The sequence below is a fragment of the Pandoraea morbifera genome (assembly GCF_902459575.1).
GTDB lineage: Bacteria > Pseudomonadota > Gammaproteobacteria > Burkholderiales > Burkholderiaceae > Pandoraea > Pandoraea morbifera.
Genome location: NZ_CABPSD010000021.1, coordinates 1 through 57,054, shown reverse-complemented (window position 1 = coordinate 57,054; position 57,054 = coordinate 1). Strand labels below are relative to the sequence as shown.

Annotated in this window: 53 protein-coding genes and 1 tRNA gene (1 of these 54 only partly in view); 22 read left to right on the top strand and 32 right to left on the bottom strand. The window is 65.0% G+C overall.

Features of this window, described 5'->3' with window-relative positions; translation table 11 throughout:
• The 5 genes from pssA to PMO31116_RS22300 all read right to left on the bottom strand — a co-directional run.
• On the bottom strand, positions 1-262 hold the beginning of the coding sequence (gene pssA / locus PMO31116_RS22320; RefSeq protein ID WP_150568615.1) for a CDP-diacylglycerol--serine O-phosphatidyltransferase. The gene continues 614 nt to the left of window position 1, outside the view; the window shows 262 of its 876 coding nt (coding positions 1-262); the start codon lies at positions 260-262; its stop codon lies beyond the left edge, outside the window.
• Between the two features lie 19 nt (positions 263-281).
• Positions 282-917, bottom strand: coding sequence for a phosphatidylserine decarboxylase (locus PMO31116_RS22315; protein ID WP_150568614.1), 636 nt, complete (start codon positions 915-917; stop codon positions 282-284).
• Positions 918-1,348: 431 nt separating this feature from the next.
• Positions 1,349-2,365: a ketol-acid reductoisomerase gene (gene ilvC / locus PMO31116_RS22310; RefSeq protein WP_023595472.1), complete on the bottom strand. Its 1,017-nt coding sequence runs from the start codon at positions 2,363-2,365 to the stop codon at positions 1,349-1,351.
• Between the two features lie 81 nt (positions 2,366-2,446).
• The gene (ilvN, locus tag PMO31116_RS22305) at positions 2,447-2,938 is read right to left on the bottom strand and encodes an acetolactate synthase small subunit (protein WP_023595471.1); all 492 of its coding nucleotides are present in this window, start codon (positions 2,936-2,938) and stop codon (positions 2,447-2,449) included.
• 90 nt (positions 2,939-3,028) lie between these two features.
• On the bottom strand, positions 3,029-4,798 hold the full coding sequence (locus tag PMO31116_RS22300; protein WP_150568613.1) for an acetolactate synthase 3 catalytic subunit: 1,770 nt from the start codon (positions 4,796-4,798) through the stop codon (positions 3,029-3,031).
• Positions 4,799-5,234: 436 nt separating this feature from the next.
• Here PMO31116_RS22300 and PMO31116_RS22295 point away from each other — a divergent pair, with 436 nt between their 5' ends.
• From PMO31116_RS22295 to PMO31116_RS22245, 11 genes are all read left to right on the top strand, one after another.
• Positions 5,235-5,807: an RNA polymerase sigma factor gene (locus PMO31116_RS22295; RefSeq protein ID WP_023871635.1), complete on the top strand. Its 573-nt coding sequence runs from the start codon at positions 5,235-5,237 to the stop codon at positions 5,805-5,807.
• A complete protein-coding gene (locus tag PMO31116_RS22290) occupies positions 5,804-6,232 on the top strand; it encodes a DUF3619 family protein (protein WP_150568612.1) in 429 nt (142 codons plus the stop codon). The genes PMO31116_RS22295 and PMO31116_RS22290 overlap by 4 nt, the downstream gene beginning before the upstream one ends.
• Before the next feature lie 22 nt (positions 6,233-6,254).
• Complete coding sequence (locus PMO31116_RS22285; RefSeq protein ID WP_150568611.1) at positions 6,255-7,106, top strand: DUF3106 domain-containing protein; 852 nt, start codon at positions 6,255-6,257, stop codon at positions 7,104-7,106.
• 241 nt (positions 7,107-7,347) lie between these two features.
• Positions 7,348-7,947, top strand: coding sequence for an RDD family protein (locus PMO31116_RS22280; protein ID WP_150568610.1), 600 nt, complete (start codon positions 7,348-7,350; stop codon positions 7,945-7,947).
• Positions 7,944-8,903 carry an esterase/lipase family protein gene (locus tag PMO31116_RS22275; protein WP_150568609.1) on the top strand — a complete coding sequence of 320 codons (960 nt, stop codon included), beginning with the start codon at positions 7,944-7,946 and terminating at the stop codon, positions 8,901-8,903. Before PMO31116_RS22280 ends, PMO31116_RS22275 begins: the two co-directional genes overlap by 4 nt.
• Before the next feature lie 194 nt (positions 8,904-9,097).
• Positions 9,098-10,024 carry a UDP-2,3-diacylglucosamine diphosphatase gene (locus PMO31116_RS22270; RefSeq protein WP_425494821.1) on the top strand — a complete coding sequence of 309 codons (927 nt, stop codon included), beginning with the start codon at positions 9,098-9,100 and terminating at the stop codon, positions 10,022-10,024.
• 189 nt (positions 10,025-10,213) lie between these two features.
• Complete coding sequence (locus PMO31116_RS22265; protein ID WP_150568607.1) at positions 10,214-11,248, top strand: glycosyltransferase family 4 protein; 1,035 nt, start codon at positions 10,214-10,216, stop codon at positions 11,246-11,248.
• A 39-nt stretch (positions 11,249-11,287) separates the two neighbouring features.
• Positions 11,288-11,722 (top strand): diacylglycerol kinase, encoded by a 435-nt coding sequence (locus PMO31116_RS22260; RefSeq protein ID WP_023871638.1) that lies wholly within the window; start codon positions 11,288-11,290, stop codon positions 11,720-11,722.
• A gap of 143 nt (positions 11,723-11,865) precedes the next feature.
• Positions 11,866-12,534 carry a TetR/AcrR family transcriptional regulator gene (locus tag PMO31116_RS22255; protein ID WP_023595460.1) on the top strand — a complete coding sequence of 223 codons (669 nt, stop codon included), beginning with the start codon at positions 11,866-11,868 and terminating at the stop codon, positions 12,532-12,534.
• A gap of 3 nt (positions 12,535-12,537) precedes the next feature.
• Entirely contained in the window at positions 12,538-13,134 is a 597-nt protein-coding gene (locus tag PMO31116_RS22250; protein ID WP_150568606.1) for an LOG family protein, read from the top strand.
• Positions 13,135-13,581: 447 nt separating this feature from the next.
• A complete protein-coding gene (locus PMO31116_RS22245; RefSeq protein ID WP_174971707.1) occupies positions 13,582-14,103 on the top strand; it encodes a DUF2062 domain-containing protein in 522 nt (173 codons plus the stop codon).
• A 24-nt stretch (positions 14,104-14,127) separates the two neighbouring features.
• Here the strand turns inward: PMO31116_RS22245 and PMO31116_RS22240 are convergent, their stop codons facing one another.
• Complete coding sequence (locus PMO31116_RS22240; RefSeq protein ID WP_150568604.1) at positions 14,128-14,718, bottom strand: DUF924 family protein; 591 nt, start codon at positions 14,716-14,718, stop codon at positions 14,128-14,130.
• 65 nt (positions 14,719-14,783) lie between these two features.
• Positions 14,784-15,515, bottom strand: a complete 732-nt coding sequence (locus tag PMO31116_RS22235) for an alanyl-tRNA editing protein (RefSeq protein ID WP_150568603.1) — start codon at positions 15,513-15,515, stop codon at positions 14,784-14,786.
• Between the two features lie 295 nt (positions 15,516-15,810).
• Here PMO31116_RS22235 and PMO31116_RS22230 point away from each other — a divergent pair, with 295 nt between their 5' ends.
• From PMO31116_RS22230 to PMO31116_RS22220, 3 genes are all read left to right on the top strand, one after another.
• On the top strand, positions 15,811-16,299 hold the full coding sequence (locus tag PMO31116_RS22230; RefSeq protein ID WP_150568602.1) for a hypothetical protein: 489 nt from the start codon (positions 15,811-15,813) through the stop codon (positions 16,297-16,299).
• A gap of 19 nt (positions 16,300-16,318) precedes the next feature.
• Positions 16,319-17,236, top strand: coding sequence for a hypothetical protein (locus tag PMO31116_RS22225; protein ID WP_150568601.1), 918 nt, complete (start codon positions 16,319-16,321; stop codon positions 17,234-17,236).
• A gap of 478 nt (positions 17,237-17,714) precedes the next feature.
• A complete protein-coding gene (locus PMO31116_RS22220; protein WP_246185437.1) occupies positions 17,715-19,271 on the top strand; it encodes a methyl-accepting chemotaxis protein in 1,557 nt (518 codons plus the stop codon).
• A 133-nt stretch (positions 19,272-19,404) separates the two neighbouring features.
• On the opposite strand, the gene PMO31116_RS22215 is transcribed toward PMO31116_RS22220, so the two are convergent.
• Complete coding sequence (locus PMO31116_RS22215; protein ID WP_150568599.1) at positions 19,405-19,746, bottom strand: zinc ribbon domain-containing protein YjdM; 342 nt, start codon at positions 19,744-19,746, stop codon at positions 19,405-19,407.
• A gap of 121 nt (positions 19,747-19,867) precedes the next feature.
• Between PMO31116_RS22215 and PMO31116_RS22210 the strand changes: the two genes are divergently transcribed.
• The gene (locus PMO31116_RS22210) at positions 19,868-21,616 is read left to right on the top strand and encodes a SulP family inorganic anion transporter (RefSeq protein ID WP_150568598.1); all 1,749 of its coding nucleotides are present in this window, start codon (positions 19,868-19,870) and stop codon (positions 21,614-21,616) included.
• A gap of 170 nt (positions 21,617-21,786) precedes the next feature.
• A complete protein-coding gene (locus tag PMO31116_RS22205) occupies positions 21,787-21,984 on the top strand; it encodes a ribbon-helix-helix protein, CopG family (protein WP_023595450.1) in 198 nt (65 codons plus the stop codon).
• A gap of 59 nt (positions 21,985-22,043) precedes the next feature.
• Here PMO31116_RS22205 and PMO31116_RS22200 read toward each other — a convergent pair whose 3' ends face one another.
• The 17 genes from PMO31116_RS22200 to trxA all read right to left on the bottom strand — a co-directional run bounded on the left by PMO31116_RS22200 (position 22,044) and on the right by trxA (position 41,294).
• Positions 22,044-23,330: an MFS transporter gene (locus PMO31116_RS22200; protein WP_246185436.1), complete on the bottom strand. Its 1,287-nt coding sequence runs from the start codon at positions 23,328-23,330 to the stop codon at positions 22,044-22,046.
• A 156-nt stretch (positions 23,331-23,486) separates the two neighbouring features.
• Positions 23,487-23,930, bottom strand: coding sequence for a group II truncated hemoglobin (locus PMO31116_RS22195; protein WP_150568597.1), 444 nt, complete (start codon positions 23,928-23,930; stop codon positions 23,487-23,489).
• Between the two features lie 155 nt (positions 23,931-24,085).
• Positions 24,086-26,644 (bottom strand): ABC transporter permease, encoded by a 2,559-nt coding sequence (locus PMO31116_RS22190; RefSeq protein WP_246185435.1) that lies wholly within the window; start codon positions 26,642-26,644, stop codon positions 24,086-24,088.
• Positions 26,631-27,227, bottom strand: a complete 597-nt coding sequence (locus tag PMO31116_RS22185) for a DUF4126 domain-containing protein (RefSeq protein ID WP_150568596.1) — start codon at positions 27,225-27,227, stop codon at positions 26,631-26,633. The genes PMO31116_RS22190 and PMO31116_RS22185 overlap by 14 nt, the downstream gene beginning before the upstream one ends.
• 200 nt (positions 27,228-27,427) lie before the next feature.
• Positions 27,428-27,745 (bottom strand): quaternary ammonium compound efflux SMR transporter SugE, encoded by a 318-nt coding sequence (gene sugE / locus PMO31116_RS22180; RefSeq protein WP_150568595.1) that lies wholly within the window; start codon positions 27,743-27,745, stop codon positions 27,428-27,430.
• Between the two features lie 417 nt (positions 27,746-28,162).
• A complete protein-coding gene (gene kdpE / locus PMO31116_RS22175) occupies positions 28,163-28,873 on the bottom strand; it encodes a two-component system response regulator KdpE (protein ID WP_150568594.1) in 711 nt (236 codons plus the stop codon).
• Positions 28,866-31,760: a sensor histidine kinase gene (locus PMO31116_RS22170; RefSeq protein ID WP_150568621.1), complete on the bottom strand. Its 2,895-nt coding sequence runs from the start codon at positions 31,758-31,760 to the stop codon at positions 28,866-28,868. The genes kdpE and PMO31116_RS22170 overlap by 8 nt, the downstream gene beginning before the upstream one ends.
• A gap of 248 nt (positions 31,761-32,008) precedes the next feature.
• A complete protein-coding gene (gene kdpC, locus PMO31116_RS22165) occupies positions 32,009-32,599 on the bottom strand; it encodes a potassium-transporting ATPase subunit KdpC (RefSeq protein ID WP_150568593.1) in 591 nt (196 codons plus the stop codon).
• A 62-nt stretch (positions 32,600-32,661) separates the two neighbouring features.
• Entirely contained in the window at positions 32,662-34,788 is a 2,127-nt protein-coding gene (gene kdpB / locus PMO31116_RS22160; protein WP_150568592.1) for a potassium-transporting ATPase subunit KdpB, read from the bottom strand.
• 28 nt (positions 34,789-34,816) lie between these two features.
• Positions 34,817-36,622 carry a potassium-transporting ATPase subunit KdpA gene (kdpA, locus tag PMO31116_RS22155; RefSeq protein ID WP_150568591.1) on the bottom strand — a complete coding sequence of 602 codons (1,806 nt, stop codon included), beginning with the start codon at positions 36,620-36,622 and terminating at the stop codon, positions 34,817-34,819.
• Positions 36,619-36,711 carry a K(+)-transporting ATPase subunit F gene (kdpF, locus tag PMO31116_RS22150; protein ID WP_063504882.1) on the bottom strand — a complete coding sequence of 31 codons (93 nt, stop codon included), beginning with the start codon at positions 36,709-36,711 and terminating at the stop codon, positions 36,619-36,621. Before kdpF ends, kdpA begins: the two co-directional genes overlap by 4 nt.
• A 355-nt stretch (positions 36,712-37,066) precedes the next feature.
• Positions 37,067-37,690 carry a transporter substrate-binding domain-containing protein gene (locus PMO31116_RS24180; RefSeq protein WP_343038639.1) on the bottom strand — a complete coding sequence of 208 codons (624 nt, stop codon included), beginning with the start codon at positions 37,688-37,690 and terminating at the stop codon, positions 37,067-37,069.
• Positions 37,691-38,068, bottom strand: a complete 378-nt coding sequence (locus PMO31116_RS24175; protein WP_246185434.1) for a type 2 periplasmic-binding domain-containing protein — start codon at positions 38,066-38,068, stop codon at positions 37,691-37,693. It lies immediately after the preceding gene.
• Positions 38,069-38,170: 102 nt separating this feature from the next.
• Positions 38,171-39,274: an amino acid ABC transporter substrate-binding protein gene (locus tag PMO31116_RS22140; protein ID WP_150568590.1), complete on the bottom strand. Its 1,104-nt coding sequence runs from the start codon at positions 39,272-39,274 to the stop codon at positions 38,171-38,173.
• Between the two features lie 136 nt (positions 39,275-39,410).
• Entirely contained in the window at positions 39,411-39,998 is a 588-nt protein-coding gene (locus PMO31116_RS22135; RefSeq protein ID WP_150568589.1) for a P-loop nucleotide/nucleoside kinase family protein, read from the bottom strand.
• Positions 39,995-40,372: a cupin domain-containing protein gene (locus tag PMO31116_RS22130; protein WP_150568588.1), complete on the bottom strand. Its 378-nt coding sequence runs from the start codon at positions 40,370-40,372 to the stop codon at positions 39,995-39,997. Before PMO31116_RS22130 ends, PMO31116_RS22135 begins: the two co-directional genes overlap by 4 nt.
• 70 nt (positions 40,373-40,442) lie before the next feature.
• On the bottom strand, positions 40,443-41,294 hold the full coding sequence (gene trxA / locus PMO31116_RS22125; RefSeq protein WP_150568620.1) for a thioredoxin: 852 nt from the start codon (positions 41,292-41,294) through the stop codon (positions 40,443-40,445).
• Between the two features lie 193 nt (positions 41,295-41,487).
• Between trxA and PMO31116_RS22120 the strand changes: the two genes are divergently transcribed.
• Entirely contained in the window at positions 41,488-44,028 is a 2,541-nt protein-coding gene (locus tag PMO31116_RS22120) for a cation:proton antiporter domain-containing protein (protein WP_150568587.1), read from the top strand.
• A gap of 102 nt (positions 44,029-44,130) precedes the next feature.
• On the opposite strand, the gene PMO31116_RS22115 is transcribed toward PMO31116_RS22120, so the two are convergent.
• A complete protein-coding gene (locus PMO31116_RS22115; RefSeq protein WP_150568586.1) occupies positions 44,131-45,030 on the bottom strand; it encodes a pirin family protein in 900 nt (299 codons plus the stop codon).
• A 188-nt stretch (positions 45,031-45,218) separates the two neighbouring features.
• Between PMO31116_RS22115 and greB the strand changes: the two genes are divergently transcribed.
• Complete coding sequence (gene greB / locus PMO31116_RS22110; protein ID WP_023595431.1) at positions 45,219-45,782, top strand: transcription elongation factor GreB; 564 nt, start codon at positions 45,219-45,221, stop codon at positions 45,780-45,782.
• A gap of 13 nt (positions 45,783-45,795) precedes the next feature.
• On the opposite strand, the gene PMO31116_RS22105 is transcribed toward greB, so the two are convergent.
• From PMO31116_RS22105 to PMO31116_RS22090, 4 genes are all read right to left on the bottom strand, one after another.
• A complete protein-coding gene (locus PMO31116_RS22105; protein WP_150568585.1) occupies positions 45,796-48,219 on the bottom strand; it encodes a RelA/SpoT family protein in 2,424 nt (807 codons plus the stop codon).
• Positions 48,220-48,279: 60 nt separating this feature from the next.
• Positions 48,280-48,486 (bottom strand): DNA-directed RNA polymerase subunit omega, encoded by a 207-nt coding sequence (gene rpoZ / locus PMO31116_RS22100; RefSeq protein WP_023595429.1) that lies wholly within the window; start codon positions 48,484-48,486, stop codon positions 48,280-48,282.
• A gap of 90 nt (positions 48,487-48,576) precedes the next feature.
• Positions 48,577-49,254, bottom strand: coding sequence for a guanylate kinase (gene gmk / locus PMO31116_RS22095; RefSeq protein ID WP_150568584.1), 678 nt, complete (start codon positions 49,252-49,254; stop codon positions 48,577-48,579).
• Positions 49,255-49,259: 5 nt separating this feature from the next.
• Complete coding sequence (locus PMO31116_RS22090) at positions 49,260-50,189, bottom strand: YicC/YloC family endoribonuclease (protein ID WP_023595427.1); 930 nt, start codon at positions 50,187-50,189, stop codon at positions 49,260-49,262.
• 212 nt (positions 50,190-50,401) lie between these two features.
• Between PMO31116_RS22090 and rph the strand changes: the two genes are divergently transcribed.
• From rph to hemW, 3 genes are read left to right on the top strand one after another with little or no spacing between them, the layout of a single operon-like run.
• Positions 50,402-51,130, top strand: a complete 729-nt coding sequence (rph, locus tag PMO31116_RS22085; RefSeq protein WP_150568583.1) for a ribonuclease PH — start codon at positions 50,402-50,404, stop codon at positions 51,128-51,130.
• 2 nt (positions 51,131-51,132) lie between these two features.
• Positions 51,133-51,750 carry an RdgB/HAM1 family non-canonical purine NTP pyrophosphatase gene (rdgB, locus tag PMO31116_RS22080; protein ID WP_023595425.1) on the top strand — a complete coding sequence of 206 codons (618 nt, stop codon included), beginning with the start codon at positions 51,133-51,135 and terminating at the stop codon, positions 51,748-51,750.
• A gap of 5 nt (positions 51,751-51,755) precedes the next feature.
• Positions 51,756-52,976 (top strand): radical SAM family heme chaperone HemW, encoded by a 1,221-nt coding sequence (gene hemW / locus PMO31116_RS22075; RefSeq protein WP_023595424.1) that lies wholly within the window; start codon positions 51,756-51,758, stop codon positions 52,974-52,976.
• A gap of 18 nt (positions 52,977-52,994) precedes the next feature.
• Here the strand turns inward: hemW and PMO31116_RS22070 are convergent, their stop codons facing one another.
• On the bottom strand, positions 52,995-54,728 hold the full coding sequence (locus PMO31116_RS22070; RefSeq protein ID WP_150568582.1) for an acyl-CoA synthetase: 1,734 nt from the start codon (positions 54,726-54,728) through the stop codon (positions 52,995-52,997).
• A gap of 315 nt (positions 54,729-55,043) precedes the next feature.
• Here PMO31116_RS22070 and PMO31116_RS22065 point away from each other — a divergent pair.
• Positions 55,044-55,133: transfer RNA gene (locus PMO31116_RS22065), tRNA-Ser, on the top strand.
• Positions 55,134-55,297: 164 nt separating this feature from the next.
• Here PMO31116_RS22065 and PMO31116_RS22060 read toward each other — a convergent pair.
• Positions 55,298-57,004, bottom strand: coding sequence for an ATP-dependent nuclease (locus PMO31116_RS22060; protein WP_150568581.1), 1,707 nt, complete (start codon positions 57,002-57,004; stop codon positions 55,298-55,300).
• Between the last annotated feature and the right edge of the window lie 50 nt (positions 57,005-57,054).

The following is a 57,054-nucleotide window of genomic DNA, read 5'->3' as shown; positions in this document are numbered from 1 at the left end:
CGAAAAAGATCGCGATCGCGGCCTGCTCGAAGCGGTCGTTCATCGCCTGAACGATCGCGAAGAAGCCGCAAAACAGGGCTGCCGTGGTAAAGGCGTTCGGCAACAGATAAATGCCGCGACTGCGCGGGCGCACCGGGAGATCGTCCTCCAGATGCGGATCGTGGTCTTCGTTCATCAATGGCTCAGAAGATGGCTTGTTGCGGCCGAACGGCGAGAGGTGCCTTACGTTGTTGCGCAAGCGGCCGCGATGGTTTTCCGGCATCAGTACCTCCGTGACGGGCTTACAGTTCGGCGAGGATCGTCGAGGTGGCCGACACCTTGTCGCCGATGGCCACGCGCGGGCGCGCCCCCAGCGGCAGGTACACGTCGACGCGCGAACCGAAACGGATGAAACCGTATCGCTGACCACGCGCGAGCGTATCGCCTGCCTTCACGTAGCAAAGAATACGGCGGGCGATGAGTCCTGCCACCTGAACGCTCGTGACGATCTGGCCACCAACGTCGATCACCAGGGCGTTGCGCTCATTTTCAAGCGATGCCTTGTCGAGATCGGCATTGAGGAAACGCCCGGGGAAATATTCCACCTTGGTCACCGTGCCGTCAACCGGGGCACGATTCGAGTGAACGTTGAAGACGTTCATGAATACGCTGATCTTCAGTGCTTCTCGACCTGCGTAGGCGTCCTGCGTGGTTTCTATCGCCACGACGCGGCCGTCGGCCGGTGAGAGCACGGCACCTGACTGCTGCGGCGCCTCGCGCGGCGGGTCGCGGAAAAACTGCAGGACGAACAGGGCGATCACCCAGAACGGCGCGGCCCACAACACCCCGGACATGAAATGCACCACGAGCGCGATGGCAACGACGACACCCAGAAAGGGCCAGCCCTCGCGGGCAATGATCGGGTGTGGATAATGCATGCGATTGAATTCGCGTCCTTGGCAAAACAGGTGACTGAGCAGTTCGGCCCACGTTGGGTCGAACCGTTGACGTGGCGGCATTGTAACAATGCGCGCGCTGCGGCGACACTTTTTCCCCAAGCGCCATGCCGACGTCAACGTGACGGTTGCCGGCACAATGCTGCGCGCCCCACCGTAAACGCTGCACGCCCGGACGAGGCGCGAGACAGCGCCACCCGCCAGGACAGCGGATCGATGTGACCTGGCGACGCCCCCTCAGCGCAATGCGCGGACAATGAAAAAGGCCGCCCGCTTTGCCATAGCCTCGGCTACGTCAAAACGGACGGCCCCACCCTACTGGACAACGCTCGCGGCAAGCGCGCTTTTCGCACCCGCCGCCGGCACGCGCGCCCGACAATACCGGAGCGTACGTACCGCAGCGCGAGTCGAAATCAGTTCTTCGACTGATCGACCAGCTTGTTCTTGGCAATCCACGGCATCATCGCGCGCAGCTTGCCGCCCACTTGCTCGATCTGGTGCTCGGCCGTGATACGACGACGCGAGATCAGGGTCGGCGCGCCGGCCTTGTTTTCCAGAATGAACGACTTGGCGTACTCGCCCGTCTGGATGTCGGTCAGGCATTGCTTCATGGCCTTCTTCGTCTCTTCGGTCACCACGCGCGGGCCGGTGACATACTCACCGTACTCGGCGTTGTTAGAGATCGAGTAGTTCATGTTGGCGATGCCGCCTTCGTAGATCAGGTCGACGATCAGCTTGAGTTCGTGCAGGCACTCGAAGTAGGCCATTTCCGGGGCATAGCCGGCTTCGACCAGCGTTTCGAAGCCGGCCTTGATCAGCTCGACGGTACCGCCGCACAGCACGGCTTGTTCGCCGAACAGGTCGGTCTCGGTCTCTTCGCGGAAGTTCGTCTCGATGATGCCGGCACGGCCACCGCCGTTGGCGGCTGCGTACGACAGCGCGATGTCACGGGCGGCGCCCGACTTGTCTTGCGCCACGGCGATCAGGTGGGGCACGCCGCCGCCTTGCGAGTACGTCGAGCGCACCGTGTGGCCCGGGGCCTTCGGGGCGATCATGATGACGTCGAGGTCGGCACGCGGAATCACGCAGCCGTAGTGCACGTTGAAGCCGTGTGCGAAGGCCAGGGCGGCGCCTTCCTTGATGTTGGCGTGCACTTCGTTCTTGTACACGTCGGCGATCTGCTCGTCGGGCAGCAACATCATGACGATGTCGGCCGACTTCACGGCCTCCGCCACTTCCTTGGTGTTCAGGCCGGCGTTGACCGCCTTGTTCCACGAAGCGCCGTTCTTGCGCAGACCGACCGTCACGTTCACGCCGCTGTCCTTGAGGTTCTGCGCGTGGGCGTGGCCTTGCGAGCCATAACCGATGATGGTGACTTGCTTGCCCTTGATGAGGGAGAGGTCGGCGTCTTTGTCGTAGAAAACTTTCATTTGGAATTGTCCCGTAATGCCAAAAAAATAACTGAAATCAGAATTTGGATCGAAATCCGCTTACCGCGTTGCCGCTGCCGCTCAGACCTTCAGGATGCGCTCGCCGCGCCCGATGCCCGAGCCGCCGGTACGAACCGTCTCGAGAATCGCCGTACGATCCAGTCCCTCGATGAAGGCGTCGAGTTTCGACGAATTCCCCGTGAGTTCGATCGTGTAGGTCTTTTCGGTAACGTCAATGATGCGGCCGCGGAAAATATCCGACATCCGCTTCATCTCTTCCCGCTCCTTGCCCACGGCGCGAACCTTGATGAGCATCAGCTCACGTTCGATATGCGCGCCTTCGGTCAGATCCACCACCTTCACCACCTCGATCAGACGGTTCAGGTGCTTCGTGATCTGCTCGATGACATCGTCGGAGCCCGTTGTGACCACCGTCATGCGCGAGAGCGACCGGTCTTCGGTCGGCGCCACGGTGAGGGTCTCGATATTGTAGCCACGCGCCGAGAAGAGGCCGACCACACGCGACAGCGCGCCCGGCTCGTTCTCGAGCAAAACAGAAATAATGTGCCTCATGGTGTATCCCGGATTGTCCTGGTTTGGGACGTCGCGCCCGTGCGCCGGACATGCCGGCAGCCGCTGGCGGCGCGCACGCGCCTCGTCGTCTTACAGATCTTCCGAACCGAGCAGCATCTCGCTGATGCCCTTGCCCGCCTGGACCATCGGCCAGACGTTCTCGGTGGGATCCGTTTGGAAATCCATGAATACCGTACGGTCCTTGAGGGCGAGCGCCTCGCGCAGCGCCGGCTCGACGTCCGACGACTTCTCGATGCGCATGCCCACGTGCCCGTACGCCTCGGCGAGCTTCACGAAGTCCGGCAGCGCGTCCATGTACGAACTGGAGTAGCGCTTGCTGTATTCGATCTGCTGCCACTGACGCACCATGCCCAGGTAGCGGTTGTTGAGCGAGAGGATCTTGATCGGCGTGCGGTATTGCAGACACGTCGAGAGTTCCTGGATGCACATCTGGATCGAGCCTTCGCCCGTGATGCACGCAACTTCGGCATCGGGATGCGCCATCTTGACGCCCATCGCGGCCGGCAGGCCGAAGCCCATCGTTCCCAGACCGCCGGAATTGATCCAGCGGCGCGGCTTGTTGAAGCGATAGTACTGGGCGGCCCACATCTGGTGCTGACCGACGTCCGAGCACACGAAGGCCTCGCCGTCGGTGAGCTTCCAATACGTCTCGACCACGTGCTGGGGCTTGATGATCTCGCTCTCGCGATCGAACGCGAGGCAATCGCGCGAACGCCATTGCTCGATCTGCTTCCACCAGTCGGCAAGGGCTGCGGCGTCCGGGCCGTGCTCGGCTGTCTGGAGGTTCTCGATCATTTCGCGCAGCACCTCCTTCACGTCGCCGACGATCGGAATGTCGACCTTCACACGCTTGGAAATCGACGATGGATCGATATCGACATGAATGATCTTGCGGGCGTTCGAGGAAAAGTGCTCCGGATTGCCGATCACGCGGTCGTCGAAGCGCGCACCGATGGCGATGAGCACGTCGCAGTGCTGCATGGCCATGTTGGCTTCGTAAGTGCCGTGCATGCCCAGCATGCCGAGGAACTTGGGATCGCTCGCGCGATACCCGCCCAGGCCCATGAGCGTATTGGTCACCGGGTAGCCGAGCAGGTCGCAGAACTGGTTCAGTTCCTTCGACGCGTCGGCCAGAATGATGCCGCCGCCGGTGTAGATATACGGACGCTTGGCCGAGAGCAGCAGGCTCATCGCCTTGCGGATCTGCCCCGAGTGCCCCTTCGTGACCGGGTTGTACGAGCGCAGCGACACCGACTTCGGGTACTCGAAGCGGCAGCGCGCCTTCGACACGTCCTTCGGAATATCGACCAGCACCGGTCCCGGACGGCCCGTCTTCGCGATATAGAAGGCCTTCTTGATGGTGGCGGCGAGATCGCGCACGTCCTTCACGAGGAAGTTGTGCTTCACGCACGGACGGGTGATGCCGACCGTGTCGCACTCCTGGAAGGCATCCTGGCCGATCGCGGCCGTAGGCACCTGCCCGGTGATGATGACGAGCGGGATCGAATCCATGTACGCCGTGGCAATGCCGGTGACCGCGTTGGTCACACCGGGGCCTGACGTCACGAGGCACACGCCGACCTTGTCGGTGGAACGCGAATAAGCGTCGGCCGCGTGGACGGCTGCCTGCTCATGGCGCACCAGAATGTGCTGGATCTTGTCCTGCTTGTAGAGTTCGTCGTAGATGTAGAGAACCGAACCGCCGGGATAACCCCACAGATGTTCGACCCCTTCTTCCTGAAGCGAGCGCACGAGAATTTCGGCGCCGATCATGTCTTCGGAAGTATTTTGGTGGCGTGTAGCTTCCGCCTCGGAGAATTCCGCGCTTGGCATGTTCATCGTCGACCTTTCAAAGTTTCGGCAAAAATTTTGATCGGGTGCTCTCCCCGCGAACTTGTGGTCCGGGCTCAAGCTGCGCGTCTAAATGATAGGCACCCCGGATAGGCGTGCCGATATTGAGACAATCACAGATATTGCGAACTGGCAACCTTACCGGTTCGCAGCAAAATGGTCAAGCATGTTTATGCATTTGCAGCATGAGTGCGAAGTCCACCCGGCGGCCTTCGCGCCGAATTCCCCACGACGCGCCATGCTGGTGCACAATCTTTACATCATGGGAATCCGCCGGCCGCGGGCTGGCCTCACATGCTGCGACACGAAGCAAAAGCGGTTACAGCCGGGCGCGTTTTTGGTAGCATCCGCTCCGACTACGCGAACTTTACGCTTACACGGCATTTCACAGGCGCAGCGCCCAACGCTGCGCGCACCTCACCGGATGGCATCTGACAAGGAACTGGCGGATTTTCTCGCAGGCATCGAGCGGCGCGCGTTCAAGCAGGCCGTCTACGCCGTACGCGACGACGAGGCCGCCCTAGACATCGTCCAGGATGCGATGATCCGTCTGGCCGAGAAGTACGGCGACAAGCCGCCGGCCGACCTGCCGCTGCTGTTCACGCGCATCCTCCAGAACACGATCCACGACTATTTCCGCCGGCAAAAGGTGCGCAACACCTGGGTCACGCTGTTCTCGAACCTGGCGGGCCCGGGCGACGACGAACGCGACGATTTCGATCCGCTGGAAACCTTGCTGGGCGAGGACGGGTCCGTGCAGACGGAGAGCAGCGAGGACGCCGTTTCGCGCGCCGAAATCCTCTCCGTCATCGAGACGGAAATACAGAAACTACCGACACGTCAACGAGAAGCCTTCCTCATGCGTTACTGGGAAGACATGGACGTTGCCGAGACCGCTGCCACGATGGGGTGTTCGGAAGGCAGCGTCAAGACGCATTGCTCCCGCGCCACGCACGCGCTGGCGCAGGCGTTGAAGGCAAAAGGGATCAGGTTATGAGTCACGATCTGGAAACGAGGGAAATCCGCTTCGCAAATCGCGTGCGGCGTGCACTGGACGAAGCGTCCGATGCACCGTCGCCGAACATCGCGGCCCGGCTGGCCGCCGCTCGCCAGGAGGCGCTCGCCCGCAAGAAGCCGGAACCGGTCGCCGTGGTGCAGCCGGCGCTGGCGCTCGCGGGCGTGGGCACCGTGCAAACGCCGGAGGCCGGCGGTCCGCGCCGCGCGTTCGACAGGCTGGGCCGCCTTGGCCTGCTCTGGCCGCTTGCCGCCCTGGTGGTCGGTCTGGCGGGCATTGCGTATTGGGAACATCAGCAGCACATTCAGGACCTGGCGGACATCGATGCCGCCGTTTTGAGCGACGAACTGCCTTTGTCGGCCTATGCCGACCACGGCTTCAACGCCTATCTGAAGCGTGCCCAGTAGTTCCCCCACTCAAGACCGCCCAGTGACGCGACGCAACGTACTCTTCCTGGTCGCCGCGCTGATCGTGGCCGCGCTCGCCGGCACGGCAACGCTGCGCCGCTCGCCAGGCCCGGCCCCCGTGACAGATGCGCCGCCTACGATCTCCTCCGCCTCGGCGCCTGGTGTCGCCGGCCCCGCCAGCGCCCCGGTCGGCGCGCTGACGGCCAGTGCCGCGGCGCCCGGCAGCGCACCCGCGGCCGCCGTTCCCAACCCGGGCGGATACTGGGCCAAGCTCAAGCCGGCGCAGCAGGAAGCCCTCGCCCCGCTCGCCCAGGACTGGAATCGCATGAGCGATCGCCAGCGCGAGAAGTGGGTAGAGATCGCCAAGCGCTTTCACGCCCTGTCACCGGAAGGCCGCAAGCGGCTGCATGACCGCATGGCCGACTGGGTGCGCCTCACGCCCGAGCAGCGCCAGCTCGCGCGGGAAAGCTATCAGAACGCGAAGACTCTGCCGCCCGAACGAAAGGCACAGGTGTGGCAGCAGTACCAGGAACTGACCGAAGAGCAGAAGAAGCGTCTGGCCGAAGTCGACCGGAAGCAGGCGAATCGTCCGAACGTGGTGAGCGCCCCACCCTCGGGTCGTACAGGCGTGAAGAACCCCTACGCCGCCGTCCACCGCAAGGAATCGATCACCGCCGGCAAGACCGGGGCGTTGCCCGCACCGGCCCCTACGGGCGCCTCCGCGCCGGCCGCGGCACAACCGGCGTCGTCCTCGGCGGCGCCGTCGGCGCCGGCTTCGGCCGCATCGGGTGCCGGCGCTGCCGGCGCGAGTTCCTCGGGCAGCGACAGGACTGCCGACGCCGTGTTCAATTCCGACCTCTACCACCACAACTGATCGCGACCGGCTCGCTGCATCGGCGCGCAGGAAATGCGGAAAATGGCCAACGGTCGCCCAAGGGCGGCCGTTTTTCATTCGCGCGCCGCGATCCGGGCGGGCCACACCGCGAGGCCGCCGCGCTGGCTCGCGGGCGCAATCTTCCGCATAATGGGCGGCACATGGCTCAATGTGTGCGGCGCGGGAGTTCCACACGCGGCACGCCCGGGCCTCTGACAAAAAGACCTCAAACCACGCCGCGATGACCGACTCCGTCACCCCGCCCGCCTCCGCCCCGGCCTCTGCTTCGTCGTCCGCCCGCCAGCCCTCCCCGGCGCGGATCCCACCGGTCGACGCCGCACCGGCGGCCGATCCGGGCACCTATGCAGTGCCGACGCTGCGCCGCCGCGTGCTCGCCATGGTCTACGAGTCGCTCCTGCTGTTCGGCGTGCTGTTCCTCGCCGGTTACCTCTTCAGCGCCCTGACCCAGCAACGCAGCGGCCTGATGTACCGTCACGCGATGCAGGCCTGGCTATTTCTGGTGCTCGGCGCCTACTTCGTCTGGTTCTGGACCCACGGCGGCCAGACCCTCGCCATGAAGACCTGGAAAATCCGCCTGGTCGATGCGCGCGGCCTGCCCGTGCGCCCCGCACGCGCCGTCGCGCGCTACGTGCTCGCGTGGCTGTGGGTCCTGCCGGCCATGGCCATCGACTGGGCGCTCGGGCTGACCGGTTGGGCCAGCGTCGGCCTGCTCGCGGGCTGGATGGTGCTCTGGGCGCTCGCCATGCGCGTGATGCCTGACCATCAGTTCGTCCACGACCGGCTCGCCGGCACGCGCCTGGTGAGCGTGCTTGGCAAATGAACGCGCCGCCGCCCACGTCCCCACCGTCCGGGCTTCGCCCATCTCGCGCACACCTGATATATGGCGGCGTCGAAGTCGGCCTGTCGCTCGTCGTCGCCGTTGTGACCTGGGCCACGTGGCACAGCGTGTGGACGACGCTGCTGTGGACCGTGCTCTGGCTGCCCGTCGCGCACGCACTCGGGCTCGCCGCGGGTTTCGTCATGGCGGCGAGCGGTGATCCGGCGCCGGCGCGACGTACCACGGCGGGCACCAACCTCGCCGTCTGGGCCTACGAATGTGCCGCCTCGATACTGTTGCTCGACGTCTATCAGCCCTGGCTGAGCGCCGCGCCGCTTCCCGCGCCGAACGGTCCCGCCCGCCCCGTCGCGGTCCTGCTGTTGCACGGCTACGGCTGCAACCGCGCATTCTGGCTGCGCTTCTCCCGCCATCTCGCCGAGGCAGGCTATGCGTGCGACGCCATCAATCTCGGCCCGATGTTCGGCGACATCGACGGCTATGCCGCCAACGTCGCGGCGGCCGCGCAGGCACTGGCCGAACGCACGCGGCTGCCGGTAGTGATCGTCGGACACAGCATGGGCGGTCTGGCCGCGCGCGCCTGCCTGCGGCGCTACCGCACGTTGCCCGTGGCCCACACCATCACCCTCGGCTCGCCGCATTTCGGCACCCTGCATACGCGCAACGGGGTGGGGACGAACGTTCACCAGATGCGCCTGGGCAGCGACTGGCTCGTGGCGCTGGCCAGCAGCGAAACCGACGCCGAACGCGCGCGCATCACATCGATCTACAGCCATCACGACAACGTCGTCTATCCGGTGCGCACGTCGGTCCTGCCGGGCGCGCACAACCTCGCTCTGGACCGGCTGGGCCACGTGTCGCTCGCCACGCACCCCCGCGCGCGGGCCCTGGTGCTCGAAACACTCGAACGCGTGGCGCAGGGGTTGCGCCACAGCGGCTGAGCACGGCGACGGCTTCATCCGACTGCGGCATGCGAGCGGAATTCGCGCGCTGTCGCGCGGCCGCGACGCATCAAGACACTTTCGCGACACGCGCGTGACTGTCATCGTCGCTTCATGAATGCATGGCGCAATGCTCGCATGTTCAACGCGACGTGCGAGCCGCTATGACGACGACCCCGACCTTCGATCTGCCGATCCCAACGCCCGCGGCTCGCGCCGGTCACTTCGCGGACGCCCCGCCGGGCCGTCCCACCGCGCCGCCCGCCAACCCTCCCGCCACGCCGCCCACCACCATCGATCTCCCGCCGGACACGCCCGATCCGCTCGACCCGCCACCCGAGGGCATCACCCGCTACCGCGCCATCTGGCTCTCGGACATCCACCTCGGCACGCAAGGCTGCCAGGCGGAATACCTGCTCGACTTCCTTCGCCATCACGAGTCCGACTACCTGTACCTCGTCGGCGACATCATCGACGGCTGGCATCTGCGCAAGGGCTGGCACTGGCCGCAGGCACACAACGACGTCGTGCAGAAGATGCTGCGCCGCGCGCGCAAAGGCACTCAGGTCGTGTACGTGCCGGGCAACCACGACGAAGCGGCACGTCAGTTCTGCGGACTGGCGTTCGGCGACATTGCCGTTCGCGACGAGGCGTTCCACACCACCCTGTCGGGCAAGCGCCTCTGGATCACGCACGGCGACCTGTTCGACGGCGTCATCCAGCACGCCAGGTGGCTCGCGTATCTCGGCGATTCGCTCTACACGCTCACGCTGCTGCTCAATCGCTGGTTCAACCGCGTGCGCACGCGGTTCGGCTTCCCGTACTGGTCGCTGTCGCAATACCTGAAACATCAGGTCAAGAATGCCGTGAACTTCATTTCGGCTTTCGAACAGGTGATGGCGGACGAGGCACGCCGCCGCGGCTGCGACGGCGTGGTGTGCGGCCATATCCACAAGCCCGAGATCCGCGACATCGACGGCCTGCTCTATTGCAACGACGGCGATTGGGTCGAGAGCCTCTCCGCGCTGGTCGAGACGGCCGAGGGCGAGTTACGCATCGTCCACTGGACGCACAAGCGCACGACCCGCGCGCCCGCGAAAGCCACGCCGGTCAGCGCGTGAGCGCCGACACAGGGCGAGCACCGCCCGTGTCGTCGACCCGCCAGCCCGGCCCGAGCCACGCATCGCCATTGACGTCCCGCAGATGAACCCCCGCAACCGCGCGGCAAGACCCCGCCGCACGTGTGCAGCCCGTCACGCGCCACCCGGCGCGTGTCACCGAAGCGCGCCATGTGCGCGAAGGAGCGCCCGATGAAAATCATGATCATCACCGACGCCTGGGACCCGCAAATCAACGGCGTGGTCCGCACGTTGAAAAACACGCGCGCTCAGCTCGAAGCCGCCGGCCACCGCGTGGAGTTGCTCACGCCCCAGGAATTCCGCACCCTGCCCTGCCCGACCTATCCCGAAATCCGCCTCGCGTTCTTCGCAGGCGGTCGCGTCGCGCGCCGCATCGAGGCGTTCGGGCCGGACGCGCTGCACATCGCCACCGAAGGTCCGCTCGGCATGGCCGCGCGCAAATGGGCGCTGCGCCACGACTTTCCGTTCACGACCGCCTACCACACGCGCTTTCCCGAGTACGTTCAGGCGCGCTTCGGCCTGCCGCTTGCCACGACCTACCGCTTCCTGCGCTGGTTCCACAGGCCCTCGCGCGCCGTGATGGCGCCGACGCCCGTCGTCAAGCACGATCTCGAAGCGAACGGCTTCGACAATGTGGTGTTGTGGACGCGCGGCGTCGACCTGGACATCTTCCGTATCCAGGACGCACATGTGCTAAATTCGGCACATCCGATTTTCCTCTACGTGGGGCGCGTTGCCGTGGAGAAGAACATCGAAGCCTTCCTGAAGCTCGACCTGCCCGGCTCGAAATGGGTCGCGGGCGAAGGGCCGCAACTGGCCGAGCTGCGTTCGCGCTATCCGGACGTGAACTACCTCGGCATGCTCTCGCAACCCGAGCTGGCGAAGGTATATGCATCGGCGGACGTGTTCGTTTTCCCGAGCCGCACCGACACCTTCGGCCTGGTGCTGCTTGAGGCCATGGCGTGCGGCCTGCCCGTGGCCGCGTACCCCGTGACGGGTCCGGTCGATGTGCTGAACGGCTGCCCCGAGGGCGAAGGCGGCGCATTGCGCGAGGATCTTCGCGAGGCCTGTCTCGACGCGCTCAAGGTCCCGCGCGAGAGCGCGCGAGCCTGGGCCGAGCGATTCTCGTGGCAGGCCGCATCCGAAGAGTTCGCCGCGCACCTGCATCCGCGCAAGCCCGAGCCGTCGCTCGCGCCCGCGGTCTGATCCACCCTCCAGAGCCCGTTGCGGCGAGGAACCTGACGCTTGTTCATCGATCATCCGCCGCCGCGAGACGAGCAACCGAATCCATACAAGGGCAACCGGGGCGTGATGCGCGCCTGGCGCGCGCTGAAGTATTCCCTGTCCGGCTTCAAATTTGCCGTGTTCGAGGAGAGCGCCTTCCGACAGGAACTGGCGCTCGCCGTCATCCTGTTGCCGGCGGCCATCTTCCTGCCGGTGACGGCCGTCGAGCGCGTGCTGCTCATAGGCTCGATCCTGCTCGTGCTCATCATCGAGCTGATCAACTCCAGCATCGAAGCGGCCATCGACCGCATTTCGCTGGAGCGCCACGAGCTGTCGAAACGGGCGAAGGATTTCGGCAGCGCGGCGGTGCTCATTGCGCTCGGTCTGTGCCTGCTCACCTGGGTATCGCTCGCCGGTCCCGTCATCGTCGATCTCGTACGTACAGCGTTTTTCTGATATCGCTCGTCGCCCCGCGCCCATGCTTGGCAGTGCCCGGCTGCCGGGTATAATCGGTCGCCGTATACCTGATACTCCTCAACTCATAATGGCAAGCGGAGAATCTCCTTCGCCGAGCTTGCCAGCCACCGGGGCCGACAGTCATGGAAGCAAAGCCGCCACGCCGAACCCGCGAACGAATTCTTGAGGTGTCGCTTCGACTCTTCAACGAAATCGGCGAACCCAACGTCACGACCACCACGATTGCCGAGGAGATGAAAATCAGCCCGGGCAATCTGTACTACCATTTCCGCAATAAAGACGACATCATCAACAGCATCTTCGCGCAGTTCGAGCAGGAAATCGAACGGCGCCTGAGGCTGCCCGACGATCACAAGCCCACGCTCGACGAGGTCTGGACATATTTGCAATACATGTCCGAATTCCTGTGGCGCTTCCGGTTTCTTTATCGCGACCTCAACGACCTGCTTGCGCGCAACCGCACGCTCGAGACGCACTTCAAGCAGATCGTGGGCCACAAGAAACGCTTCGCGCGCGAGATGTGCGACCTGCTCGTGGCCGACGGCGAGATGGAAATCACGCCCGAGCAGATCGAAGTGGTCACCACCAACATGGTGGTGCTCTCCACGTACTGGTTGTCCTATCAATTCGTGATGAACCCGCGCAAGTACAACGATCCCGAAGAAATCGGCGCCGGGCTGCACCAGTCCAGCTACCACATCCTCTCGCAGATGGCGCCTTATCTGAAAGGCCGCTCGCGCGAGCTGTACGAGAAGATGGCACGTGAATCATCGGCCAAGGGAGCACAGTAAGGCATGTCGTCGGAAGTCAAATCCATCTGCATCTATTGCGGCGCCGCCACGGGCGCGCGCCCGGCCTACGCCGAGGCCGCCCGCGAACTGGGCCGTCGCATGGCCGAGGCAGGCATTCGCCTCGTGTATGGGGGCGGCAAAGTCGGCCTGATGGGCATCATCGCCGACGCCGTGCTCGCCCACGGTGGCCAGGCCATCGGCGTCATTCCGAAGGCGTTGATGGAGAAGGAAGTCGGCCACACCGGCCTGACCGAGCTGCACGTCGTCGAGAACATGCATCAGCGCAAGCAGATGATGGCCGATCTGTCGGACGCCTTCATCGCCATGCCCGGCGGCATCGGCACCTGCGAAGAGCTGTTCGAAGTCTTCACATGGCTGCAGATCGGCTACCACGCCAAACCGATCGGCCTGCTCAATGTCGAGCAGTATTACGATCCGCTGATGACGTTCCTCAAGTCGATGGTGACGGAACAGTTTCTCAAGGCGCCGCAGCTCGATCAGTTGCAGATCGCCACGTCCCCGGAGGCGCTACTCGATACGATGCGTCATTTCAAGCCAGCGCAAATTGATCGCTGGGCCAACCAGCGCTCGCAGATCTGAGCCTCCGGCAACTCCCCTCGACGCGCATCGTCGCGCTGCGTGGCCCAATCGCCGCGCAGCGCAAGTAACAGGCCGGCAGCCGCACGGCCGCTCGCCAGCGCTTGGCCGGGAGATTTCCCGAGCTGCCGGTCGATCCCCATCGGTTGCCTCGTCGGCTGTCTCGCCAACAACGCCATCGCCTTAACCATCCCCTTCGCCAATCGATGGCGCCGCTGCGCCGGGCAAGGACTCGTTGCGCGTCGGCGGGGGATGCTGCGTCGCCCCGGGCCTAGGGCATCACGCCATAGCCGCTGTCGGGCCCTCCACGCCGGGGTTGAACTCTTGCGGAATGGGCGACTCAGACTTCCGTTGTATGCGTACACGCGCACGCACGACCGCCCCGACATCTGGACGGGTCCACGTTCCCCGACGCGCTACTTGCCCATCATGTTAAAGATGCTTCGCCCCATGCGGCTACTGCGATCGCGCTGGCTGCGACCGCACGCCGGCCTGCTGCTGCGCCGCAGCCTGTGGCAACCCACGCCGCGCGGCGTGGCCATCGGCCTGGCCTGTGGGGTGTTTTTCGGGATTCTGATTCCGTTCGGACAAATGCTCGTCGCGATACTGGCGGCGGCCCTGCTGCGCGGCAACCTGTTTCTGGCGGCCCTCGGCACGCTGGTGACCAATCCGCTCACGGCACCGTTCGTTTACCTCGGGGCTCACCGGCTGGGCCGATGGATGCTGACGTGGTCGCCACAAGCCGAGATCGAGGCGACTGTGGCGGCCGCGGCGCGCGCCGGCGAGAGCGTCTGGAGCCAGTTGACGAGCTTCGACTTTGGCACCGCGACACTGCATCTGGCCGCCGGGCTTACGGCATGCTCCATCGTGGGCGGCGCACTCGCGTACGTCATCGGCTATTTCGCCATTCGCTGGCGGGAGCGCCGCCAGCCCGTCGGCATCACGATGGCGGCATCGCGACGTCGCGGCTGATCCCGCCTGGCACGCTCCCCGGGGTCAAAACGACGATCCCGGCTGTTTGAGGAACTCGATCTCCTCGGGCGTCGACACGCGTCCGAGCGCGGCGTTGCGGTGCGGGTATCGGCCGAATCGTTCGATGATCACGGCGTGCTTGCGGGCGTAGTCGAGATTGTCGACCAGTCCCGACGCCTTCGCGAGACGCTCATACAGCGCGAGCGAGCGTTGCTGACTGTCGAGCGACTCGTCATGCTCGAACGGCAGATAGACGAAAACCCGGTGCTGCGGCGTAGGCAGACGCTGATCGTCTCCCGCCTCCACCAGACACCGCGCCACCGCCAGCGCCTGCGCGTCCCCGGCAAACGCTTTCGCCTGGCCACGGTACAGATTGCGCGAGAATTGATCGAGCACCACGATCAGTGCGCAGGCGCCCGACGGTGTCGCCGCCCAATCGGCCAACGCACCGGCGAGCGCCCGCTCATGCAACGAACCGAAGCGGCGGCGAATCTCTTCGTCGAACGCGTCGGATTTGCGAAACCATTCGACGCGCGCCATCCCGAAGTCAGGTGCGTCGGACGCGCCGAACCAGAAGTCGAGTACCGCCTGCCAGGGTGGGAGCTGCGAAGCCATGTCAGTTGCCGGAGTTGCCATCGATTGTCCTGATGCATGCAGAGTTGGCCTGCATGATGCCAGACTCAGGCAAATGCCAACACCACCCGGCGCGTGCGCGAGGTCTTCTTCTCGATCTTGGCCACGCGCAACGCACCGATTTCCGAGGTGTTCGCCACGTGCGTGCCGCCGCACGGCTGCAAATCGACGCCCTCGATGCGTACCAGACGCACTCGCCCCAACCCCACCGGCGGTTTTACACTCATGGTGCGGACCAGTTCGGGACGGGCGGCCATTTCCTCGTCGCTGATGCTGTCGATGGCCACGGGACGCGACGCCGCCACAAGGGCAGCGAGCCCGGCCTCGACCGTCTCGCGCTCGATCGGCTCGTTGGTGACGAAATCCAGTCGCGCATACTCGGTGGTGATGCTGCATCCGTCCACGGGGTGCGGCAACACCGCGCACATCAAATGCGAAGCCGTGTGAAAACGCATGTGTCGGAAACGCCGCTCCCAGTCGATCTCGGCCACCACGGTGTCGCCGACCGAGAATGCGCCCAGGACGTCGGCCTGACCTTCCGCCGGCACATGCACCGCGTCGTCGGGCGTGGCCCCCTCCAGCTTCGATTTGCGCGTGTCCGCGATGCTCAGGCGAGTACCGTCCGCAAGCACCAACGTACCGGCGTCACCAGCCTGACCGCCGCCGAGCGGATAAAAGACCGTTCGGTCGAGCATGATGCCGGTCTCGTCGATACGGGTGATGCGCGCCTCGCACTGGCGCAGATACGCGTCTTGTCGGAACAACGCTTCGGTCGTCATGGGGCCTCCTTTGGGAACGAACCATGTTCGCGCGACTTTCGGTCCTGTGACAAGTGACAATCCGCGGCCGTTGCACCAGTACGGTCGCTTCCGATGAAAGGGCCGTCCACCTCGCGACGCCTCGCTGCGCCGATGTCTCCCTGCCCCTCAGCCCACCACGCCGGTTCCCTCGAATTCTCCCAAGCGAGGCGACTTTGCGCCGTTGCGGACGCCGCGTGCGACGCTCGCACCCAAACCCCCCGCAGCCAGCGGCACGCCCCGAAAGCTTTGGCGCGCGCCGAAAGTCTCCGCAAGCATGGCCGCTTACAGTGCTCCCTCCCCCCAACTTCACTGGAATGCCGTGCCGCGATCGACACCTCCCCCACTCCCGACGCACCGTGCGTGCGCACCACAAGCCAACTCGCGCTTCCACGATTTCCCTGCGGCTTTCTCCCACGCCTGCGCCCTGCGCGATGCCCATGACCTGAGCGGCGCGGCCGATGCGTTCGGCAGTCTTTGCCTGCAGTATCCGGAACGGCTCGAGACCTTCAAGGCGCTCGGTTACGTCCTCCACGCGCTTGGCGACCATGATCGGGCGACCTCGCCCCTGCTCTTTGCATTCCTTTGCGATGGCACCGACCCCACGCCACTGTACTTCTGCGCGCTGAGCAAACAGCGCATCGGCGACCTTCGCGCGGCTCGCGAGATGGCGTCCGGCGCCCTCGACGTTGCCCGTTGCTCGCCCTGGCACGCGCGTGTGCAGGCCTCGGCACAACGTTTGCTCGACACCCTCTCATCCTCATGAACGACAGGAGACCCCTTCGATGAAATCCAGCCTCCCGCCGCAGTCCATCGCGATCCCCTGCCCGTCGCCCACCGCTTCGCCCGACAGCGGCCTTCACGATCCAGCCGCCGCGGGCATGCTCGACGAGGCCATGACCGCACTGTCCACCTCGTCGCACAGCCCACTTCCCCAGGGTTCACTTCCGCGCGTCCCGGCCCGGGCGACGATCGACACGCGATTGCCGATACTGACGCACGCACGACTTTCGGCGTTGTTCCAGCACTTCGTGACGGCGGCGGCGCACACGTCGATCTTCGCGCTCGCGCGCGCGAGCGAGGCGCTCGACGAACGCACCGATCACAAGACGCTCAAACTTGAGCATCGTGCCGCAATGACCGGCACGGGGGTACTGTGTGCGTCGACAGCGCTTGACTGTCTCGCGGCGACTGCAGCCTTTCTCGATCGCGACAAGACCGCCCGGCAGATCAAGGACACACAATGGCTGCCGTGGCTGGCCAACCTGTCGCAGGCGCTAAGACCGTTCGCGGACCATTTCAAGACGATACAGAACGGCATCACCAACGCCGCACTGTTCGGCGCGGTTGGCTCGGCCGGGGCGTTGTGGGCAACACGCGAGGGACTGAGCGAGGCGCAGTCCACGCTGACGCCGGACGGCGATGGCATCGAGGCCGGTCCGTCGCCACACCACGCAGCCTCGACCAGCAATCGCCTCGAGTGCGCGCAACTGGCCGCGGCGCTGGCCAGCACGACCGTGCGCGCGATTGTCCCGCCGATTGTCACCACGTGCGTCAATCTGGACGAAGCGAAACAGAAGCGGCGTCGCTACGACTTGACCGAAGCGCTCGGATCGTCCTCGAACGACGGCCCGGTCGACCCCCAACGGTTCCGCACGTTGGAGGACACCCTGCCCCTGCCCGGGATTCAAACGATCGCTTGAACCTGTTTGCCCGGATCGATCCTCTCGCTCGCCGGACGGCCGCCCCCGCCGCCCGGCGCGGCGAACGCGGCAAGCGGTCGGCGCATGCACATTTTTCGACTAGGGTGAGTCCGAATAGAAGTGAAATTCGATGTCTCTACGATCAACATCAGATACATCTTGCATGCTAATAATATGCACACAAAGCAGGCAAACAGGACGAGCAAACATGAGCGTCAGACATCCGGGGCCGCGAGGCTCTCGCACCGGCGGATCTGACCCGGCCCCTTGAACCGTTTCGACGGCGTGTGCCCTCCCCCCCGATGGGCACACGCGACGGCGCGGAACGTATTACTTGGTTTGCAGCAGCGGTGCATGGGTCGGGGCATCGACCCGGATTTATCGAGGCAGGACAGGGAAATTCAGGCCACCATGCGGGGGAATAATGAGAAATAACGGTGCCGTTTCTGGCAGAGAGTACGACTACGATGAGCACGACATGCTGGTCTCCGCGACCGACTTGTCTAGCGTCATTCAATATTGCAACCCGGCCTTCGTCGAGGTTTCGGGATTCGAGAAGGAGGACCTGATCGGGCAGCCGCATAACGTCATCCGGCATCCCGACATGCCGCCGGAAGCCTTTGCGGACATGTGGAAAACGATTCGCGCCGGGCGATCCTGGAGCGCGCTGGTCAAGAACCGGCGACGCGACGGCGACCACTACTGGGTGCGCGCGAACGTGACCCCGATCGTGGAAAACGGTGAGGCGGTTGGCTACCTGAGCGTGAGGACCAAACCCGGGCGCGATGAAGTCGCGGCCGCCGAAGCGCTGTACGCCGACATGCGCGCCAACCGGAGCCGGTTCCGCCTGTCCTCAGGACAACTCGTGAGAAAGGGCCTGCCGGGGCTGCTAGGCAACTGGCGGCGCGGACTGGTCAGTCACCGGGCCACACTGACCACCCTCGCGGGACCGGCGGTCATTGCCGGTGGCTGGTCGCTCGAGCCGCGTCTGCCTTCGGCGTGGATGCTGTGCGCCGTCGTGAGCATCAGTGTCCTGCTCGTCTCCGTTCCGGTGTATTGGCTCGAACGTGCGCGACGTCGGCAACTCGCGCAGGTCGGCGATCTCGCCGGACGATTGGCGGCGGGTGATCTGACCGTCAGCACCGACCGGTCGTCGCACCAGGAGCTCGCCAGCCTGATTCGGAACCTCACGCAGTTGAAGGTCAGCCTGATTGCCATCGTGTCCGATGTGAGGCGTCAGATCGAAGGGGTGAAGCGCGCGACTACCGAGATCGCCGGCGGCAACACCGACCTGTCGGCCCGCACGGAGGATCAGGCCGCTTCGCTCGAGCAGACAGCGGCGTCGCTGGAACAGCTGACGGCCACGGTCTCGAACAACGCACAGTCGGCCGCACGGGCGAGCGCGCTGCTCAGCGAGGCACGCGATGCCACGGCGCTCGGCGTCGACGCCGTGAGGAGCACCGAGCACACAATGAAGGAGATCGCGCAGGCGTCGGCCCAGATCACGTCGATTGTCGGCGCCATCGACGGCATCGCGTTTCAGACCAACGTGCTCGCGCTGAACGCGGCGGTCGAGGCGGCACGCGCGGGCGAGGCCGGTAAGGGGTTTGCCGTGGTGGCCGGCGAAGTGCGCAGTCTGGCACAGCGGTGTGCGGCGTCCGCCAAGGAGATCAAGCGGATCGTCACCGAGACTGTCACGACATCGGAGCGCGGCGGGGAGATGGTGGCCAACATGGCGTCTCAGATCGCCAAGATCGATTCCGCCATGAGCCGGGTGTCGGTGGTGATGGACGAGGTTGCCACCGCCAGCAGCGAACAGGCCAAGGGCCTGGCGGGCATCAACGGCGCCGTGGTGCAGCTCGACGACTCGACGCAGCAAAACGCCGCGTTGGTCCAGCAAAGCGCCACCACCGCGGAACAGCTGTCGGGCCAGGCCAACGTGCTCGACGAAGCCGTGCGGCTGTTCTCGCTGCCCGGCAGAACCTCGCCATCGCGACCCGTCGCGATGGCGCCGGTGCTCCGACGCGTCCAGTAACGTCATCGCGCGCATCGAGACGGCGTAAGTCGTCTCGACCGTCTGACGGCCCGGCGGCGCGAACGCCGGGTCGGCGGCGAAGGCCCTCGCGAACTTTCGCCCGCCGCACCCACGCACATCCGACTTGCCACGCTCAGACTTTGCGCAGAAACGCGGCCTTGAGCATGAAGTTGCCAGCCTCCATTTTGCAATCGACTTCGTGGTCGCCGCCGACGAGGCGAATGCTCTTGACCTTGGTCCCGACCTTCAACGTGATCGAGGAGCCCTTGACCTTCAGGTCCTTGATCAGCACGACGGCGTCGCCATTGGCGAGCACATTGCCGTTCGCGTCCCGTACGACGGCGTCCTGCGCCTCATCCTCCGCAGCGACTGCCGCCATCGGCCATTCGTACGCGCAATCGGCGCAGACGTAGTTGTCCCCGTCGGGATACGTGTTCTCCAGGGAGCATTGGGGGCAGGCAGGCACATTCGACATGGATTTGTTCCGAATTTCAGGGATCGTCACGGGTGCACGGCAGTTTGATGGATCTGCAGAATATGCACACGTCATGTGCATATCATTATAATGCAATGCATACTCTCCGAAGCGAACACGTATGATCGCCCTGCGTGAAGCCTACCGTGCCGGTCTGCTGCGTCCTCAGCAATGGCTACCCAATATCGTGGCCGGCCTGGTCGTTGGCGTCGTCGCGCTGCCGCTGGCCATGGCGTTCGCGATCGCGTCGGGGGCGAAGCCTGAGCAAGGGCTTTATACCGCCATCGTCGCGGGGCTGGTCGTCTCGTGCACCGGAGGCAGCCGGGTGCAGATCGCCGGGCCGACGGGCGCGTTCATCGTCATCTTGTCGGGCATTACGGCCCGGTACGGCATCGACGGACTTCAGTTGGCCACGCTCATGGCGGGCGTCATGCTGTGGGCGATGGGCAAGGCGCGTCTGGGCGGCGTCATCAAGTTCATTCCGGCCCCGGTGATCGTGGGATTCACCACGGGCATCGGCGTCATCATCTGGATCGGGCAGTGGCCGGACTTCTTCGGCTTGCCGAGGATCACGGGCGCGCACTTTCACGAAAAATTCTGGCACACGTTGCAGGCGCTCCCCGGCCTGCACCTCGCGACAACGGCAATTGCCCTGCTCACGCTGCTCACGGTCGTCGTGACGCCGCGCCTTCCCCATCTGCGGCGGGTGCCCGGCCCGCTCGTCGGGCTGGTGCTTGCGACGTCGCTTCAGTCCCTCTTTCGTTTCGACGGCGTGGCCACCATCGGGAGCACTTTCGGCGGCATCGCGCAAGGGCTTCCCAGCTTCTCGATGCCAACCGTCTCACTCTCGCGCGTGCTTGAACTCATTGGCCCGGCCTTCACGATCGCGATGCTCGGCGCCATCGAGTCGCTGCTCTCGGCGGTAGTCGCCGACGGCATGACCGGTCAGCGGCACAATGCGAACCAGGAATTGCAGGGACAGGGGCTGGCCAATATCCTGTCGCCGCTGTTTGGCGGCTTTGCCGCGACCGGGGCCATCGCCCGCACGGCGACCAATATCCGCAACGGGGGAACCAGCCCGATCGCGGGCATCGTCCATGCCGCAACGCTCGCCATGATCGTCGTGTTCCTCGCCCCGCTGGCGACCCGCATTCCGCTCGCGTCGCTCGCCGCAATCCTGTTCATCGTCGCTTACAACATGAGCGAGTTGCGCCACTTCGTTCGCATGGCACGTCAGGCGCCGAAGGCCGACGTCGCGATCCTGCTCGTCACCTTCTTGCTGACCGTGTTCGCCGATCTGGTGGTGGCCGTCAACATCGGCGTGATTCTCGCAACACTGCAATTCTTGCGGCGCATGTCATCGTCGGTCGAAGTCACCCAGCAATCGGGCGACGAGATCTCGGGCGAGCTGGGCGCTCAGGCCCGTTTGAAACTGCCGCCGAGCGTGCTCGTCTTCGCGATCGACGGCCCGTTCTTCTTCGGCGCCGTGGAGAACTTCGAGCGCGCGCTGGTGCAGACACACTCCGATCCGCGTGTTCTGCTCATCCGGCTTCGACGCGTGCCGTTCATCGACATGACTGGGTTGCAGGTACTCGACGAGGTCATCGGAAAACTTCAGAAACGTGGCGTGACGGTGGTGGTCAGCGAAGCCAATGACCGGGTGCGGGGCAAATTGCGCAAGGCGGGCATTCTCGCCACCCTCGGCGATCCCAACTATGTGAGCACGTTTGCCGACGCCATCGCGCGCTGCGACGCGATTGCCGGGACGAGCGAATCGGCGTCGCAGGCGCATCAGGTCGAGCTTCGGGACGGCGGCGCGCTCCCCGCCAGGCACGCCGGCGACGACGCAAAGGGCGGCACGACGCCTTGACCCGGCGGCCATCGCACGAGTGCGGATGCGTGGGGATCGGCGCACCTGAACGCGCACGGGCGCGCGCGTGAGCCGCTAACGTCTGTGCACACAGCGCAGGCCACGGACGCCTGGCGGAACGGCATCCATCATGTATTATAATTTGATTAACATAATGAACCTCATCAGCGATGGAAACGAAAAGCGCACGACTCACCGTTCTGATCGACCCGGTCAAGAAAGACGCGTTCGAAAAGCTCTGCGCCGCCCAGGATCTCACGCCGTCTCAGGTGGTGCGTCAACTGATTCGCGAATACCTCGAACACCATGGCGTGACGTACAAGACAAAAAGCGTCATCGGCAGCCGGTCACGCGCGAAATCCGAATAGATAACTGCGACAATCAGTCGAATAGGCAGCGCCCGCCGGCAGCCACGGCGGGCGCGGCGTCAACCGGTGACGCGCGACGGCACCAGCGCACGCAGGCCGCGGCGCGAACGGAACAGCAACGTGATCACGATCGTCATGTTCAGCAGATTCCACGCAATGCCATTCAGGAATGCCGCGTGGTAGCTGCCGGTCAGGTCGAACACCTTGCCCGACATCCACCCACCCAGCGCCATTCCCAGCAGCGTCGCCATCAGCACGGTGCCAACGCGTCCGCCCGCCTCGGATGCGGGGAAATACTCTCGCACCACAATCGCGTAAGCCGGCACGATGCCGCCCTGGAACAGCCCGAACAGCGCGGAAATGACATAGAGCGACGCCAGCCCGTCGAACGGCAGGAAAAGCAGCAGTGCCACGCACTGGAGCACGCTGCCGAGCAGCAGGGTGCGCAGCCCGCCGATGCGATCGCAGATCAGCCCCGATACGAGCCGGCTCACGATGCCGAAGCCCAACATCAGCGACAGCATCTGCGCGCCACGCGCCACGCCGTAACCGAGGTCGCCGCAATACGCCACGATGTGCACCTGCGGCATGGCCATCGCCACGCAGCAGGCAACCCCCGCGACGTTCAGCAGTGCTTGCGCCATGCCGGCGCTCAGGCCGAACGGCCGCGACGAGGCCAGTTGACCGGCCGCAGCCGAATGGGCCGATGCCCCTGCCGCCGTCGCCGGCGTGGTGACCGACACGACGGGCCGGATCGCGGGTGACCGGGCGCGCATGAACAATGCCAGCACGAACATCGTCACGCCGCAGAACACGCCGAGCTCGATATACGTCTGGCGCCATCCGTGGCGCTCGACCAATGCCTGAACAATGGGCGGCCAGATGGCCCCGGACAGATAGTTGCCACTGGCGCATACCGCCACGGCAATTCCCCGCCGACGAACGAACCACAGGGTGGTATCGGCGATGAGCGGACCGAGCGTCGTCGCGCTACCCATCGCGCCAACGAGCAACGCCTGGATGACGGTGAACGCGAGAATGCCGCTGGCGAATCCGCTGGCCGCGAAGCCGATGCCAAGCGAGAGCGCGCCGACGAGCAGCGGACGCATCACGCCGAAGCGATCGGCCATCCGTCCCATCGCGATCCCGCCCAGCCCGAAGCCGATCATCAGGAAGGTGTAAGGCAGTGCGGCCTGGGCGCGCGGCACGCCGAACTCGGCCTGCACGGCGGGCAACACCACGGAGACGATGTACATACTGCTACTGCCCACCGTCATGATGAGCAGCGCCACCATCAGCCGAAATACGGCATAGCGCGAATCGGGCAGGTGGATAGCGGTCTGCATGCGGTCTCCTGAACGAGCTCGATCGAGTCGAGCGAATAATTCTTGGTGTTCAGGATACCCGATACCCGTCCTCCCACGCCCACCACGCGCGTGCGGAACCGATCGCGCACCGATCGACCGTGTGCGGTGTTTCCTCCGTTGAGGGATCGACGGCGACTAGCCGTTGCGGTTGCGCATCCAGTCGGCGGTGCCGTGAAACGCCTGCATCAGGCGTTCCTGCAACGACGCTTCCACGCCGATGTCCTGCATCGCCCAGGCCATGCATCGCAGCCACTGGTCACGCTCGCTCGTGGCGATCGGGAACGGCAGATGGCGGGCGCGCAGCATGGGGTGACCGAAGCGCTCGATGTAGTGGTTCGGACCACCCAGCCAGCCGCACAGGAACCAGAACAGCTTGTCGCGTGAGTCGCCCAACGATTCCGGGTGCAGGCTGCGAATACCCGCGAACTCCGGCTCCAGATCCATCAGGTCGTAAAAGCGGTCGACGAGCTCGCGCACGCGGTCTTCGCCGCCGAGCAGGGAAAAGGCGGTCGGCTGCGCAGGGGTGTCCTGCGCATCGTCGTCCGCCCGGGAAGTTTGCGGGGTGTTTTCGTTCGTCATGGGCGATATTGTGCCCCAGGCCCGTCACGCTTGCCATGTCCCCGGGCCGCGGCAGGTTGCCGCGCCCGGACGAGCCATCCGGGCCGCCTCCGGTCGGCTTTCAATCGGCTTTCAATCGGCTTCCCGCCTGTTTCCGGACCGCGCCGGAGCGGTGATCAAACGTCGCGCAGCGTGCGAAGCGCCGATTGACGCAGCACCGCGCGCAGGCCGCTCCATCCGCCGATCAGCGCACACAGCACGCCCGCGCCCACGCCGAGCACCGGCAGCCACGGATTGAAGGTCAGTGCGAATTCGAAAACGTAGCGCGCCAGCGCCCACCCCAGCGCCCCCGCGCCGAACGCCGCCAGCAGGCCCGCGAGCGCGCCGACCGTCACGAGCTCGGCGAGGTGCACGTCGCGCAGTTGCCGCGACGACGCGCCCAGCGCGCGAAGGATGCCGCTCTCGCGCATGCGCTCGTCGCGGGTGCCGGCCAACGCCGCGTAAAGGACCAGCACGCCCGCTGCGAGCGTGAAGAGGAACAGTGCCTGCACGGCGTCGATCACCTGCGCCAGAATCTGCTGGATCTGCGCGAGCAAGGCGCCCGTATCGATGACCGTCACATTCGGAAACTGACGCACCAGTGCGTCCGCGATCGGCTGCTGACTCGGCGCGAGATGAAACGAGGTGATCCAGGTCGTCGGGAAATCGCGCAGCGCGGCCGGCGGCATGACCACGAAGAAATTCACACGCATCGATCCCCAGTCGAGCTTGCGCAGGCTCGTGATCGGCGCATCGATGGTCTGCCCCGTCACCTCGAAGCGCAACGTGTCGCCGAGCTTCAGGCCCAATGTCTTCGCAATGCCCTCTTCCATCGAGACTTGCGGCATCGTCGCGTTACCGTACCACTGCCCGGACGTAATGCGGTTGCCATCGGGTAATGCTGCTGTGTACGAGAGATTGAATTCGCGCTCGGCGAGACGCCGCGCGCGTTCCTCCGTGTAGCTCTCGCCCGTCACCGGCTTGCCGTTCACGGCGGTCAACCGCGCGCGAATCATTGGCGAGAGCTGCACGTCCGGCAGCCCCGCGGCGCGCAACTGCGCGAGGACCGCGGCGTCCTGCCCGGGTTGAATGTCGATGACAAAACGGTTCGGGGCATCCGGCGGGCTCGACTGACGCCAACCGGCCACCAGATCATTGCGCGTGACCGCCAGGAGCAGCAGCGCCATCAAGCCGAGGCCCAACGCCACCACCTGAAGCGCACTGCCGAGTCCGCGACGACGCAGGCCGGCAACCGCATAGCGCCATCCAATGCCGCCCATTGCGCCACCGGCCGCACCGCGGGCACGCGCCCACGCCGCCAGCACGCGGATCGCCAGCCAGGCAAGCACGCCGAAGACGACCGCCCCGAGCACAAAACCGCCGGCGACCATCGCGCCCAGACGCAGATCCCGCGCGGCGAACAGCAGCAGTGCCCCGAAGGCCAGCGCACTCGCGCCGTAGGCAAGCCAGCCCTGCCGCCGCGCCCCCCCGACGACATCGCGGCGCAACACGTGCAGCGGCGCGACCTCCGACAGCGGCAGCAGCGGCGGCAGCGCAAAGCCCAGCAGCATCACCATCGCGCTCGCCAGCCCGAACGCGGCGGGGCGCCATGTCGGCGCCGGCAGCCCGGCCGGGATGACATCGCCGAGTTGCGCGATCAGCACCCAATGCGCGAGATAACCGAGCCCCACCCCGAGCATGCCGCCGATGAGGCCAAGGCCGACGAATTCGAGCGTAACCATGCCGCGCAGGGCGCGACGCGGCAGCCCGAGGCACCGCATGACCGCACACGCGTCGAGATGTCGCTCGCTGTAGCGGCGCGACGCGATACCGACCGCCACGGCGGCGAGCACCGCGGCAAGCAGCGCCACCAGTGACAGGAAGCGCTCGGCGCGATCGAGCGTCTGGCGCACCTGCGGCTGACCGTCGTCCAGTGATTCGATGTGTACGCCGCGGGCCCGCTCGGCGGCTGCACGCGCCCATGCCGCGAACTTGCCGACCTGCGCGTCGGGCCCCGCGACCAGCAGGCGGTAGGTGATCCGGCTGCCGAACTGCACCAGTCCGGTCGACGGCAATTCGTCGAAGCGCATCATCACGCGCGGTGCCAGCGACCCGAACCCGTAGCCACGATCCATTTCCCGGGTGATGACGGCCGCGATGCGCAGCGTGCGATTGCCGACGCGGATCGAGTCGCCGGGCTTGACGTGCAGGGCGTCGAGCAGGGCCGAATCGACCCAGACCGTACCGGGGGCGGGAATGTCGGCGGCTGGCGCGTCCGGCGTATCGACACCGGCATCGGGGGCGGTGCGCACCCGGCCGCGCAGCGGGTAACCCCCGCTGACGGCTTTGAGCGACGACAAACGGCTCGCGCTGACCTGGCCGCCTCCACCGCTTCCACCGGTCGCGCTGGCCATGCTGGGAAAGTTGGCGACGACGGCCGTGGTCAGGCCGTCTGCCTTCGCCTGCCGGTCGAATTCGGCAGACAACGGGGCGTCGCTGCGCACGACGAGATCGGCGGCGAGCATCTGACGCGCATCGCGTTCGAGCCCGCCCTGCATCCGATCCGAGAGAAATCCCACACTGGAAAGCGCCCCCACCGCCAGCAGCAGCGCCACGAGAAGCAGATGCAACTCCCCCGCGCGCCAGTCGCGCAGGAACATCCGCCATGCCTGGCGGGCAACCTCAGTGAACCCCATCGTTCCTCAATCCTTTGACCCGCGCCAGCAACGAGCGCCAACCACGCCAGACCCGAGGCAACCACCACCAGGCGAGCACCACGAAGACCAGCAGCATCACGAGAAAAACGGCGGGAAGGAAGAACGCCAGCGCCAGCCCACCCACCGTGGAGACATCTTCGCCAGCTGAGGCCGCGACGTTGGAGAATGGTTCCGGCGACGTATTGATCAGCGCCCGGCTGCCCGCCTTGGCCAGATGCGCGGTGCCGGCAAGCGCGCCGCCGGCGAGACCGGCCAGCACCGTGACCGTCGGGTCCATCTGTCCAAGGGCGGCCGCGCCCAGCACGATTCCCGCCGGGATGCGGATGAACGTGTGAATCGCATCCCAGGCGCTGTCGACGAAGGGAATTTTGTCGGCAAAGAACTCGATGGCCGCCAGCACACCCGCCGTGGCGATCACCCACGTCGACGCCAGCACCTCCAGCGATGGCGGCAGATGCAGCCAACCCAGACGCGCAGCCATTCCCGCGCAGAACACCGTGAGATACAACCGCAGACCACTGCCCCAAGACAGCCCTGCGCCCAGCGCAATCGATTCAAGCATGGTGACCTCGCTGCCGCCGGCATGACGGCGTCGCACGATCACGCGCCTCCTACCGCCGACGCGGAAACGACCTGACAAACGCGCGCTCAGCGGGTTTTCCGACCGTTACCGCGCCATTATGCCGCGCGTGGCGTGAACGCACCACCGGCCACGGAAAACGTGGGGAAACCACCACGTCCGGCGCTCCGGTGCTCCGGTGCTCAGGCCGCAGTGAGTTTCAGGCCCACCAGGCCCGCGAGGATCAGGGTCACGCTGGCAATGCGGGCAGCGGACGCAGACTCGCCAAACAACACGATACCGAGCACGAAAGCGCCGACCGCGCCGATGCCGGTCCAGATCGCGTAGGCCGTTCCCAACGGCAACGAGCGCACCGCCAGCGCCAGCAGCCAGACGCTGCCGATCATGGAGGCGATCGTAAAAACGGAAGGGACGAGGCGGGAAAAACCTTCGGTGTACTTGAGGCCAACTGCCCAGGCCACTTCAAGCAAACCGGCGATAACAAGAATAATCCAGGCCATGACGAACTCCGATGTAGTGGTCGGGGTCGTCCCCGGAAAATTGGGCCGCTTGCCGGGTCGTCCCGTCAAGGGTTCCATCGGATATCGAAGAAAATGGCACTCGGCCGGCATTGCGATGCCACGGAGTCCGGCCCGGCCTCGGGCGAACGTGCGGAATGCACGCGCAAGACTTCGACACACGTTGCCTACGCCGAAACACGTCGGAACACGTAGGAACACGTAGGAACACGTCGGAACGCGTCGCAACACGTCGAAGCATGTCGAAATGCGTCGAAACGCATTGGAGTGCGTCAACCGGGGCCGAGATAACCACCGCGCGCTTCGGATGGAACTGCGCGATTTTATCAAAGGCCACGACATCCCGAGAGACGCCCTGTCACCGGCAGGGGCTTTCGTCCACGCCAAGACGCCCCGACCTCAGCAGGTCGCGTCGACCTCGAGTCGATAGCCTACGCCGGTCTCCGTGAGGATGTGCTTCGGCTGGGCCGGATCGGCCTCGAGCTTCTGGCGCAGGTGTCCCATGTAAATGCGCAGATAGTGATTGCTCTCGACGTGAGACGGCCCCCACACCTCCTTGAGCAGTTGGCGGTGCGTGAGCACACGCCCGGCGTGGCGCACGAGCGTGACGAGCAGGCGGTATTCGATTGGTGTGAGGTGCACGGCCTCGCCAGCCCGGGTGACCTTGCGGCGTGCCAGGTCGACGCTAATCTCGCCGAAAGAGAACGCCTCGCCGAGCGTTTCGGCATTGCCGCCGCGATGATGACGCCGCAACTGCGCGCGAATCCGTGCAAGCAGCTCCGACACGCCGAACGGCTTGGTCAGATAGTCGTCGGCGCCGACATCGAGCGCCACGACCTTCTCCGCTTCCTCGTTGCGTGCGGACAGCACGATGATCGGCATGTCCGTCCAGCTCCGCACTTCCCGAATGACTTCCACGCCGTCGATGTCCGGCAGGCCCAGATCCACGATCAGCAGATCGGGCTTGCGCGTGGCCGCCTCGACCATGCCCTGCCTACCGGCCTCCGCCTCGTGAACGATCATGCCTTCGGCTTCGAGCGAGGTGCGCAGAAATCGGCGGATTTGTCTTTCGTCTTCGATCACCACGATGGTGACGGTCGGTTCACTCATGTTCTCGTGTCGCGTTGGTGCCTGGCTCGCGTGTCGGATTCGCGTCGTCGTGATGGGCAACGGCGTCCTCGTCGAGGCGCGCGTGCCGACCCGGCGCTGCAAGGTCGTCGTCCTGCTCGGCGAACGCCGCATCGCCCCGCATGGGCGCCAGTGGGGCAAGGGGGCCAGGGGGAGCCTCGGGCGGGACTTCGAGGGGCAGCGTGAAGGTGAAGCGCGCGCCGTGCCCCTGTGGCACGTTGTCAGCGTGGATTCTACCGCCGTGCGCCTCGACGATGGCGCGACAGATGGCCAGGCCGAGCCCGATGCCGGGCTTCGATGACTCTTTCTCCCCCCGCATGAACTTCTCGAAAATACGTCCCTCGGTACCCGAGGGCAGGCCGGGGCCGTCGTCGCTCACGCTCACCTCGACCATGTCGCCCCGCACGCGCGCGGCGATCTCGATGTGCGAACCGGGCGGCGAATACTTGGCTGCGTTCTCCAGCAGGTTCGCGAACAATCGCTCGAGCAGCACGGCGTCGAAGCGAAGCAACGGCAGGTCGGCCGGCACACGCGTCGTGACCGTGTGTGCGGCAAGCACTCTGCGACAGGCCCGCAACGACGTGCCGACCACTTCCTCAAGCATCTGCCACTGACGATTGAGCTGCACGCCCCCGGCCTGCAACTTCGCCATATCGAGCAGGTTGGTCACCAGTCCGGTCATGCGCTGCGCCTCCTCGTGGATGGCATCGACGAGCTCGGTGCGCAGCGGCCCCGGCGTCTGGGCATTGCGACTGAGCATGCTCGCGAAGCCGACGATCGAGGTCAGCGGCGTGCGCAGATCGTGCGAGATCGCCGACAGCAGTGAATTGCGCAACCGCTCCGATTCCATCGTCACCAGCGCGTCCTGTGCGATCTCCACGTAATGCACGCGCTCGAGGGCCAGTGCGATCTGCGCCGCGAATGTGTCGAGCAAACGTTGCTGCTCGGGCGAGCCCAGCGCGCCGTCGGCGTTCGGCTGGGCGGCAACCACGAGAACGCCGCGCGTGCGCATCGGGGCACGCAGCGGCAGGTAGTAAGCGTCCGATGCGGGAAGCGTATCGGTGCCGCGCCCCGCGGCCTGCTGACGGTCGTAGACCCATTGCGCGACGTCCGTGTCGATATGCGCCGGCATGGTCTCAACCTGCACATTCTCCACGGGCTGACGCACGCTGCCCTGACTGTCCGGCAGCAACAGGGCCACGCGCGCCTGAAACACCTCGCGCACGTGGCGCGCACCGATCTCCAGAATCTGTGGCGTCGTAAGCGCCGCCGCCAGTTCGCGCGCCATCGCATACACCGCGCCCGTACGTCGCTCGCGCCAGGTGGCCAGTCGCGCCTGAAATCGCAGACTCGTCGTCAGGTGACTGATGACGAGCGCCACCGTGAGCATGACGGCAAACGTGAGCAGGTACTGCGTATCGGAGACCGACAGCGACATCTTCGGCGGCACGAAGAAGAAGTCGAACGCCACCACCGACAGGAACGACGCCAATACCCCCGGCCCACGCCCGAGCCGCATGGCGACCACGATCACGCCGAGCAGATAAAGCATGGCGATGTTGGCGAGATCGAGGAGCGACGTGAGCTCAGCGGCAGCGAGCGACACCGCGCCGCACACGGCAGCGGCCCACGCGTAGGCGCGCCACGGGCCGCCGACGATCCCGAGTTCCGGCACCCCCGTATCGACCCAGTCGCGCCAGTCGCCGCGCACCACGCGCCCGTCCGCCGTGGCGTCGCCCACCGCCGGGGCAATGAGCACGACTTCCACGCCGCGAGCGAGCCGCACCAATGACTCGTGCAACGGCGTGCGCGCAGTCCACCAGCGCCGCGCGCCGCTCGCGCCGACCACCAGTTTCGAGACGTTGCGCATCTGCGCGTAGGCAAGCAGGGTGGTCGCCGCGTTCGCGCCGTCGAGCGTCAGTGTCTCGGCACCCAGTTCCTGGGCGAGTTTGAGTGTCGCGTATGTCGCTTCGCGACGCGCGGGCGACTGCTTCAGAATGGCGGGCGTTTCCACGTGCACGGCCAACCAGTCGGCGCGCAGACTCGCCGCCAGCCGCGCCGCGGCGCGCACAAGGGTCACCCCTTCCGGGCCCGGGCCGATCGCGACAAGCAGTCGCTCCCGCGCCTGCCAGACATGTCCGATCGACTGATCCGCGCGGTACTCGCGCATCTGCGCGTCCACGCGGTCTGCGGTGCGGCGCAGTGCCAGCTCGCGCAACGCGATCAGATTGCCCTTGCGGAAGAAGTTGCGTACGGCCCGCTCCGCCTGCGCCGGCATGTACACCTTGCCCTCGCGCATTCGCTCGAGCAACTCGTCCGGCGGCAGATCGACCAGCTTCACCTCGTCGGCCAGATCGAACACTCGGTCCGGCACCGTCTCCCAGACGCGAATACCGGTGATTTGTCCGACCACGTCGTTGAGCCGTTCCAGATGCTGCACATTGAGCGTGGTGTACACGTCGATGCCCGCCCCCAGCAACTCCTGAACGTCCTGCCAGCGCTTCGGGTGTCGGCCGCCGGGCACATTCGTGTGCGCCAGTTCGTCGATCAGCGCCACGGCAGGCTTACGCGCGAGCATGCCGTCGAGGTCGAACTCTCGCAGCACCCGGCCACGATACTCGACCGACTGCTGCGGCAACACTTCGAGGCCTTCGAGCAAACTCGCCGTTTCTTCGCGGCCGTGCGTCTCGAGCACGCCGACCACGACGTCGGTGCCCTCCTCGCGCAGCTTGCGCGCGGCCTGCAACATCGCATATGTCTTGCCGACGCCAGCCGACGCACCGAAGAAAATCTTCAGACGCCCGCGCTGCTCGCGCGCTTCGTCGCGATGCAGCTTGTCGAGCAATTCGTCGGGATCGGGGCGTTCCATGCCTGCCATCGAATCATTCCAGTGAAAGTACGCCAATCGAGAGAGTCGGGAGGCTTGCCCTCCCCGAAACCGCGCGACGAGAGAAGGGTCACGGGTCGGCCACGCCACCCTCCCGTGCCGCGCAGCCCGGACAACATCACCGGTCGCCCGATGACGCGAAAGGCGGCGAGCCAAAGGCGCACCGCCAATCTACCGCAGGCGACCGGGCAAAACCAGCGATTCCCGGTCAGCGGCCGCCGTCGGCCTGCTTATCGGACGCCGCCGTGCGCCGACTCGTCCAATGCCATGTTGAGTCTCAGAACATTCACCCGGGGCTCTCCGAAAATTCCCCACTGGCGGCCCGACGTGCAACGCGCCACGAGTGCCTGCACGGCGTCCGGCGTCATGTTACGGGCCTTGGCCACGCGCGCGATCTGATATGCGGCGGCGGCCGGGCTGATGTCCGGGTCGAGCCCGCTTGCCGACGCCGTCACCAGATCGGCGGGCACCGGCAATGTGGCGTCGGGATCGGCGTCGCGCAGCGCGGCGATGCGCGCCTTGACGGCGTCGGCGAGGGCGGGATTGAGCGGACCGTAGTTCGACCCGCCGGACGCCGTGCCGTTGTCCGGGTTAGGCGCCGTGGCCGACAGGCGTCCCCAGAAGTATTTCGGCTCGTCGAAATTCTGGCCGATCAGCGACGAGCCCACGGCCTTGCCGCTCCCGTCGAAGACGAGGCTGCCGGCTGCTTCGTGCGCGAACGCCGCCCGGCCGATGCCGGTGACGACGAGCGGATATACCAGACCCGTGATGACCGAGAGCACCACGAACAGGCTCAACATCGGTCGCAAGAGGGTTTTCATGACATCGATTCCTTGAAGTATGAGCAAGTGGCCCGGGCACCGCGTGCCCGGGCGCCGCGAGATCAGGCCCAGCCCATCGCGGCGATGAACATGTCGATCGCCTTGATGCCGACGAACGGCACCAGAATCCCGCCCAGACCGTAGATCACGAGGTTGCGGCGCAGCAGCGTTGCGGCGCCAAGCGGGCGGTATCTCACGCCCTTTAGCGCGAGCGGAATCAGCACCACGATGATGAGCGCGTTGAAGATCACCGCGGACAGGATGGCCGACGACGGGCTCGCAAGCCGCATCACGTTGAGCGCGTCGAGCTGCGGATACGTCGTGGCGAACGCGGCCGGAATGATCGCGAAGTACTTCGCCACGTCGTTGGCGATCGAGAACGTGGTGAGACTGCCGCGCGTCATGAGCATCTGCTTGCCGATCTCGACGATCTCAATGAGCTTGGTCGGATTCGAATCCAGGTCGACCATGTTGCCGGCTTCCTTTGCCGCCTGCGTGCCCGAGTTCATCGCCACGGCCACGTCGGCCTGCGCGAGGGCCGGCGCATCGTTCGTGCCATCGCCTGTCATGGCCACCAGCTTGCCTTCGGCCTGGTATTTGCGAATCGTCTCGAGCTTCGCTTCCGGCGTGGCTTCCGCGAGGAAGTCGTCGACACCGGCTTCAGCCGCGATGGCAGCGGCGGTGAGACGGTTGTCTCCCGTCACCATGAGGGTCGTGATGCCCATTTGACGCAGTTCCGCGAAACGCTCCTTGATTCCGCCCTTGACCACGTCCTTCAGTTCGATCACACCGAGGGCACGCGTGCCCTGCGGGTCCTGTTCGGCCACCACCAGGGGTGTGCTGCCGCGACGCGCGATGTCGTCGACCGCCGTGGCGAGCGCCGCGGGCCACACGCCGCCGGCCGCTTCCACATAGCGCTTGACGGCGTCGGCTGCGCCCTTGCGAATCTGCCGATCGGCCAGGTCAACGCCGCTCATGCGCGTTTGGGCGGAGAACGGGATGAACGACGCATGGAGGCCACTCATCTCGCGCTCGCGCAGATTGAAGCGCTGCTTGGCGAGCACCGCGATGCTGCGGCCTTCCGGCGTCTCGTCGGCCAGCGACGCGAGCTGCGCGGCGTCGGCCAGCGCGCGCTCGTCAACGCCCGGCGCGGGCACGAACTGCGAGGCCTGTCGATTGCCGAGCGTAATCGTGCCGGTCTTGTCGAGCAACAGCACGTCCACGTCGCCCGCAGCCTCGACAGCGCGGCCGGACGTGGCAATGACGTTGGCCTGCATCATGCGGCTCATGCCTGCCACCCCAATGGCCGAGAGCAATCCGCCGATGGTCGTCGGGATCAGGCACACCAGCAATGCCACGAGAACAGTGATCGTCACCGGCTGTCCCGCGTGCGTGACGAGTACGCTGTAGATCGAGTAAGGCAGCAGCGTGGCCGTGGCGAGCAGCAGCACCAGCGTGAGCGCGACAAGCAAGATCGTGAGCGCGATTTCGTTCGGCGTTTTCTTGCGCTTGGCCCCTTCCACCATCGCGATCATGCGATCGAGAAACGCCTCGCCGGGATTGACCGTCACCTTCATGACAATCCAGTCGGAGAGCACGCGCGTGCCACCGGTCACGGCCGAGAAGTCCCCCCCCGATTCGCGGATGACCGGTGCGGATTCGCCGGTGATCGCCGATTCGTCGACCGAAGCCACGCCTTCGATCACTTCACCGTCGGCAGGCACCACGTCGCCGGCCTCGACGAGCACGAAGTCGCCGCGACGCAGGCTGGCACTATCGATCACCAGGCACTGCGCGTCGCGTTGCGCGGCGCGCAATTGCTTGGCCGGCACGTTCTTCTTCGCCTGCCGCAGCGACGCGGCCTGTGCCTTGCTGCGCCCTTCGGCCAGCGCTTCGGCGAAGTTCGCGAACAAGACCGTGAACCACAGCCACAGCGCGATCGCAAGGATGAACGGCGCGCTCGTCTCGGCGTGGCCCGCCAGGGCCATGCCGAAGAGCACCGTGGTAAGCACGCTGCCGACGTAGACCACGAACATCACCGGGTTCCTGGCCTGCGTGAGCGGATGCAGCTTGCGGAACGAGTCGACGATGGCCGGCTTGACGATGGCGGGGTCGAACATCGACTTCACGGCCGACGCATGCCCTTCGCCCACCGGCCGGGTGACGGTATTTCCTGAGGTTTGATTCATGAGTGCCTCGAATGCCTCGCTTCAATATTCAATGCGCACCGATCATCGCCAGATGTTCGGCGACCGGACCCAGTGCGAGCGCCGGCACGTAGGTGAGCGCGCCCACCAGGAGCACCGTGCCCAGTAGCAGCACGACGAACAGCGGCCCATGCGTGGGCAGCGTGCCCGACGTTGCGGCGATACGCTTCTTGCGAGCCAGCCCGCCTGCAATTGCCAGGACCGGCACGATCACCCAGAACCGGCCGAACCACATCGCAATGGCGAGCGTGGTGTTGTAGAACGGCGTGTTGGCCGACAGCCCCGCGAACGCGCTGCCGTTGTTGTTCGCGGCGGAGCTGTAGGCGTAGAGGATTTCGGAGAAGCCGTGGGTGCCCGGGTTTGCCACGCCGGCCTGCCCCATCGGCAAGAGCACGGCGAGCGCGGTGCCGAGCAGCACGAGCAGTGGCGTCATGAGCACGGCCACGGCCACCATCTTCATCTCGAACGCCTCGATCTTCTTGCCCAGATACTCCGGGGTGCGGCCGATCATGAGGCCGGCCACGAAGACCGCGAGCATCGCGAAGACGAGCATGCCGTACAGGCCCGAGCCCACCCCGCCGAAGATCACTTCGCCCAGTTGCATCAGCAGCATCGGCACGAGGCCGCCCAGCGGCGTGAGCGAATCGTGCATGGCGTTGACCGCGCCGCACGACGCAGCCGTCGTTACCGTGGCGAAAATGCCCGATGCGACGATGCCGAAGCGCGTTTCCTTCCCTTCCATGTTGCCGCCCGCCTGGGTGGCACTGGCCTGCTGGTCGACACCGAGCGGCGTGAGCACCGGATTGCCGGCCTGCTCGGCCGAGACGGTCGCGACCGTCGCGATCGAGAAAGCGATGGTCATGGCCGCGAGAATCGCCAGCCCCTGACGACGATCGCCGACCATGCGCCCGAACGTGTGGCACAGCGCCGCGGGAATCAGGAAGATGGCGAGGATTTCGAGGAAATTCGACAACGGTGTCGGGTTCTCGTACGGGTGCGCCGAGTTCGCGTTGAAGAAGCCGCCTCCGTTGGTGCCGAGCATCTTGATCGCTTCCTGCGAAGCCACCGGGCCCATCGGCAACGTCTGCGTCTGCGTGAGCGCGGGCACCGTCACCGGCTTGCCCGCGGCATCGGTCTTCGGCTGACCGTCGGCGCCGAGCACCGGGTTGTCGTAGTGAGTGACCTGCAGCGTCGTGACATCCTTGTAGGCGTCGAAGTTCTGGATGACGCCCTGGCTCATCAACGCGGTGGCAAACACCACGCACAGCGGTATCAGGATGTAGAGCGTGATGCGCGTCATGTCCACCCAGAAATTGCCGATGGTCTGTGCCGTATGACGCGCGAATCCGCGAATCAGGGCGATGACGACGGCAATGCCCGTGGCCGCCGACAGGAAGTTCTGCACCGCCAGGCCAAGCATCTGCGTGAGGTAGCTCATCGTCGACTCGCCGACGTAGCCCTGCCAGTTCGTGTTGGCCACGAAACTCACGGCGGTGTTCAGCGACGAGTCGGGCGACACCGCGCCGAACCCCTGCGGGTTGAGCGGCAACCAGACCTGCCATCGCTGCAGCGCGTACACGGCGAGAGCGCCGAGCGCGTTGAAGCCGAGCAGCGCCACGGCATAGGCCCGCCAGTGCATTTCCTTGCCGGGATCGATCCCGCACAGTCGATAGAGCGCGCGCTCCAGCGGCGCGAACCAGCGGTTCACGCGCGATTCGCCGGCAAGCACGTCGGCCATGAATCGGCCAAGCGGCCCCGCCAGCACCAGCAGCACGGCGAGGAACACGCCGAGCTGAATCCATGCGTTGAGCGTCATGCCAGGTCCTCCGGCTTGAACAGCGCGTAAATGAGATAAGCGAGCAGCGCGAGCGTCAGTCCGCCGCTCAGCCAGTACATGGCTGTCATTGCTTGCCTCCTACCGACGCGCAAAACGCGACAAAGCCGACGGTCGTGGCGACGAACACCCCCAGGACGCCGAGATATATCCAGTCCATGACAATTCCCTTTCGTGTGGCGGCCGGCACGCCACGGGCGCGACGCGCCCTTGCATGCGCATGCCGACCGTGCCCTGAACGATACGGATCGGCGCGTAAAGAAGGGGACAAAAGGGATAAAGGGGGTGTAAACAGCGCGTAAACACGGGCAGACGAGAAAAAGCCCGCCGATATCGCTATCGGCGGGCTTCGGCCCGGACTGACATGGGTGGCGAGCGAGGGTCGCACCGGTATCGAACCGGCGTCGAACCGACGTCCATCGGACATTACTCGCTCACGTGCGCCCCCTTGCGCCAGACCTCCAGGACTTCCTTGCTCGGTTCAAGATTCAGATTCACGTTGCGCGGCGGGATCGGTTGCTGGAACCACGTTCGCTGAATCCGGCGAATTTCGCCCGAGCTGAAGAGATGCGCCAGTGTGGTGTCGACAAAGCGCTTGAACTGCGGATCGTCGCGACGCAGAATCAGCGCATTGAGCTCCGTCTCCAGCGGCGCCCCCACGATGGCGAGCGCCCCCGGGTCGCGCGCGTTGGCGCGGAACCCCGCTAGGAGCACGTCGTCGAGCGCGAACGCCTTGGCACGCCCTGTCTCGAGCGTGAGCATCGACTCGCCGTGGTCGCGGGCCGGAATCACGCGGTAGCCGATCTTGTCGGCCTGCATGCGCGCCAGACGCTCGCCAGTCGAGCCAGCCGACGCCACGAGGTTCTGCCCCTTGAGGTCTTCCAGCGAACGGATGTTGTCTTTCGCATTGACCAGCAACCGCACTTCCGACACGTAGTAGGGATGGCTGAAGCCGACCTGCTCGGCACGCTCCGGCGTGATGGTGTTCGGTGCGCAGTCCAGATCGACCGTGCCGTTCTTGACGAGCGGAATTCGGTTCTGCGGCGTGATCTACATCTCGCGCACACGCAGATTCGGCATGTTGAGCGCCGACTTCACCGCATCGACCACCGCATGGCAGAGGTCCATCGCGTACCCGACCGGCTTGCCCTTGTCAGTGACGTAGGCAAACGGAATCGCCGCTTCACGATAGCCAAGCGTAATCAAGCCGGTATCGTGAATTTTCTTGAGGGTGCCGGTCAGTTCACCGTTCACCGAGGGCAGCGGCACCACTGACGCGTTCGCTTTGGCGGGGTTGGCCGGGGTGGCGGCCGAGGCCGCCGACATCGCCCCCAAAGCGATGCCCAAAGCCGCGATCGACAGCGACAAGCCCGCGACGAGCCGTTTGGGCCCAGCCATCCAGTTGTTGACTTCGTTGAAACCGTTCACAGCAAATTCCTATCAAATTGACAGCACGATAGGAATTTACAGATATCGCTGATGCGAGACAAAGAAGCGTTTGTCATTAGCTTATGCGCGCCTGCCGGGCCATTACTCGGCGCGATCACCGCCCTCCTGCCAGAGGGCGAGTACGTCCTCCGACGGGTCGACATGGATCTCGTGACCATGCGGCGGTACGCGGGTCTGAAGCCAGGTCGTTTGCAGACGCGCCATGTCGCCGTTGCGGAACATCTGTGCCAGCGCGGCATCGACCTGGGCCTTGAACACGGGATCGTCGTTCGGAAGTACCAGGGCGTAACGCTCAGGCCGGTCCGCGAGCGGCGGCCCGACGACCTCGAACGCATCCGGCGTCTTGCTCGTCGCGCGCAAGCCTTCGAGCAACACCTCATCCAGAGCCAGTGCCTGAGCGCGGTGCGCGTCGAGCATGCGAAATGCGTCGTCGTAATCGCGCGCCATCAACAGTTGGAACCCGGACCGGGCATGCCGCGCGCGCACGAGTCGTTCGGCGGTCGTGCCCTGCACCACCGCGAGACGCAGCCCGCGAAGCTGCGCGATGCCGTCGATGCCGCTACCCCGGCGCACCAGCAGCCGAACGTCGGTGGCATAGTACGGCAGGCTGAACGCCACCTGCCGAGAACGCTCGGCCGTGACCGTCGACGGTGCACAGTCGATGTCGATCGCCTCGCCCTTGACCATCGGTGCACGCATCTGCTCGATGACGCGTACCGGCGTGATACGCAACGCGGGCAGATTCATCGAGCGCTGCAACGCGACCACGATGCGTGCGCAAAGTGCCCATGCGAGCCCGGTCGGAGCGTCCTGCGCGTCCACATACGAGAAAGGCACCGCCGCCTGGCGATACCCCAGCACGATGCGTTCGCGCTGGGCAATACGCGACAGGGTCGGGCTGTCGGCGACGGCGTCCGGCATCGAGGTCTCCCCGGGCCATCGCGCCGCCATCTCCCCGGTCGGACGGGGCAACCTCGGCATTCCCGGCAGCGTGGGTTCACCGGCGTGTGCCACCAGCGTGGCCATGGCCAGCCCCGCGGCCAGAAGACGCCGCCGGGCAAGGCCAAAGCGAGACACGCGCGCAATACGGGCGACGCGACGCAAAACGCTCGACGACGCGGAGCCGGGCGGAAGGAAGCGCGAGAGGCAGGGCGAGAGGAAAAGCAGACAAGGCGGCAGGGACATGGTCGACGCAGACACCTGAAGGGGAAAGTGCCCACACCTTAGCAACGTCCCCCCACCCGCCCGTCCGCCACGCGCGACTTTTCGGACAATTCCCGACTAACTCACTTTGCGCATGCCATCAGCCGCGCAGCGGCGATCAACGCGTGTGCGCCAACAGCGACTGCAACAGTTGTTCGTCGTCCTCCGGCGTGGGGGCGGTGTTGTCGAAACGGACCAGGCCGGGGAATGCCGCCGCCGGGGGCAGAAAGCGCCGCAAACGATACTCCTCCCAATGCTCGAGCTTGTAGGCGTCGTTCGGATTTCCCCGGCTTTCGATACGGGCCTTCGCGCGCGCCTCGTCAAGATCGACCCACACCACGTGCACGCCCACGTCGTCGTCCACGCCGAGCCAGCCGCGGTCGAACAGCAGTCCTTCGCGCAGTTCGCGCGAGAGCGGCCCCACGACGAGCACGTTCACACCGAGTCGCAAGTTCTCCCGGGCGGTCTCCAGCAAACCGGCGTATTCCGGCTCGCGAAGGGTCTCCAGGTAGAGCGGGCTGTCGCGATCGTTCGGATTGCCGGTGAGCGCCCCCATGACCGCGGCGCTGTAGGCGCCGTAAAGGGTATCCTTGTCGAGCAGGCAGAACGCCTCGCCGCTGCGCGCGATGAGCGGTCGGATCAGACGCTTGGCGAGCGTGGTCTTTCCCGCCCCGGCATGGCCGCAGAAAAAGATGAGGCGAGTCATGCGGCCGCCTTGCGCTCGAACATCACAAAGTGCTTGCGTACCGGCTCGAGCACCTCGAACACGCCCTCGAAGCCGGCCGGAATCACGCAGGCGTCGCCCGGGCCGAACTCCGCCGCGTTGCCGTCGAGGTCGCTGATACGAATCCGGCCTTCGATGACCGAGAAGAATTCCTGGCGATGCGCACCGAACGCGATGCGCCAGGCACCGGGCTCGCACGTCCATTCGCCGCAATCGAATTCGCCGAGCGCGTCGGTATAGAACGGCCGCGTCACACGCTGCGGATTGCCCCGCACGCGGCGCGCCTCGGCGGGGTGATCGAAGATGGCATCCCCCGCCTGGGCGGGAGCGAAAGTGATAAGCGAAGGTGCTGTCATCGGTATACCCAATTCGCGAAACGACAAAGTGCCAGGCACGGGAGCGGCGGACGTCGAAACGCCGGACGCATCAGTTGAGCGCGGCGCTCAGCTTACGCCGCCATGCCGACACGGTGGCCGGGTCCGTCTCGGCGAGCGCATCGAAGATGGCCAACATCGACTTGCGTGCCGCATCGTCACCGAACGAGCGATCGCGCTGTACCAGGTCGAGCAGCGCCTGCAGCGCCGGCTCGTACGCACGATCCGCCAGATAGCGATTTGCGAGATCGAGCCGCGCCTGAAGGTTGTCCGGCTCGCTTTGCACCCGCGCGAGCAGCGCCGGCGCGGGTGGCAGATGGCTGGCCTGCTCGGCTGCCGCGATGCGCGTGGCGAGTGCCGCGATCCGGGCGTCGCCGCTCGCGGCCGTACGCGGCGAAAGCAACGCGAGCTCGGCGCGCGCGGCCCCCGCGTCGCCCATGCGGAGCAGCACGTCGACCAGATCGAGACGCACGTCGTCGTGCGCGGGGTCGAGCGCCAGCGCAGCCTGCAATGCATCGCGCGCCACCTCCGGCCTGCCCTCGGCCAACGCATCGCGCGCCACGCGACGGGCCATGTCGGCCGGGTTCGGCACGATGCGGTCGATGAACTCGCGAAGCTGCCCTTCCGGCAGCGCCCCGACGAACTGGTCGACGGGTTCGCCGTCGACAAAGGCCACCACCGTCGGCAGGCTACGCACGCCGTATTCCGCGCAAAGCTGCGCGTTCTCGTCGGCATTGATCTTCACAAGACGGATACGCCCCTGCGCTTCGGCCTCGAGCTTCTCGAGCAACGGCCCGAGCACGTTGCACGGGCCGCACCACGGCGCCCAGAAGTCGGCCAGCACGGGCACCTGATGCGAGACGGCCAGCACGTCGGCGTCGAAACTGGCGAGATTGGTATCGATCATAGGGTCTGTCGAGCGTGGTAAATTGCATGAACGACAACCGTTAGGCATGAAAAGACGCATGGCAAACGGCCGTCAGATTAGCGCATGGTAATCGCAAAACTGGGCATATCGTTACGGACGCGCTTCAGCGCTCCGGGTTCCCGCTCCGGCCGCAGGTCGCCGGCGGGGTTCACGACACGCAAGGAGGCACATGCACGCAGGCCACGGCACGGCAATTTTTTTCACCCAACTGCTTTTGCTCGTACTCGTCGGCCGCTTGCTCGGCGAGCTCATGCAGCGCCTGCGCCAGCCGGCGGTCATGGGACAGCTGCTCGCGGGCGTATTGCTCGGCCCGTCGATCTTCGGCGCGCTGCTGCCCGAGTGGCAGCATGCCATCTTTCCTGACAGCGACACCCAGAAGAAGATGCTCGATGCCGTCTCCGAGCTGGGCGTGCTGTTGCTGCTGCTCTCCACGGGGCTCGAGACCGATCTGGGGCTGGTCCGGCGCATGAAGCGCATGGCGATTTTCGCCTCGGCGGGCGGCATGTTGATCCCGTTCGCCTGCGGCTTCGCGCTCGGCTGGCACCTGCCCGACAGTTTGCTGCCACATCCCGAGGCGCGTCTCGTCACGTCGTTGTTCCTCGGCACCGCGCTGTCGATCTCATCCGTCAAGGTCGTGGCGATGGTCATCCGCGAGGTCGACTACCTGCGCCGCAACATCGGACAGATCATTCTCGCGGCGGCCATTCTCGACGACACCACCGGGTGGATCATCATTGCAGCTATCGCCGGCCTGGGCGCCAGCGGCACGATCGACCTCGGACACCTGGCGTTCAGCCTGGGCGGCACGCTGTTGTTCATCGTGCTGTGTTTCACCGTCGGCAAACGCGCGGTGGCTGTGGCGATTCGCTGGACGAACGACCGCTTCACCATCGAGATGCCGGTACTCAGCGCGATTCTCGTGATCACCTTCGTGCTCGCGCTTGCCACCGACCGCCTGGGCGTGCACACCGCGCTCGGCGCGTTCATGGCCGGCGTGATGATCGGGCAGTCCCCGATTCTCTCCGAGCAGATCGAAACGCAGTTGCGCGGTCTGATCGTCGCTCTGTTCGCCCCGGTGTTCTTCGGCGTGGCGGGACTCTCCGTCGACCTGACGATTCTGCTCGACTGGCGCATGCTCGGGCTCGTTGCGGGGCTGATTCTGATCGCGAGCATCGGCAAGTTCACCGGCTGTTTTGCGGGCGGGCGCCTTGGCGGCATGTCCTCGGCCGAAGCACTCGCGTTGGCCACCGGCATGAACGCGCGCGGCTCCACCGAGATCATCGTGGCGAGCATCGGCCTCTCGCTTGGCGTGCTCAGCAAGGATCTGTTCACGATGATCGTCATCATGGCGCTCATCACCACGCTCATCATGCCGCCGGTGCTGCGACGCGCGCTGGTGCGCATTCCGCTCTCGGCGCAGGAGAAGGCGCGACTCGAGAAGGAGGCGGCGGAGGAAAAGGACTTCCTGCCGAATGTCGAGCGCATTCTGGCCGCCGTCGACGGCAGCGCCAATGGACGCTTCGCCGCGTGGCTCGCCGGACTGACGGCCGGGGTGCGCGGCACGCTCACCACTGTGCTCGCCCCGTCGCCGGCGCCCTCGGACGGCGCCAAGGCCGACCGCGAAGTCGACGCACCGGCGCGCTCGCCCGCGCGACCGGCGAAGGACAAGTCGGCGATCGGTGCCGACGAGGAAGGCGCCGGTCGTGACGCCTACGACATCGCATTGGCCGCTGCGCAAATCGCTATCCCCCGCGCACCGGGGACCCCCGGCGTCAAGGATGACACCGGCGCCAATCCGTCGCGCGAGGCGGCTCGCCTCGTGCTACGTGAGCGCACCGGCAAGGCCCCGCCGAAGACGCCGGACCTGCCCCACGGCCCCGTCAAGGAAAGCGAAGACGGCCAGGCCGGCGACGGGAACGCTGGCGACGCCAGCCGCCGTGGCAAGTCGGCAGACGTGCCGAAACACGAACCGGTTGGTGAAGCGCATGACGACAAGCGCGTGAGCGAGGCCAGCGAGACCGGTGAATTCGTCGCGAGCGACCCGGCGGACGCGGTGCGCGAGGAGGCGGCGGCACAGCCGGACCTCAGCCACGAGGCCGCGCGCATCTCGGACGAAATCGCCAAGGGTTACGGCTTCGTCATCACCGGATTCGACACGCCGGGACAAGAGTCGGATTCCGATGTCCCGCCATTGCCGTTGCCCACGGGCGTGCTGCCGCTCACCAAGGCGTTCGACGGCGCCATCGGCATCGTGCTCGCCCACGGCGACCACGCACGCAAGCCCGATGCGCCGCTCAACATCCTCGTGCCGGTCTCGGGCACGGACTACTCGCGGCATGCCGCCGAACTCGCGATCACGTTGGCGCGGGCCGCCAACGCACCGGTGACCGCCCTGCACGTCTCGGCGCGAGTGGCGCCGGGCATGCTGCATCGGCGCTGGCGGCCCCGCGTGTTGCGCCCGGACGCCGCGGAGGCGGCCATGCTCGAGAATCTGCACGCGCTCGCTAAGCGAAATGGTGTGAAACTGCGCACGCGTCTGCTCGCGGGCGGCAAGGTCGACGACGCCGTGCTGCACCAGATTCACCACGGCAAACACAATCTGCTCGTGCTCGGCGTGCAGCCGCGTTTCGGCGATCGCCTGAACTTCGGCGCCGTCTCGCACCGCCTTCTCGAAGAGCGCCGCTGTTCGGTGATCGTGCTAAGTGCGTGATGTGCGCACCGGCCGCGCGAGCACCGCAATGAAAAAACGCCTGGACGATTCGATGCGCGCCCGCGGCAAGCCTTAGGCAGCTTCGGGACGCTTCGGGAAGCCTCAGGATGCCGCAGGCTTGCGCTCGGGCAGCGGAATCCACTCCGTCTCGCCCGGGACCTTGCCCATCTGCTGGGCCGTCCATGCGGCCTTGGCCTGTTCGATCCGCTCACGGCTCGATGACACGAAGTTCCAGAAGATGAAGCGATCGCCGTCGAGGGGCGCACCGCCGAGCAACATCAGGCGCGCCGGTCGATCGCCAGCCACGATGCGCGCGTCGGTACCGGGCGCGAGTACGCCCATGCGCTGCTCGGGCAGCACTTCATCGTTGACCGTCACTTCGCCCTCGACGGTATAGACCGCGCGCTCGGCATACTCGGGCGGCAGCACGAACGCGGCACAGGGAGCCATGTCGACGGCCAGGTAGAAGATCGGCGAAAACACCTTCACCGGCGACGTCTCACCGAAGGCCGTCCCCAGAATCAGACGCATGTGCACGCCCGGCAGAAAGATGTCGGGCAGCGACGACGCCTCGTGGTGCGCGAACGTGGGTTCGGCCTCTTCATCGGCTTGCGGCAGTGCCACCCATGTCTGGATGCCGTGCACGTTGCCACCGCGCTGGCGCACGTCATCCGGGGTGCGCTCGGAATGCACGATGCCACGCCCGGCGGTCATCCAGTTCACGGCGCCCGGTGTGATGCGTTGATCGCTGCCGAGACTGTCGCGGTGCCAGATTTCGCCATCGAAAAGATACGTGACAGTGGCCAGCCCGATGTGCGGATGCGGGCGAACGTCCATGCCCTGCCCCGGTGCAAGCGTGGCCGGCCCCATGTGATCGAAAAAGATAAACGGCCCGACCGTCTTGAACGGCAGGCTCGGCAGGCTGCGCTGCACGGTGAAGGCGCCGATGTCGCTCAGGTGTGGCTTGAGTACGGCAAGGAAGGGACTCGTGGAATCGGTCATGGCGCATTTCTCCTGCGGTCTTGGGGGACTGGGTGAAGCGATTGTAGAGGACATTGCGGGCCGGCTCCATGACACCTGCGCATGATTGCCGCGACGCGGCGCATGCTGCGCACATGCGCCGCGCCCATCGATCCTATAATGCAGGGATCCCATGACATTACCCGCACGCATGACGCGTGCATCCGCTTATGAACAAGGCCTTCGTCAAGGAAGACACCGGCGACGACGACGACGATCTCGACGCCGGCGCACCGCCGATTCCACCGGGCACCAAGAACTACATCACGCCGACGGGCTACCGCCGTCTGAAGGACGAGTTGCTCGACCTCATCGACAATCAGCGCCCGGAGGTGGTGAAGATCGTGTCCTGGGCGGCGTCCAACGGCGACCGCTCGGAAAATGGCGATTACATCTACGGCAAGCGGCGCCTGCGGGAAATCGACCGGCGCATCCGCTTCCTGACACGTCGGCTGGACAACGCCGAAGTGGTGGACACGCGTCGCCAGGAGAATGTCGACCAGGTGTTCTTCGGCGCGGAAGTTACGTACGCCGACGGCAAGGGAGACGAGCACACGATCATGATCGTCGGCATCGACGAGGTCGATCTCGAACGGGGTCACGTGAGTTGGATTTCGCCGATCGCCCGCGCCATCACCAAGGCGAAGGTCGGCGACACCGTGCCGCTTCGCACGCCGGCCGGACTCGACCAGATCGAGATTCTCGACGTGCGCTATCCGCCGCCGTCGGAGTGACGACCGCCGCCGATCAGTAGTCGCCGCGCTCGCGCGTGATGCGCATGGCGTGATTGGCTCGCACCTCTTCCTGGTGACGCTCGCTCGGCCGCTCGCGTGCCACGCGCATGACGTCCGGGTTCACGCGCACGCGCCGCATCACGTTGGCCAGATGCACCCGGTCGCTGACCTGGATGAGGAATCGCAGCGTGGCGGATTCGTCGGGCACCACTTCGTCCATTCCGATATGCACGATGTTGGCGTCCGACGCCGTGATATCGGCCGCGACCCGCGAAAACACGCCGCGGTTGTGACGCACCAGCACCTTGATGCCCACGTCGAACAGGCGGCCAGGCTGAGGCGCCCAGGCGACGTCGATCCACCGCGTGGGGTCCTTGCGATGGATGCGGCGCGCCACCGGGCATTCGGTCGTATGAATCGCCATGCCCAGCCCGATGCCGATGTAGCCCATGATGGCGTCGCCCGGAATCGGACGACAGCATGACGAGAACTGCACCGACATCCCTTCCGTGCCGGTAATAAGCACCGGCGGCCCGACGGTCTCCTCGCCGTTGCGGGGCGAATCCGGATCGTCCGGGCTATCCGCGTCGTTCTCGCTTTCCTTGCCCGACGAGAGCACCGCGAGGCGCTTGGCGAGCACGGCGGCCACACGGCGTCCGAGACCGATGTCGGCAAAGATGTCCTGTCGATCCTTGTTGCCCGTCCACTGCGCGAGCTTGTCCCAGATCTCGGCGCTGATCTCGGCCATCGTCAGACCGTACCCCTTGAGCGCCTGCTCGACCAGGCGTTCGCCGAGCTGCACCGACTCGGCAAAGCGCATCGTCTTGAGGTAATGCCGAATGGCCGAGCGCGCCTTTCCGGTGCGCACGAAGCCGAGCCACACCGGGTTCGGCTTCGAATAGGGCGCCGTGATGACTTCCACGATATCGCCGTTCTTGAGCTCCGTGCGCAGCGGCAGCAACTCGTTGTTGATCTTCACGGCCACGCACTGGTTGCCCAGATCGCTGTGCACGGCGTAGGCGAAGTCGAGTGCCGTGGCGCCGCGCGGCAGCGCCATGATGCGCGCCTTGGGCGTGAAGACGTAGACGGCGTCAGGGAACAGGTCGACCTTGACGTGCTCGAGGAACTCCGTGGAATCGCCCGTCTCGCTCTGAATGTCGAGCAGCGACTGCAGCCATTGATGCGCGTGCTTCTGCACATCGTTCATGTCGGCGCCGCCGTTCTTGTACAGCCAATGCGCCGCCACGCCCGCTTCCGCGATCTCGTGCATGCGGCGCGTGCGAATCTGGAACTCGATGGGGGTTCCGAACGGGCCGACCAGCGTGGTATGCAGCGACTGGTAGCCGTTGACCTTGGGGATGGCGATATAGTCCTTGAACTTGCCCGGCACAGGCTTGTAAAGGGCGTGCAACACGCCCAGCGCCAGGTAACACTGCGCGTTGGACTCAACCACGACACGGAAACCGTAGACATCCAGCACCTGCGAGAAAGACAGCTGCTTTTCCTGCATCTTGTTGTAGATGCTGAAGAGCGTCTTCTCGCGGCCGAAGACATCGGCGCTCACGCCGCCGTCCTTCAGGGCTTTTTCGACGGCGTCGAGAATCTTGCTCACGACCTCGCGCCGGTTGCCGCGCGCGGCCTTCACGGCCTTGTCGAGCACGGCGTAGCGACGCGGGTAGTAGTTCGCGAAGCTAAGGTCCTGCAGCTCGCGATAGGTATTGTTCAGGCCCAGACGGTGGGCGATGGGCGCGTAGATGTCGAGCGTTTCGCGCGCCACGCGGCGCTGCTTCTCCGTCGAGGTCACGCCCAGCGTGCGCATGTTGTGCAGCCGATCGGCGAGCTTGACGAGGATCACGCGAACGTCGCGCGACATCGCCAGCAGCATCTTGCGAAAGCTTTCGGCCTGCGCCTCTTCCCGGCTGCGAAACTCCATCTTGTCGAGTTTCGACAGACCGTCGACCAGCTCCGCGACCTTCGGCCCGAATCGCTCGGCGAGTTCGGCCTTCGTCACGCCCTGGTCTTCCATCACGTCATGCAACAGCGCTGCCATGATCGATTGCGCATCGAGCTTCCACTCGGCACAAATTTCGGCAACGGCGACGGGATGGGTAATGTAAGGCTGTCCGCTCTGGCGATACTGGCCCAGGTGGGCTTCATCGCTGAACTGGAATGCCTCCTTGATCTGCGCGAGGTCGCTCTCCTTGAGGTATTCCCCAAGCATGCCCTTCAGACGGGCGATCGAGACGACCTCGTGCTTGCGCGGCTGTTCGGGCGTGGCCGTCGGACCAAAAAGGTGCCGATACGACTGCTCGAGCAGCGCGTCGATGTACTGCCGCGTGGCGCTTTCGCCCTTCTTTTTCTTGCGTTCGGGCTTCGGCTCCCCCGCTTTGGGTTCATCCGCAGCGATGGACGCGGCCGGAGATTTCGCATGACTCATACGTGTACCTGCATCGTCGAGCGGCCCGGAACGTCACATCGCATCAGTGCAGTCTCCCGATCAGACCGGCACTTTCTTGAGCATCTCGATGCCGACCTGACCCGCCGCGATTTCACGCAGCGCGACAACGGTCGGCTTGTCCTTGTTGTTCTCGAGCTTGGGCGTATGACCCTGCGCCAGTTGGCGGGCGCGGTACGTCGCGGCGAGCGCCAGCTCGAAGCGATTCGGGATCTTTTTCAGGCAGTCTTCAACGGTAATTCGGGCCATAGGGAGGTTCCTTCTAGATATAGTCCGTATTCTATCGCAGCCGGCGCACACCCGCGCAAAACGCTAGCGCCGCCGGTGATTGCGACGGGGTTACTGGGGCTCGTTCGGTGCGTGGATGTCCAGGTCGGTGAACAGTGTCTTATGCCGCGCATATTGCGACGGGAAACGCAGTCGTGTCGCAGTGAATACCGACTGCAACTGTGCGAGCGCGCGCTGGAAGTCGTCGTTGATGATGATGAAGTCCGCTTCGGGCGCGTGGGCGATCTCGCCGCCGGCGGCGAGCAGGCGTCGCGCGATCACGTTGGGCTCGTCGGTGCCGCGCTTTTTCAGGCGCTCCTCGAGCGCGGCGATCGACGGCGGCAAAATGAAGATGCCCACCGCGTTCGAGAAGCGCTTGCGCACCTGCTGCGCGCCCTGCCAATCGATCTCCAGCAGCACGTCGCGGCCTTCGCGCATCTGGTCTTCGATCCACACGCGCGACGTGCCGTAATAATTGCCATGCACTTCCGCGCTTTCGAGAAACTCGCCGCGCTTGCGACGTTCGAGAAACTGTTCGACGGAAATGAAGTTGTAATGCACGCCCTCTTCCTCGTTCGCACGCGGTGCACGCGTCGTGCACGAGATCGACAGGCGAACTTCGCCGTCCTGCGCGAGCAGCGCGTTTACGAGTGTCGACTTGCCCGCGCCGGACGGAGCGACCACCATGAACAGGTTGCCGGGATACACGGCGTGCATCGGGGTTTGCGGGGCTTGGGATGGCGAGGACATGCGGGTTACTCCAGATTCTGCACTTGCTCTCGCATCTGCTCGATGTAGAGCTTGAGCTCCATCGACGCATCGGCGAGTTCCTTCGAGGCCGCCTTCGAGCCGAGCGTATTCGCTTCGCGATTGAGCTCCTGCATCATGAAGTCGAGCCGTTTTCCGACCAGTCCCCCCTTCTCGAGAACATGACGGGTTTCCTTCAGGTGAGCGTCGAGCCGCGTGAGTTCTTCCGCGACGTCGATGCGCACGCCGTACATGGTCACTTCCTGACGGATGCGCTCGGCGATTTCGTCCTTGCCGGGCGCGGCCGATCCTTCCGGCACCACGACGCCCAGCGCTTCCTGCAAGCGATCGACGATCTTCTGCTGGTGACGCGCGATCAAATCGGGCACCATCGGCTGGAGGTCGACGAGAATCGTCTCCATTTTCTCGATGCGCTCGATCAGGCTGACCTTGAGCTGGGCGCCTTCGCGCCTGCGCACTTCGACGAGCTCGCCGATGGCGGCGCGCCCGGCATCGATTACGGCGTCGCGCAGCGCTTCGGCCGTCACCGACTCCTCACCGAGCACCCCGGGCCAGCGGAGGATTTCGCCGGTGCGCATGCGCTCCGCATCCGGGAAAAGCTTGAGCACCTGTTGCTCGAGATCGGCGAGTTGCTTCACGGCGTCGAGGTTGAGCGCGCCGCTCGTGCCGCTCTCGGGACGCTGCACGTTGATGCGGATGTCGACCTTGCCGCGCGAGAGCTTGGCGGTGAGCGATTCGCGCAGCACGGGCTCGCACGCACGCGCTTCCTCGGGCATGCGAAATGCCAGATCGAGAAAGCGCGAGTTGACCGTGCGCAATTCGACCGACACGCTCGCGCCTGCGGCTCCATCGGCATGCGCAATGTCGCGCGTGACGCTGGCGTAGCCGGTCATACTGTAGATGTTGTTGTCTTTCATCGGGGTGACCGGTGCCACGGCCGCGCGAGGGATTCTCAACGGGGCAGGGCGGCGACCGGATTCGCATGCAATGGATGAAACGCGATTATCGCATTTTCCGGCCCTTCGCTCAGGAATCGGCGCGCGGCGGCGGCGCGTGCCGCCAAGGTTGCGGCGTTTAGCGATACCATTCGGGTATTGCCGCATCCATTCACCTCGCAGGACACCCACACATGACGCCCATCACCCGACCGGACGGCCGTGCGCTCGACGCATTGCGCCCCGTGCGCATCACCCGCCAATACACCCGCTACGCCGAAGGCTCGGTGCTCATCGAATGTGGCGAGACGAAGGTCATCTGCACGGCCAGCGTGGAAGAGAAAGTGCCGGGATTCCTGCGCGACTCCGGACAGGGCTGGCTCACCGCGGAGTACGGCATGTTGCCGCGCGCCACGCACACGCGCGGCGACCGTGAGGCCGCACGCGGCAAGCAAAGCGGACGCACACAGGAAATCCAGCGCCTGATTGGCCGCTCGCTGCGCGCCGTGTTCGATCTCGAGAAGTTCGGCCCGCGCACCCTCCAGATCGATTGCGACGTGATCCAGGCCGACGGCGGCACACGTTGCGCGTCGATCACCGGCGCCTTCGTGGCGGCGCATGACGCCGTCTCGAAACTCGTTGCCGAGGGCAAGCTCGAATCGTCGCCCATTCGCGCGCACGTCGCCGCCGTGTCGGTCGGTTTGTACCAGGGGCACCCGGTGCTGGACCTGAACTACGCGGAAGACTCCGCCTGCGACACCGACATGAACGTCATCATGACGAGCGAAGGCGGCTTCGTCGAAATCCAGGGAACGGCCGAGGGCGAGCCCTTCACGCGCGCGCAGAGCAACGCCCTGCTCGATCTGGCCGACGCCGGCATTCGTCAGTTGATCGACGCGCAGAAGCGCGCGCTGGGAGCCTGACGATGGCGATGCAGAAGATCGTGCTGGCGTCGAACAACCCGGGCAAGCTGCGCGAGTTCGCGTCGTTGTTCGAGCCGCTGGGTATCGAGCTGATTCCGCAGGGCATGCTCGGCGTTTCCGAGGCGGAGGAGCCGCACGTCACCTTCATCGAAAACGCGCTCGCGAAGGCTCGTCACGCGTCCGCGGCGACCGGCCTGCCCGCGCTGGCCGACGACTCCGGCCTGTGCGTGCCGATTCTGGGCGGTGCGCCCGGCGTGTATTCCGCGCGTTATGCGGCTCGCGCCGGGCGCGAGAAATCCGACGCCGCGAACAATCGTCACCTGATCGAGCAACTCGCCCCGCACGCGGACACGCCCGGCTATCGCGACGCGTATTACTTCGCTGCACTGGTGCTCGTGCGTCACGCGAACGACCCGCAGCCGATCATTGCCGAGGGGCGCTGGGACGGCGAGATTGTCGACACGCCACGCGGCGCGCACGGTTTCGGCTACGACCCGCACTTCCTCATTCGCTCGCTGGATCAGACCGCCGCCGAACTCGACCCCGCCGTGAAAAACGCCCATAGCCATCGTGCCCGCGCCCTGCGCGTGCTGCTCGAGAAGCTGGGCCGGGAGGCGTAAGCGGTATGAGTCACTCCACGTTGCCCGTGCAGACCTTCCTGCGACCCGGCCAGATCAGTCTTCCGGCATTGCCGCCGATGTCGTTGTACGTGCATTTTCCGTGGTGCGTGCGCAAGTGTCCGTATTGCGATTTCAACTCGCATGAATGGCGCGGCGACGGGGGTGCGCAGGCGTTTCCGGAGCAAGCCTATCTCGACGCCCTGCGCCAGGATCTGGAGCAGGCGCTGCCGCTGGTGTGGGGACGTCCGGTGCACACCGTCTTTATCGGCGGGGGCACACCGAGCCTGCTCTCGGCCGCCGGCCTCGACCGGCTGCTCTCGGACCTGCGCGCCCTGCTCCCGCTCGACGCCGACGCCGAAATCACGATGGAGGCGAATCCCGGCACGTTCGAGGCGGACAAGTTCCGCAGCTTTCGCGCAAGCGGCGTCAATCGCCTGTCGATCGGTATCCAGAGCTTCAACAGCGAGCATCTGAAGGCGCTCGGGCGCATTCACGACGGCGACGAAGCGCGCCACGCCATCGAGATCGCGCAGGCGAACTTCGAGAACTTCAACCTCGATCTGATGTTCGCGCTGCCGAACCAGACGCTGGCGCAGTGTCGGCAGGATGTGGAGACAGCGCTCTCGTTCGCGCCGCCGCATCTGTCGCTCTATCACCTGACGCTCGAGCCGAATACACAATTCCACAAGTATCCGCCGACCGTGCCCGACGACGACACCGCCGCGGACATGCAGGACTGGATCGCCGAGCGCACGGCCGCGGCCGGCTACGGGCACTATGAGGTGTCGGCCTATGCGCGAGCGCATCGGCGCGCGAAGCACAACGTGAATTACTGGGAATTCGGCGATTATCTCGGCATCGGCGCGGGGGCGCACAGCAAAATCTCGTTCCCGCACCGCGTGTTGCGCCAGATCCGGCACAAGCATCCTCAGCGGTTCATGGAAGCGGCGGCCGCCGGCAATGCGATTCAGGAAGAACGGGAGGTCGACGCGCGCGACCTGCCCTTCGAGTTCATGCTCAACGCGTTACGGCTGACCGACGGCGTGAAGAGCGAGCTGTTCGCCGATCGCACCGGGCTGCCGATGGCGCGCATCGCGAAGGCGCTGAGCGAGGCGGTCGCGAAGGGATTGATCGTCGACGATCCGCAGCGCATCGCGCCGACCGAGCTCGGACAGCGTTTCCTGAACGACCTGCAGGGCATGTTCCTCGATCGCGACCCGGCGTGATCCTCGTCGGCGCCGGAATCAACCCGGCGCCGTCCTCATCTCCCGCAATGCCTTTCGAATGATCTTGCCGGTGACGGTCATCGGCAGCTCCGGCAGGAAGACGACCTTGCGCGGGTATTCGTGCGCCGCGAGGCGGTGCTTCACGAAGTCCTGGATTTCCCTGGCGAGCGTGTCGGACGGCCCGTAGCCTTCGCGCAGCACGATGAAGGCCTTCACGATTTCCGTGCGAAGCGCGTCGGGCTCGCCGATCACGGCGGCGAACTGCACCGACGGATGCCGGATCAGGCAGTCCTCGATCGGCCCTGGGCCGATCCGATATCCGGCGCTGGTGATCACGTCGTCCGAGCGCCCGGTGAAGGTGATGTATCCCTGTTCGTCGACGAAACCCGAATCGCCTGTGAGCAGGTAGTCGCCGCGATACTTTTCCATCGTGGCGTCGGGGTTGTGCCAGTAGCCGAGGAACATGACCGGGTTGGGTCGTGCGATCGCGATGTTGCCGACGGCGCCAACGGGCAGCGGCTTGCCGTCGTCGTCGACGATGGTGACGTCGTGGCCGCGGACTGCGCGTCCGATGGCGCCGGGCAGCGCCGGGAATTCCGCTGCGCACGACGACACCACCATGTTGCATTCCGTCTGGCCGTAGAACTCGTTGATCTCGACGCCGAGATGCTCGCGCCCCCAGGCCAGCAGTTCAGGGCCGAGCGACTCGCCGCCGCTGGCGACCGAGCGCAGTTGCAGGGGCCAGTGCTCGCGCGGCGACGCCACGGTGCGCAGCATCTTGAGCGCCGTGGGCGGGAGGAACGTGTTGCGCACACCGTGGCGCGCCATGAGGTCGAAGGCGGCGACGGGATCGAACTTCTCGAAGCGGCGCGAGAGCACCGGAACGCCATGGTGCAGCGCGGGCAGCAGCACGTCGAGCAGTCCGCCGATCCAGGCCCAGTCGGCGGGCGTCCAGATGAGGTCGCCCGCCTGAGGAAACCCGTTGTGCGACGTTTCGACGCCGGGCAGGTGGCCGAGCAGGACCCGATGCGCGTGCAGTGCGCCCTTGGGCTTGCCGGTCGTGCCGGAGGTGTAGATGATCAGCGCCGGCGCGTCGGCTCGGGTCTGGACGGGTTCGAATTGCGCGTCACGCGAGGCGATGGCCGGCCAGAGCGCGAGCAGGCCGTCTTCGGCCACGCCCCAGTCCTGGTCGTCCGTCACGTGATGGTGCGCTTCGGGAAGGTCGTCGTGCACGACATAGACCAGGCGCAGATCGGGCAATTCGGCGCGGATGTCGTCGATCTTGCCGACGCTCGCGAGGTCGGTCACGAGCACGGTTGCGCCGGAGTTCTGTAGCCGATAGGCCAGCGCTTCGGGACCGAAAAGCGTGAAGAGCGGCACGGCGATGGCGCCGAGCTTGTAGGCGGCAACGTGGGCGACGAGCGTGGCGGGCGACTGTGGCAGGAAGATGCCGATGCGGTCACCGGTCTTGACGCCGTTGGCGCGCCATTCGTTGGCGAGTTGATTCGAGAGTTGCCTGAGGGTATCGAACGTGAGGCGCACGTGCGAGCCGTCGGCGCTTTCGTGGATGAGGGCCAGGCGATTCGTGCCATCGGCCCACTTGTCGCATACGTCGACGCCGATGTTGTAGAGCGTGGGAATCTGCCACGCGAAAGGCTGTGCGGTCTGGGCAGTTTGCCCGTCGGTCGCGCGTTCACCGCTGGCGTCATTCGACGTCTCTTTGGCGTGGGCGCGGGAGGTGTCGGCATCCATGCGCTGTCTCCGGGTCATGTCTGGCCTCGCACGGGAACGCGAAGGGCGTTCACCGCACGTCTTCAAGCATGATGCATGCCGGAGGCGGACAAAACAAGGGGTGTCCGGGGGAAACACTAGGATTTGAGCGGGGTGCGAGGTGATTTCGGTGAGAAGGTAGCTTCACACGACGTGATGAGCGGGTATAATGCCGGCTGCCGTGCGGTACCGGTCTGCGTTGGGCACCCGACGCCGAATCTTCCCGGACCGCACGCATCCCCAGCCGTCCCGTCGGACGGCGCCTGTGCCGCGACAGCCCGTCGTGCGCAACGCCTCGGAGGCGTGCCAGAGTGGTTTAATGGACTGGTCTTGAAAACCAGCGAAGGGGTAACCCTTCCGTGAGTTCGAATCTCACCGCCTCCGCCAGAATTTCTTGGTTTTCACGGTAGTGGTTACTGACCTTCGCCGACAGTGCTCCGCAATTTTTTCTGGGGCGCTCCGCAAAAAGCGCGATTTTCACACCGGGTAGCCCAACCATTGCACGCCGACGGGGCGGAAATTCCCAACTCCGTCCGCGCGGGGTCCGGTCGCTAGATCCAGTTTATGAAGTTCGTTAGGTTCTGGGCGTCGGCAGAGTGATCGAGGTTTGCATTCATCTCCATCATAGAAATAAACGCCAAACGCCTTGCGTCGTTCTTCGCTACGAGGCCAAGATGAGCCTCGATCGCGCCCATCTCCCAAACCCATATGTTGTGACCCCGAAGTTGTTGTGCAAGTCGAGCAATCTCGACTGACCTGGCTTGGGCAAGCATTGCGAACGCGTGCTCGGGGGTAACCACACACAAATTCCCTTGAACATCTCTCTTTGCCGGGAAATTATCGGTTCCCAACGTGAAATTGTTGGCCACCGCATTAGCCACAAACCAATCTCGGCAAGATACGAAATCCGGATCCTGATCACTAATGAAGCCCGACTGTGGTGCAGTCTTAAACATGTAGTCCAGATCAACCACAGCTTTGGGAGCGAACCCCACCTCCCTGAGAACGCGGATCATCGGCGCGACAGAACCGCTACCGCTGGCTTCAATCAAGCAAACTCTCCCCTGGCCCAACGTACGTCTAGACACCACCTTGTACATAGGAGGGATGACCATCATCTCCGTCTTTCCCTCAACGATCAACACCTTCTCCGAGAACATCAGGTAGGTGGCATGTTGAAGCGCAAATATTACTTGCGCTTGGTGCGGATGTTGGGCAATAGCCTGCGCAGCGGTGCTTAGCTTGTTTCGCACGACCGATCCCTCAGGCTGCGCCTTATAAACCACGCTTGTACTGAGAACATCGTTACCAATCAATAACGGCGAGTGAGTGGAAAAGATCACTTGAAAATTTTGAGCCGATAATGCCTTGAGCGATTCTCGAAGAACTTCAATTGCCTGTGGATGCAAATACAACTCTGGCTCATCAATAAGAAGAACCGTTGTTGCTCCATTTGCCCGCTGCTGATGAATCTGTGATGCAAGAAGCTTAATAAGTGCCATCTGAACAGATCGCTGTGCACCGTGACCAAATGACGCAAATGGACGACTCCCCCCAGCATCGTCGGATAACGAGATCGTGGCTGACTTAACCAGATCCTCGAGCGACGGAGGCTCAATATTTAGGTGCAACGAAAGTCCCGGAAAAAAATCAGCCACTGCGCTCGTTGCATCAGCTTCAAGCGTGTTTAGCTCGCGAATTCGCCCACCACCGGAAAGATGCCCGCTCAGTGCGTTGATATCAGAGACCACCGCCTGCAAAGCCTGAGCATTGTTCGCACGAATTTGATCGACGCAAAATTTAAGTAGTAAACCTATTGTATTCCTGGCCGCAAAACGCCCAACATCAACAGCAGCGTCGTCCATTGCCTCGATGTATAAAGGTTCGGGAAAAAGAACACCGATTGCGTTATCAAGGCCAGTTGGATTTACAACCCACTCGCCCGCCCCCCCATCGAAGACATCTACCCGGATCTGAGCTGCAGTAGTGACGGGAGTGTCTTGACGCCGCCTAAATCTCAACCTTCCATTATCCAAGTACCTACCCAGACTGGCTCGCTGATTTTCAGGAAGCAACGTCAGATCAACATTTGATATGAGTCCTTCAACAGTGACGGGCAATTCGGCATTATGGAAAGCGTGCTCTGTCAAAACCGACTTTCTAAGCAGCCAATTAATTGCACGCAAAACATTAGACTTCCCAGAATTATTGTATCCAATGATAGGATTAAACTGACCTGCCCCCTTCAATAGGGCCAATGGGCTTCTAGCAAAGTCCCTTTAAACCAACTCCTGGAAAGCGGCAGGAG

Excerpts from the sequence above, each read along its gene's own strand:
- PMO31116_RS22315 (WP_150568614.1), bottom strand. The coding sequence starts at position 917 with ATGCATTATCCACACCCGATCATTGCCCGCGAGGGCTGGCCCTTTCTG.
- ilvC (WP_023595472.1), bottom strand. The coding sequence starts at position 2,365 with ATGAAAGTTTTCTACGACAAAGACGCCGACCTCTCCCTCATCAAGGGC.
- ilvN (WP_023595471.1), bottom strand. The coding sequence starts at position 2,938 with ATGAGGCACATTATTTCTGTTTTGCTCGAGAACGAGCCGGGCGCGCTG.
- PMO31116_RS22300 (WP_150568613.1), bottom strand. The coding sequence starts at position 4,798 with ATGAACATGCCAAGCGCGGAATTCTCCGAGGCGGAAGCTACACGCCAC.
- PMO31116_RS22295 (WP_023871635.1), top strand. The coding sequence starts at position 5,235 with ATGGCATCTGACAAGGAACTGGCGGATTTTCTCGCAGGCATCGAGCGG.
- PMO31116_RS22290 (WP_150568612.1), top strand. The coding sequence starts at position 5,804 with ATGAGTCACGATCTGGAAACGAGGGAAATCCGCTTCGCAAATCGCGTG.
- PMO31116_RS22280 (WP_150568610.1), top strand. The coding sequence starts at position 7,348 with ATGACCGACTCCGTCACCCCGCCCGCCTCCGCCCCGGCCTCTGCTTCG.
- PMO31116_RS22275 (WP_150568609.1), top strand. The coding sequence starts at position 7,944 with ATGAACGCGCCGCCGCCCACGTCCCCACCGTCCGGGCTTCGCCCATCT.
- PMO31116_RS22265 (WP_150568607.1), top strand. The coding sequence starts at position 10,214 with ATGAAAATCATGATCATCACCGACGCCTGGGACCCGCAAATCAACGGC.
- PMO31116_RS22255 (WP_023595460.1), top strand. The coding sequence starts at position 11,866 with ATGGAAGCAAAGCCGCCACGCCGAACCCGCGAACGAATTCTTGAGGTG.
- PMO31116_RS22250 (WP_150568606.1), top strand. The coding sequence starts at position 12,538 with ATGTCGTCGGAAGTCAAATCCATCTGCATCTATTGCGGCGCCGCCACG.
- PMO31116_RS22245 (WP_174971707.1), top strand. The coding sequence starts at position 13,582 with ATGCGGCTACTGCGATCGCGCTGGCTGCGACCGCACGCCGGCCTGCTG.
- PMO31116_RS22240 (WP_150568604.1), bottom strand. The coding sequence starts at position 14,718 with ATGGCTTCGCAGCTCCCACCCTGGCAGGCGGTACTCGACTTCTGGTTC.
- PMO31116_RS22235 (WP_150568603.1), bottom strand. The coding sequence starts at position 15,515 with ATGACGACCGAAGCGTTGTTCCGACAAGACGCGTATCTGCGCCAGTGC.
- PMO31116_RS22230 (WP_150568602.1), top strand. The coding sequence starts at position 15,811 with ATGGCCGCTTACAGTGCTCCCTCCCCCCAACTTCACTGGAATGCCGTG.
- PMO31116_RS22225 (WP_150568601.1), top strand. The coding sequence starts at position 16,319 with ATGAAATCCAGCCTCCCGCCGCAGTCCATCGCGATCCCCTGCCCGTCG.
- PMO31116_RS22220 (WP_246185437.1), top strand. The coding sequence starts at position 17,715 with ATGCTGGTCTCCGCGACCGACTTGTCTAGCGTCATTCAATATTGCAAC.
- PMO31116_RS22215 (WP_150568599.1), bottom strand. The coding sequence starts at position 19,746 with ATGTCGAATGTGCCTGCCTGCCCCCAATGCTCCCTGGAGAACACGTAT.
- PMO31116_RS22210 (WP_150568598.1), top strand. The coding sequence starts at position 19,868 with ATGATCGCCCTGCGTGAAGCCTACCGTGCCGGTCTGCTGCGTCCTCAG.
- PMO31116_RS22205 (WP_023595450.1), top strand. The coding sequence starts at position 21,787 with ATGGAAACGAAAAGCGCACGACTCACCGTTCTGATCGACCCGGTCAAG.
- PMO31116_RS22200 (WP_246185436.1), bottom strand. The coding sequence starts at position 23,330 with ATGCAGACCGCTATCCACCTGCCCGATTCGCGCTATGCCGTATTTCGG.
- PMO31116_RS22195 (WP_150568597.1), bottom strand. The coding sequence starts at position 23,930 with ATGACGAACGAAAACACCCCGCAAACTTCCCGGGCGGACGACGATGCG.
- PMO31116_RS22190 (WP_246185435.1), bottom strand. The coding sequence starts at position 26,644 with ATGGGGTTCACTGAGGTTGCCCGCCAGGCATGGCGGATGTTCCTGCGC.
- PMO31116_RS22185 (WP_150568596.1), bottom strand. The coding sequence starts at position 27,227 with ATGCTTGAATCGATTGCGCTGGGCGCAGGGCTGTCTTGGGGCAGTGGT.
- sugE (WP_150568595.1), bottom strand. The coding sequence starts at position 27,745 with ATGGCCTGGATTATTCTTGTTATCGCCGGTTTGCTTGAAGTGGCCTGG.
- kdpE (WP_150568594.1), bottom strand. The coding sequence starts at position 28,873 with ATGAGTGAACCGACCGTCACCATCGTGGTGATCGAAGACGAAAGACAA.
- PMO31116_RS22170 (WP_150568621.1), bottom strand. The coding sequence starts at position 31,760 with ATGGAACGCCCCGATCCCGACGAATTGCTCGACAAGCTGCATCGCGAC.
- kdpC (WP_150568593.1), bottom strand. The coding sequence starts at position 32,599 with ATGAAAACCCTCTTGCGACCGATGTTGAGCCTGTTCGTGGTGCTCTCG.
- kdpB (WP_150568592.1), bottom strand. The coding sequence starts at position 34,788 with ATGAATCAAACCTCAGGAAATACCGTCACCCGGCCGGTGGGCGAAGGG.
- kdpA (WP_150568591.1), bottom strand. The coding sequence starts at position 36,622 with ATGACGCTCAACGCATGGATTCAGCTCGGCGTGTTCCTCGCCGTGCTG.
- kdpF (WP_063504882.1), bottom strand. The coding sequence starts at position 36,711 with ATGACAGCCATGTACTGGCTGAGCGGCGGACTGACGCTCGCGCTGCTC.
- PMO31116_RS22140 (WP_150568590.1), bottom strand. The coding sequence starts at position 39,274 with ATGTCCCTGCCGCCTTGTCTGCTTTTCCTCTCGCCCTGCCTCTCGCGC.
- PMO31116_RS22135 (WP_150568589.1), bottom strand. The coding sequence starts at position 39,998 with ATGACTCGCCTCATCTTTTTCTGCGGCCATGCCGGGGCGGGAAAGACC.
- PMO31116_RS22130 (WP_150568588.1), bottom strand. The coding sequence starts at position 40,372 with ATGACAGCACCTTCGCTTATCACTTTCGCTCCCGCCCAGGCGGGGGAT.
- PMO31116_RS22120 (WP_150568587.1), top strand. The coding sequence starts at position 41,488 with ATGCACGCAGGCCACGGCACGGCAATTTTTTTCACCCAACTGCTTTTG.
- PMO31116_RS22115 (WP_150568586.1), bottom strand. The coding sequence starts at position 45,030 with ATGACCGATTCCACGAGTCCCTTCCTTGCCGTACTCAAGCCACACCTG.
- greB (WP_023595431.1), top strand. The coding sequence starts at position 45,219 with ATGAACAAGGCCTTCGTCAAGGAAGACACCGGCGACGACGACGACGAT.
- PMO31116_RS22105 (WP_150568585.1), bottom strand. The coding sequence starts at position 48,219 with ATGAGTCATGCGAAATCTCCGGCCGCGTCCATCGCTGCGGATGAACCC.
- rpoZ (WP_023595429.1), bottom strand. The coding sequence starts at position 48,486 with ATGGCCCGAATTACCGTTGAAGACTGCCTGAAAAAGATCCCGAATCGC.
- gmk (WP_150568584.1), bottom strand. The coding sequence starts at position 49,254 with ATGTCCTCGCCATCCCAAGCCCCGCAAACCCCGATGCACGCCGTGTAT.
- PMO31116_RS22090 (WP_023595427.1), bottom strand. The coding sequence starts at position 50,189 with ATGAAAGACAACAACATCTACAGTATGACCGGCTACGCCAGCGTCACG.
- rph (WP_150568583.1), top strand. The coding sequence starts at position 50,402 with ATGACGCCCATCACCCGACCGGACGGCCGTGCGCTCGACGCATTGCGC.
- rdgB (WP_023595425.1), top strand. The coding sequence starts at position 51,133 with ATGGCGATGCAGAAGATCGTGCTGGCGTCGAACAACCCGGGCAAGCTG.
- hemW (WP_023595424.1), top strand. The coding sequence starts at position 51,756 with ATGAGTCACTCCACGTTGCCCGTGCAGACCTTCCTGCGACCCGGCCAG.
- PMO31116_RS22070 (WP_150568582.1), bottom strand. The coding sequence starts at position 54,728 with ATGGATGCCGACACCTCCCGCGCCCACGCCAAAGAGACGTCGAATGAC.